Origin of the sequence: Ralstonia sp. TCR112 (genome assembly GCF_007997035.1) — a bacterium.
GTDB classification, from domain to species: Bacteria; Pseudomonadota; Gammaproteobacteria; order Burkholderiales; family Burkholderiaceae; genus Ralstonia; species Ralstonia edaphi.
Window position 1 is genome coordinate 1 of sequence record NZ_VOSS01000063.1, and the last position, 46,840, is coordinate 46,840.

A 46,840-nucleotide genomic window follows, 5' to 3' on the forward strand; every position below is an offset into this window, starting at 1 on the left:
GTTTTGCAGCGAGGGGCGAATACTAATGTGCGGAAGCGCAGCTGGCAAGCACTTTTGTGTGTCACTCGCAAAAATCTTCTTGATCACCTGCCCGCACCGCCATGAGGCCGCTTGCGTCATGGCAGGTTGAGGGGCCGATAAACGCCGCGTCGGCCAACCTGCGACACGGATCGGGCCGGGCGATTGCCCCGTTACTTATAGAGATGCGGTCGGCATCAATGTTTGCCCGGCGCTTGGCACAGCTTCTGGTTGTAGAGAATCGCCTTGCTGGTTGACGCGTAATTGTCGGCGTCGCACGGCGGCAGGATCAGTGTTGAGTCCTTCTGTACCTTGACCGCAGTCGTCTCGGACAGCACAGCAAGGCACTGGGCGTTGTCGCCACGATGGTATTCAGTCACGGCCAAGTCGCTGCGGGCCTTGTCGCGCTCGATCCAGTCCATGAAAGAATCGCACTCGGAAAGCAGCGAACGCAGCGTTGTACGGGCGGCGTCGTAATCCTTGGCGGCATATTGCTTGTGGGCCTGGCCGATGCGGGCTTGGCGCTGGCGGTCGGTGCAGGCGGCGGGTGCGCGGCGGTAGTCGCCATCAAACATGGCGCGCATGCCACAGAATTCTCGGCAGGCTTCGGCGGTGGCGGAGGAATCCAGCTTGAGCGCATCCTTATTACCCGACACGGCGATGTGGCACTTGCCCTCATCCTTGTCGACCCCAACGCGGCCACGGAGTGTGCCTTCGATTGCGCACGTGTGGCAGTTGCCGCCAATCGTCGTGATGTTGAAGCTGCTGCCCTTGACCGTCATCGTGCCGCTCGCGCTGCCGCCCAGGATGTAGACGTACTCGCCTGGCTCGACCGCCGGGCCAGCCGCCATGGCGCACGCGCTGGCCAACAAGCCTGCGATCATCAATGTGCGCCGCATCCACATTCCACGTGTCATCCTATTCATTCCTGATTCATGGAGGCGGGATGCCTCCTTCAAGCGCGCCATTCTGGCGGCTGGGTATGTTCCCTCGCAACCGCCCGCGAACGGCGCACCTAACCGGTCAGATGTGAAGCAGCGCCAGCACGGCCACGACACCGCCGACAGCGCCAACGCCGTACGAAAGCACCTGCATCCAGCGCCGGCGAGAAAGCAAGGTGATGGCCGCCAGGGCGATCGACACCTGGATGGCGGCCACGGCTTGCGCCCACCGGTGGTGATGGTGGACGGCAAGCTCGCTCGCCTCGTCGGCTTCTTTGGCAAGACGCTCCTGGTCTTCGGCCTGGCGGCGGATGTCTTCCTTCTCGGCGGCGTAGCGTTGGGCGTCACGCTTGGCGGCCGCCTGGTCGGTGCCGGGCAATTGGGCAGTCAACTCGGCAATCGCCTGTTTCTGGCCTTTGGCCTGGTAGTAGGCCCAGCGGTTGGCAGCCTCGGTTTTGTGGATGGCGGCTTCGTTCTTGGCGAGTAGCGCAGCGTTTTGCGTGGCGCCACCTTGGTAACCGAAGATGGCGCCGGCCGTCGACAGAATTGCCGTCATGACGGCGATACGCCCTGCAAAGCTGTCGGCGTGGCCGCTTTCCGCTGCGTGCTCGAGCGCGTGATCGTGCGCGCCGTGCACGTGAAATCCCTCTGACATGGTTGCTCCCCTATTGGTCTTGCTGACCTTGTATCGTCGTGCGCCTGTCAGGCACCGACCTCACAATGTGCATGGCCTTGCACGGAAAGGCAACGCCTTGCGATGCCCATCCAACGTCGCAGATGCAGACTGCCGACACCCGCACGCACAGGTAAAGCACCGCAATTGCAAATCATTTTTACGCAGAAGAATGGCGTCGTTGAATACGCGAAACGGGTCCGTATAATCGCGCAGCAATGCGAACGAGCGCCAATATTTGATTGGCAATCGCATTGTTAATAAAACAAAACAATACTGCGAGTCAGACCCATGGATGCGTCCCGAAAGCCTTTGGCGCCAATGCCCGAAGAGGAACACCAACCCGCCATCGTCCGCGTGGCCGACGCGACGCTCCGCGATGCCAATGCGCTGCTCCATGCCAATGGCGGCCTGAAGTTCGGCCGAGGCATGATCGGCACGATCCTGGCGCTGGTGCTGGGCTTTCTGTGTTTGCTGGGCGTGCTGGCATTTCACTTTCCGCAGTATCTGACGACACCCGAATTACGGCGCGCGTATTCGGTGGATGTGATTCGGCAGATTCTGTTTGTCTCGCTGTTGATTTCCGGCGGGTTATCGCTGGCAAATATCGTGCTGGATAACCGCCGTCGCCTGAACGGCCTGGCGTTCCTTTTTGTGGTGATTGCCGTGGCGCTGGGCGGCTCGCGCGTGCCGGTGGGCGATTTTCCAGATCACACGCCGTATATCGGCATGGACTGGTTCATTCTCGACCTGCTCGGATCAACGGCAATCTTCGTGCTGCTCGAGAAGCTGTTCCCGCTCTATAAGAAGCAGCCGGTGTTCCGCCCCGAATGGCAGACCGACATGGTCCACTTTGCGGTGAACCACTTCATCGTAGGGCTGGTGCTGCTGGTGGTGAACTTCCTGATCCACCGTGTGTTCGGTTGGATGGTGCATGCAGACTTCCAGCAAATGGTGCAGCACATCTGGTTTATTCCGCAGTTGCTGCTTTGCATGCTGGTGGCCGATCTGATGGAGTACGTCACGCACCGCGCGTATCACGAGGTGCCGTTCCTCTGGCGCTTCCATGCCGTGCATCACAGCGTGAAGACGATGGACTGGCTGGCCGGCTCGCGCAGCACATTCTTGAATTGATCGTCACCCGCGTGGCAGTGCTGGGGCCGCTGTTCGTGCTGGGCTTCGACAAGGCAGTAGTCGATGTCTACATCATCATCGTGGGCTTCCAGGCGGTGTTCAATCACGCCAACGTGCACTTGCCGTGGGGCCCGCTGAAGTACATCTTCGTGACGCCGGATTTCCACCACTGGCACCATTCATCGGAAGACGAAGCGATCGACAAGAACTACGCCGCGCATTTCGCCTTCATCGATTACCTGTTCGGTACCGCGGTGAAATCGAAGAAGGCCTTCCCGGAGAAGTACGGCGTGGTGGGCGACTACATGCCCGACGGCTTCGTGAACCAGCAGCGCTTTCCGTTCCGCCGTCAGCAGAACTGAGTCGAAGGTCTCCCATCATGCCGCTCGCCCCCGCCGCTCAGTACCTGATCGCCCGCCTCGGCCTCGAACCGCACCCGGAAGGCGGCTTCTATCGCGAAACCTATCGCAGTGAGGAACGCATCCAACGAGGCATCCCGCCCATCGAACGTGCGGCCGCCACCGCCATCTATTACCTGTTGGCGGATGATGCATATTCCGCCTGGCATCGGATCCAGTCGGACGAGTTGTGGCACTTCCATGCGGGGGACTCACTCAATGTGCATGTGTTGGAGACTGACGGTACGGTGAGCACGCATCGCCTGGGCCACGCGGCCGACGATGCGATGGCGGTGTACCAGGCGGTGGTGCCGGCGGGCCGCTGGTTTGCAGCCGAGCGCGTGCCGGGTGAACATGGGTATGCGCTTGTCGGCTGCACCGTTGCGCCGGGGTTCGAGTTCAGCGAATTCGAACTCGCCGACGGTAGTGCGCTGCTGACGGAGTATTCGGCACATGGTGATCTCATCCGGAGATTGCTGCCCCACCCTGCGGCGCGTTAGTCAGCACCACACCACGCTCTCATAGCCGACCGTGCGCCGGTAGACGCTGATACCCCGCCACGTGCTGTACTCCATGTACGCACAGGTCAGGACGACGATCCAGTTGGCTGCTGCCGTGGCTGTGGTGGACATATCCCCTCCCATCTTTGCCTGCCCGATAGTTGTCTTATCGGCACGTTTTCAGTCTATGAGAGGGGGCCCAAAAACCATTGCAAGAGCAACGACGCTTCTTGGCCCCTATTTCAGGCCCACGACTCCGTATGGGCATCACGCGTCGCAAACGGCCCGCGCAGCACAGCCCGAATGGATCCTGGAGCGCACAGTACGGCGCCGACCGTCACGCTGCCGGACACCGCCAGTACGCGGCAGCTTTCAAGTGTGCCCTGCCAACGGCGCATAAGGCGCGGTACCACTCAGCCATGGTGCGCGCTGGAACTGATGGCAGATCACACCATCGTCTGAAGAAAAAAAGGAGGGCGCGTCAACTGAGTGCCGCCCTCCCCGTTTTACGGCCTTCAAGTGCTTCCGGCTTACAGCTCGAGCTGCTCCAGCACTTTCCCCTTGGTCTCGATGCCGAGGAAGTAGATGGTAATTGCCGCCAGGATGGGCACCAAGGCCAGCAGCAGGAACGCATTGCTGACGTTGCCCGAGCCGATGGTCGAACCGATCAGCATTGGCGAAAAGATCGCCGCAATCTTCAGCCACGCGCCGCCCATGCCGCAGCCGATCGCGCGGATGTTGGTCGGGTACAGCTCCGGCGTATAGACATAAGCGGTGATGAAGCCGCACGCCATCAACCCCAGCGCCAACGAGCACAACCCTGCCACCACATAGAGCGACTGCTCGTGCAGCAGCCCCGCCAGCGCCAGCGAGACGCCGCACAGCACAAACGACACCACCATCACGGGCTTGCGGCCAACCTTGTCGACGATCATCGCGCACACCAACGAGCCGACCACACCCAGCACCGACGCGAGAGCCGCCAGATTCAGCGCCAGCTGGAGCGGTGCGTGATAGATCGTCTTGTAGACCGTCGGCAGCCATGTCGACAGACCGTACTGGATGAAACCGCACGTTGCCCACAGCATGGCCACGACCACCGTGCGCTTGATGTACACCGGGCCGAACAGATCGCGCATGCCGCGCTTCGGGTGGCGGTGTGACATCTGCTCGAAGGCCGAGGTATCGCCCAGCGGAGGCAGCGGCTCCTTCGCCTTCGCTTCAAAGCGAGCCTGCGCAGCGTCGGCCTCAGCCATGCGGCCATGGGTGGCCAGCCAGCGCGGGGACTCCGGCACGGCCTTGGGCAGCGCAAAGAACAGGACCAGCGGAATGCCACCGAGAAAGTACATCACCTCCCAGCCGAAATGCGGTACCAGCCATGCGCCCAAGGCATTGGACACCAGCAGGCCGATCGGGAACACCACCTCGTAGAGCAGCACGAAGCGCCCGCGACCATGTGCGCGCGTGACTTCGTTGATGTACGTAGCCGCCACGGGCAGTTCGCCGCCCAACCCAACGCCTTGCACGATACGCAGCGCTGCAAACACAGCAAAACTGGGCGCCACGCCACACAGCAGGCTCATCAAGCCGATGATGCCCGCGCTATAGCCGATCATGCGCACGCGACCGAATCGCTCGGCCAGCATGGGAAACACCAACGCGCCGATCAACTGACCGATGCCGGGGGCACCGATCACAAAAGCGATCTGCGCCGGTGTCAGATGCCACTGCGCAATCAGCAGCGGCAGCGTTGCCGCGATGACGATGACGTCAAAGCCGTCGAAGAATGTCGCCAACCCGATCAGCAGACGCGCGCGCACGTGCATGCCGTTGCTCTTGAGCCGCTCGATGCGGGCAACGATCTTGCCAAGGCTCATCGCACCCCGCGACCCATCGTGGTCAATTCCGCTATCAATCAAAACACCTGGCTTCATGTGAAGCTCCTTCCGGAGGAAGTTGATGCGCCACCGGGTCGCTGCCCAGCGGCGCGCGTTGGGTCAGGACGTCAGAACGAGTGGTGCACCCCGGTGCTGACAACGACCTGGTTGCGCTGCGCCGCTACACCCACGCCGTTGATGGCAGCAGACTGCGCATCGCCGGACGCACGCTGATACGTACCTTGCAGGTAGACCTGCGTGCGCTTGGAAAACGCATACACGTTGCCGAGGCTGAACTGGTTCCAGCGGGCGCCCTCGTACCTGCTGAAGGTATAGCCCACGTTGAGCGTGTTGGCGGCGCTGTAATGCCACGCGGTCCCCAGGTCGACGTTCTGTGCGCGGGCGTTGGCACCGCCCAGCGTGATGCGCGTTTGCGTATAGACCGCGTTGATCTGGACCGGCAGGCCGCTGAACTGATACAGCGCGCCGGTACCGAACGACTTGACCGAACTCATCGGCGTCATCACACCGGGCACAAGCGTCGTGCCGAGCGTGTTCGTGATCCCCAAGCGCCCCGCGATGTCCAGCGCGCGGTCGTTGGACGCGGTATAGGCCGCGGCGGCTCGGAAACCGCCATTGGTGTAGTACGCACCGAGGCTGTAACTGCGGCTCTTCGACGGCGAACCGGGTACCTCGCCAAAGCCGTACATGCCGCCCAGTTGCAGCCCGCCGAAGATGGGCGAGACGTAACGCACAGCGTTGTCGATCTGGAACTGGTTGGCCAGGTTGTCGAAGTTGCCGGGGTGGAACAGGTAGAAGTTGGTGAGCTGGAAACCGTTGCTCAGGCGGCCGAGGTAATCGAACATGAAGTCCGCCTGATGGCCAAGCTGGATGTTGCCCAGGCGATCGTTCGTCAGGCCGACCCACGCGGTGCGGTTGAACAGCTTGCCGGCAACCACGCTGCTGCCGGTGTCACCCAGAAACCCCGATTCCAACTGGAAGATGGCCTGCGTACCGCCGCCGAGATCTTCCGAGCCGCGCAGGCCGAAACGGTCCGGCTGCATCGTGCCGGGGTCCATGCGCAGCGCCGAGCCGCTGGACGCACCGCTTTTGAGGCTGTTGATGTAGGCCACGCCTTCATCAAGGCTGCCGTACAGCGTCACATTGCTCTGGGCCGCCGCCGTACCGGCCAGGCTCATCGCCGCAAGGGCGAACAAGGTTGTCTTCATTTGCAGTTTCCTCCACTGGACAAGGTGTCCGCCCCGCCAGTTGTTATCGCCGTCTTGGTGGACGAGCTGGTTGTGGTTCTTGCTTTGTTTCGTATGCGAAACGTTGTTTAAAAGAAAAACAGGGCGCAAAAAAAAGACGGCGCGGCTGGTCGGGCCGGCGCCTAAACCATCCTGCGCTTACAGATCGATCACCAGGCGCTTGCCCTTACAGCCGGATACGCAAACCATCATCGTTTGGTTCGATGCGCGTTCGCTCTTGGACAGCACGCTGTCACGGTGGTCGGGCTCGCCTTCGAGCACGCGCGTTTCGCACGAGCCGCACACGCCTTCCTTGCAGCTGTGTTCCACCTCGACGCCAATCTCCAACAGCGCGTCGAGCAGCGACTTGCCTGCCGGCACACACAGTTCAGCACCGTTGCGCGCGAGCTTGACCTGGTATTCGCCCTCCTGCACCGATTCCACACCGGGGTCGGCCGCAAAGCGTTCGATATGAACGTTGGTGTAGCCCAGCGCCTCACAGGCCGCCTCGAATGCCCGCAGCATCGGGCCGGGGCCGCAGCAATAGAAATGCGTATCGGCCGGATGCCCTGCAAGCAGCGCTTTCAGATCGGGGGGCCCACCGGCTTCTGCGTCCAGGTGAAAACGCACCGCATCGCCATGGGCGGCCAGCTCATCGGCAAAGGCCGCTTCGGCACGCGAGCGGGCGCAGTACAGCATCGAGAACGTCTTGCCTTGCTCGGCCAGGCGACGCGCCATGCAGACGATGGGCGTCACGCCGATGCCACCTGCAACCAGCACGGTGCGCGGCGCGGTTTCGTCCAGCTCGAAGTGATTGCGCGGGCCGCCGATCTTGAGCGTCGAACCGACGCGCAACTGCTCGTGCACATAGCGCGAGCCGCCGCGACTGTTGCGATCGAGCAGCACGCCGACCACGTAACGGTCACGCACCTCTGGCGCGCCGCACAGCGAATAGCTGCGCACCAGCCCGTTGCCGAGATGCAGTTCGATATGCGCGCCCGGTGCGTACTCGGGCAAAGGCTTGCCGTCGACATCGCGCAGCTCCACGCTCACGATGCCTTGGGCTTCGTAGCGCATGGCATGCACGCGCAGGTTGAGGGGGGAATTCATAGCACGTCTCTCTGCAACGTTTCAGCGCTTTTCCGTCAGGAACTTGCCTTCGGGGCCGGCGACGTTCTTCTGCCGGCGTGTGTTGCCGTCAATGCCGCCGTCGATGGCCCATTCGGCAAACACGGTCGGGCCGGGCTCGAAATCGCGCGGCTGCCAGTCAGCGTCGAGCTGGTCTTCATCGGCGTAGTACTCGATCAATCCGCCGGCCGGGTTCTTGAAGTACCAGAAGTACGCCGACGAGATCGGGTGACGGCCGGGGCCCAGCTGCGTATCCCAGCCACAGCGCGACACGTGCATGCCGCCACCGAACACCTCATGGATGTCGCGCACCGTGAAAGCGACGTGGTTGAGGCCGCTCTTGGCCTGCGGCGTCTGCAACAGGAACAGGTCGTGGTGGCCGCCTTCGGGCTCGCAGCGCAGGAACGCCCCGCGGCCCGGGTAGTGGTCGGACGGCACAAAGCCGAGCTTCTCGACATAGAAGCGCTCCGTGGCCGCCACGTCCTTGACGAAGAAGACCACGTGGCCGACTTCGATGGGCGTGGCGCGCTCGTAGATCGGGCTGGGTTGGTTGCGGCGTGGCTTGTCCGTCCACGTGTTCATGGCAGCGCATTGCACGTCGACGTCGCGCTTCGTGGTCATCTGCACGCGCACGGCTAGACCGTTCGGGTCGGTGCAACCGACGCGGCCGTCGGCGTGCACGTAGCCGGGCTGGTCAGCCAGCGTGTCGACCAGGCGATCGAGCACAACGTGCGAATCGGTGCCCCAGATCACTTCGCGCAGCGTCGGGCCGGCTTCCATGGCCGGCGGCAGCGCGGCATCGTCGCTGCGCTTCAGGCGCACGCGGCAGCCGTTGAGTGTCTCGAACAGCAGGCCGCCGGCGTCTTCCGATTGCAGGGCGAGGCCCCAATCCAGGAAGAACTGCTTGCAGGCGGCGAGGTCGTCGGCACCGTAGACGATTTCGTCGATGCCTCGAATCGTGTTCATCTTCATCTCCTGTGGTCTGGGTGTTCTGTTTCAGCTTCAGTTGGCGTTGGCCCAGGCCAGCGGTTGTTCATTCAAGCCCCAGTAGAGGCTCTTCTGCTCCATGTATTGCAGGATGCCGAGGCGGCCCTTCTCGCGGCCGAGGCCGCTGTCGCGCCAGCCACCAAACGGCGTCGAAATCGAGAACTGCTTGTATGTGTTGATCCACACGTTGCCGGCCTGCACCGCGCGGCCGATGCGCCATGCGCGCTTGTAGTCGCGCGTCCAGATCCCGGCGGCCAATGCGTAGACGCTGTCGTTGGCCTGTTCGATCAATTCGTCTTCATCGTCGAACGGCATGGCGACGAGCACCGGGCCGAAGATTTCTTCCTGGCAGATGCGGGCGCTGTTGGTGAGCCCTTCGATGATGGTCGGCGTGTAGAAATAGCCCGACTCGCAGCCGGCGATTGCGGGGCGCAAACCGCCCGTGCGCAGGTGGCCGCCCTCTTCCACGCCCATCGCGACGTACGACTCGATGGTCTCGCGGTGGCGGTCGGTGATCAGCGGACCCATCTGCGTCGATTCATCGGCCGGATTGCCGACACGCAGACGTGCTGCGGCAGCGGCGAGGCGATCCATGAACGGCTCGTACAGCGAACGCGCCACGAACAGGCGCGAACCGGCGATGCACGACTCGCCCGACGAGCTGAAGATGCCGTACAGCACGCCATTCACGGCGTGGTCGAGGTCGGCATCTTCAAACACCATCGTCGGCGACTTGCCGCCGAGTTCCAGCGACACCGGCATCATCTTGTCAGCGGCGATGTGGGCAATGTGTTTGCCCGTGTTCGTGCCACCCGTGAACGACACACGGCGCACCAGCGGATGCTTCGTAATCGCATCGCCAATCACGGAGCCCTTGCCCGGCAGCACGCTGATCATGCCCTTGGGCACGCCCGCCTCTTCGCAGATGGCAGCAAGTTCCAGCGCCATCAGCGGCGTGACTTCCGCCGGTTTGACGACGACGGCGTTGCCCGCGGCCAGCGCGGGCGCCATCTTTTGCGCTTCGCTGGCAATCGGCGAATTCCACGGCGTGATGGCGGCCACCACGCCCATGGGCTCATGCACGCTCATCGTCAGGCAATCGCCACGCATGGGCGTGAGCGACTCTTCCAGCGTCTCGCATGCGGCGCCGAAGAACTGGAACGTGGCCGCAGCGCTTGCCACCAGCGCGCGCGTCTCGTTGATCGGCTTGCCGTTATCCAGGCGCTGGCGTTGTGCCAACGCTTCACTGCGCGAGCGGATCAGCTCAGCTACGCGGTACAGAACGGCCGCGCGCTCGTGCGGCTTGCGCTGCGCCCAACCGCTGGAGAGGAAGGCGCGGTAGGCGCCTGCCACCGCCTCTTCCACATCGGCGACGCTGGCGGCATTGAGCTCTGCAACGACTTCACCGGTGGCCGGGTAGCGCGTGGCATAGCGCTCGCCCGTGCCGAGGCGCCAATCGCCGGCAATGCAGATGGGCAACACGGACGTTGCGGTTGCGTTCGGGTTGGAAACAGTCATGGCGCTATGGCCTCGCTTAAATCGAAACGGCGTGCGCGCGGTTGCCCAGCGCACGCACCACGCTGAACACCGTCAGCGCAGAAGTCTTGGGATTGGCCGCCAGCGGCTTGCCGCGCATCGTCAGCTCGAAGCCGCCAAAGGCACCGCGCGCTTCGACGTGATGGATGTTCTCGTCCACCGTTGGATCGGCCAGCAGCTTGACGTGCGTGTGCTCAAGACCGAGGCCTGCCAATGACAGCGTGGCCGCCACGTTGGCGTTTTTCGGGAACAGACGCGCAGCTTCACGGGCGTTGCCTTCGAAGATCACGGTCGGCTCGCGCAGCGCATCGAGGTCGAACTGCTGTTCGGCCGGCGTGTCCTTCCAGGCGCGCGGCGGTTTGCGGCCGGTGTAGATGACCGCATCCAACCCGCCGACGCGCGCAGCGGCCAGTGCGTCGATGGCGCCGATGGCGCCCGACAGCAGCTGCACCTGCGCGTTGCCACGGCGGGCCGCAGCCTCCAGCCGTTCGGCCACGCCGGGTTCCGACAACGCACCCACCGATACGACCAGGCAGTCGATGCCCTGCTCCAACGCCGGCAACACATGCTCTTCAAGCGCATCATGGCCAGCGCATTCGACGAGCAGATCAGGATGCGCGTCGGCCGACAGATGCGTCGTGACACGCGCATTCGGTGCGAACGGGGCGATGGCCTCGCGCGCCTTGTCCATCGCGTGCTCGGGCACGATCACGGCGTCAAAGCACACATCCGGATCGCTCTTGAGCAGTTCCAGTACGCCCTGCCCGATCGCTCCGCACCCGACCATCGATACATGCAGCATGTCCGGCTCCTTCAATTGGCTCGGTTGCAGATTCACGCCACCACCGTCGTGCGCTCGGCTGCGCGCTCGCCCTGGCCGTCCTTGGCCTGCTGGTTGACCGGCGGGCCTGCAAAGATCGTCTTGAAGCTGCCGATGGAAAGCATGTCGATCTCCATCAGGAACGGGCCTTCGCCGCTGGTGGCTTCCTTCAGCGCGCTGCTCACGTCTGCCAGATCCGAGACGCGGCGATGACGCAGTTGCAGCGACTGGGCGAGCGCCGCGTAGTCCGGCGTGTGCAGATCCACGTAATGGCGGCGGCCGCCGTACTGCGCGTCCTGAATGTTCTTGATGACGCCGTAGCCCTTGTCGTTCATCAGCACGATGACGAGGTTGGCGCGCTCCTGCACCGCAGTCGCCAATTCACCCAGGTTCAGGATGAAGCCGCCATCGCCGGCCAGGCAGAACGTGGTCTTGCCCGATCCGGTTGCAGCCGCACCAATGGCCGCGCCGATGCCCATTGCCAAACCTTGGCCGATGCCGCCGCCCAGCGCATGCACGCCGGCGCGCGAGTCAAAGATGCGGAGTTGCCTATTGCCCCACGTGCTGTTCGACACCGTCACGTCGCGCACCCAGTTGAATTCGCGGCCCACGGCAGCTTGCAGTGCCTCCACCAGCTTGGCGTAAGGGCCGAGGCCGTCGACCAGCCCGCCCACGGCCGCATCGTGTGCCGCCCGCAGGTCTGCCGCGAATGTCGCGTCGATCTGCATCTTCTTTTCCAGCCGATCGGCCAGGCCATCCAGCGCAAGCGCCGAATCGCCGCACACGAAGTAGTCGCTGGCGTAGCAACGGCCTTCCGCTGAAGCATCCGCATCGATGCGGTACAGCGGGCGCGGCAGTTTCAGTTCGTACTTGAGCGTTTCGTTGCCGCGCAGGCGTGAGCCCACCACGACCATGGCATCGCACGTCTGGTAGAACGCTTCGACCGGCTTGTGCAGGTTGAATGCGCCCAGCGAGCGCGGGTCATCTTCCGGCACGATGCCGCGGCCCTGCGTGCTGGTGACCACACCAAAGCCGAGGTCCATCAGCGCTTGACCTGCTTCGCAGCGTGGCGGGCACCACCGCCGAGCCACAGCATCGGACGGCGCGCGCGCGACAGGCGTTCAGCCAGTTCGTCCAGCGCGTGAGCCGACGGCACATGCTGCGGCACCAGCAGCGGGCGCAGGTCGTCCGGCATGGGAATCAGCGCAGCCTGGATGTCGATAGGAATCTCCACGCTCACCGGGCCGGCCGGAGCCGTCAGCGCCGTCTGCACGGCCAGCTTCATCGTGCTGATGGCCGTATCGGCACTGCGCACGCGGAAGGCTGCCTTGGAGACGGCCTTGAGCATCGTGAGCTGGTCCGGCGCTTCGTGGATGTACGCGAGGCTCTGGTCCAGGTACGGCGTTTCGATCTGGCCCGTGATGTGCAGCAACGGCGTGCCGGCGGTCAGGGCTTCGACCATGGCGCCCGCCGCGTTGCCGGCAGCGGTGCCGGTGCTGGTCAGGCAGACGCCGAGGCGCCCGTGGTCCGGGCATAGGCGTCGGCCATGTTGGCGCCGCCGGCTTCACCGCGCGCCATGACGAAGCGGATCTTGCCGCGCTCGCCCATCGCATCGAGGATGGGCATGTTGTGGATCGAGATGACACCGAAAGCGGCCTTGACCTCGCAGGCCTCCAGGAAGGCTGCAATCGCGTGGCCCACCGTGACCAGCTGTTGTTCCTGTTGTTGTCGTTTAAGCATGACGGGAGTGTCCTCCGGAGATATCGATGTGGCTGCCCGTGGTGTACGAAGACAACGGCGAGGCAAGGAACAGAATGGCGCGGGCCGCCTCTTCGGGCACGCCCAGGCGTCCAAGGGGAATGTGTTTTTGCGCGGCCAGGCGACGCGTCCACGCAGCCCAGTCGAGATGGCGATCTTCTTCGGGTCGAGCCTCGAAGCGGCGGCGCCATTGGCCGGACTCCACCAGGCCGATCAGGATGCCGTTGACGCGCACGCCCTTCGGTGCAAATTCGGTCGCCATCGAACGCACAAGGTTGAGCACACCCGCACGCGCGGCAGAGGTGGCCACCATGTGCGGCTCGGGCTGCTGCGCGAGCAGCGAATTCACGCAGACGATCGCGCCGTGCGCCGAGCGCTCGAGTTGCGGCAGGAAAGCGCGCGTGGGATGGATCACCGAGAAGAACTTGAGATGCAGCTCCTGCGTCCACGCGGCATCGTCGGTATCGGCAAACGTCGAGACACGGCCTTGGCCGGCGTTGTTGACGAGCATGTCGACGGGACCCAGCGCTTGCTCCACGGCGTCGGCAAACGCTGCCATCTGCGCGGCGTCGAGCACGTCGCACGTTGCAGCAAACAGCCGGGCGTTGGGGAAGCGGCTGCGCAAACTTTGTTCGGCTTGCGCGAGGCGTTCGGCATTGCGGCCGCACAGCGCCACGGCGGCACCGGCTTCCAGCAGCAGTTCAACGGTGGCCAGGCCGATGCCGGAGGAGCCGCCCGTCACGACAGCGGTCTTGCCAGTCAGGTCGATCATCGGCATGGTCATTCGCGGAAGAGGTTGACGACCTTGCCGCCGGCGGGGCGGTAGTCCAGCAAGTAAGACAGCTCGCCGGCAGCGGCGCGCACCTTGTCGATCATCAGATCAAGCTGGGCCGCTTCGATGCGCGGCGACGGAATCGTCGTGCCGAGCGCGGCCACCACCTTGCCGGCGCGGTCCAGCACCGGTGCAGCAATCGTCGAGATGTTGGCTTCGAAGAAGCCTTCCTGCAGCACGTAGCCGTGTTCGCGGTCGCGCTGGACCATCTCGAACAGCTCTTCCACCGTGCGCGGCGTGTTGGCGGAAAACACTTCCAGCTGTGGCTCCGGATACAGCTGGCGCAGCTCAGCCAGCGACAGATCGGCCAGCAGCACACGACCCAGCACCGTGGCGTGAGCCGGCAGGCGCGTGCCGACATTCACCGAACTGGTGAACGGCGTGGGCGCGACGGATTTCGCCACGTAGACGATCGAGCGGCCATCGCGCACGACGAGGTTGCACGGATAATGAATCTCGTCGCGCAGACGATCGAGCAGCGGGCGGCCCAGCTCGGTCAATTCCAGCGACGCGAGATATTCAAAGCCCAGGCGCAGCACCGCCATGCCGAGGCGGAAATCGCGGCCGCCGTCAACGCGTTCGATGAAGCCCATCACTTCAAGTGTGGTCAGCAGGCGGAACACCGTGGAGCGCGGCACCTTCAGGCGGCGCGCCAGTTCCGGCGCAGACAGCACACGGTCTTTGTGGCTGAACTCGCACAGCAGGCGCAGGCCGCGTTCGAGCCCCGGCACGATGTACTTTTCCTGCACGTCTTCTGGGATGAGGTCGTTGCTCATACGTCTTGGCGCTTAGGCGTTTTGGGATTGGGAGAGAACCGCATGTTCGATCCAGCCTGCGACAGCGTCAGGCGCATCGATGTAGGAGGCATGCCCGGCCGATGGCACAAGCGCAAACGGCAGATCGAACGTCTTCGCCAGCGCTTCGCAGCCCAGCGGCGGCGTAATACCGTCGACATCGCCGCACGCGATCTGCGCGGGTGTGGAGGCGGGGCGTTTGCTCAGATAGGCGCCGATGTCGTCGCCGCTCAGCATCGCCACAGCCTGACGATAACCACCTTCGTTGAGGCGCTTCATGTTCCAGCGCACCCAGGCGCGTTCTTCGTCGGTGGCATTCGGGCGCAGCAGATGCGCGTGGCGCGATTCCGCCATGCCGTCGATGCCAAGCTGATCGAGCGTTGCAAGACGCTGGGCCTGCACGCTGCGGGACGTCTCTTGCTGCCCCGGTTGGCCGTAGCCCTGCGCGGGGTTCAGAAGCAGCAGGCGCTTCGGCTGCATCGCCGCTGGCGCGGCGGCCACATACGCCGATGCCATCAGCGCGCCCAGCGAATGACCGACGATCGCATCGGGCGTCACATCCAGCGCGGCAAGCCACGCCTGCAGCCGCAGCGCGTAGTCGGCGGCGCGCGGTGCCACGTCTGCAAGCGGCGTGGAACTGCCGTAACCCGGCGCATCCCATGCCAGCACGCGCATGTTGTGCGAAAGAACCTGCGCGCAAGGCAGCCATGACGCAGCGCTGGAGCTGATGCCGTGCAACAGCACCACCACCGGCCCGCGCTCGCCCCATTGCCGATAGCCGATGCGGTCGCCGTGCGCGTTGATGGCGACGGTGCGTTCGGCAAACCCTGCGCCGAGCACGGCAAGCGCGTCGGCAACGCGGAACGGATGGGAAGACATGACAGCCTGCGCGCTCATGGCATTAACGCTTGATCTTGGCGAGCGGATGCTCGGGCGGATACGTCGGCGTGATCGGCTTCTTGGCGCCGAGCATCACGCACATCAGCGCATCTTCATCGCCGATATTGATTTCTTCGCGGTACACGCCGGGCGGCACCGAGACGAGATCGCGATCGGTCAGGATGGTCTCAAAGCGCTCGCCGTCCTTCTCCAGCACCAGCTTGAGCTTGCCGCGAATGATGAAGAACACCTCTTCCACATCGGTGTGCAGATGCGACGGGCCTTCGTGGCCGGCCGGAATGACCATCGTCGAAAACGTGAAGTGCTCCGCCGGCACCGTGTTGGTGTCAGCGGCCACGCCCGTACCGCCCGTGCCGAGGTAGCGCATTTGCGCACGGCGGTATTTCGGGTCGAAGTCGGCCTGGAACTTGAGGGCGTCCCAGTCGTAGCGGCGGGTGGAAAAACGCGCGACGCGGCTGTTCATCCAGTCTTCAAACGACGCGCCTTCCGGGCGGTCCCACGTGCGTTGCACTTGCTGTTGTTCGGAGAGATCGCTCATCGAATACCTCTTCTGAATGGTGTGTGGATGCATTACTGCATGACGAAACCGCCGTTGACGGCCAGCGTCTGGCCCGTCACGAATCGGGAAAGGTCGGACAACGCGAACAGCACGGCGCCGCACACGTCATCGGGCAGCTGGTCGCGCGAAATGGCGCGCTGGTCGCGGTACAGCGCATGACGGTGCGCCGGCACGTATTCGGTGGCCTCCACCAGCGTCAGGCCCGGCGCAATGGCGTTGACGGTGATGCCGTCTGCGCCACATTCGCGCGCCAGAGACTTGGTCATGCCGATGACGGCGCTCTTGCTGGCCACGTAAGCCAGCAGGTTCGGCGCGCCCCACAGCGGGGTGTCCGACGACAGGTTGACGATGGCGCCGCGGCCCGAAGCCTTGAGCGCCGGCAGGCAAGCCGTCGTCATCAACCAGGTGCCACGCACGTTGACGTTCATCACGCGGTCCCAGGTCTCGATGTCGATCGACGATGCGTCGCGCCCGCCCGAGTTCGTGATGGCCGCGTTGTTGACGAGCCCGTCGAGCCCACCCAGTGCCTGCACAGCCGCAGCAGCGCATGCCTGAATGGAAGCCGGATCGCCAAGATCGAGCGCAAAGCCATGCGCATTGAAACCGGCCGCACGCAGCGCCGCGGCCGCTTCCTGCACGCGCTCGCCAAGAATGTCGGCCAGCGCAACGGCGCCACCGGCTTCGGCGATCGACTTGGCAAAGGCCAGACCGAGACCGCGCGCGGCGCCCGTCACGAGCACCTTGCGGCCCGCCAGCAGCCCGGCAGTTGAATTGCGCTCAGGCATGTTGGGCTTCCGTGGGAACCGGCTTGAGCATGGCGACAGGCGCGTCGGCCAGTTCAGCGGCGGCGCGGCGTGCGAGCACACGGCGGATACGCGTGATGCCGATGTCGTGCTGATACAGCGTCTCGTGCTCGCGCGCTTCGGGTGCCATCGACTCCAGCACGACGCGGTCCTGTTCCAGCACATCCCAGTGCAGGCCTTCGAGGCGATTGCGATACAGGAAGCGCCACACGTCGCGCTGCCAACCCTGCACGTGGCGCGTGCGCCAGAAGTAGACGATGCAGTGCTCTTCATCGACCGGCGTCACGATGCCGATGATGGTGAACGGCCCGCCCGGGCCGACCTTCGGTTGATACGGAATCGACAGGCGCAGCCACATCGTGCCGGTCTCGCCAAACTCGGTCCAATCGAAGTTCACGCCGCGCTGGCCGGTCTTCTGGAACATGATCCCGTGGTCGGTTTCAACCACTTCCATCACGGCCTTCTTCTCGCCGCTGGCCATCGAGTGCGACACGGCGTGCAGGTAGGCGCCGTGCATCGGGTCCATGACGTTGTCGATGGCATAGCGGTAGTTGACGTTCCAATGCGCGAAGCAGAGGAAGTGGCTGTGCTCGTCGCTGGTCAGCTCTTCAGGCAAGCGCAGCGTGCCGACCGCGTCGTCGAACTCGGAGGGGGCCTTGTCGCCAAACCACAGGAAGATGGCGCCGGCGCGTTCCTGCACCGGGTAGCTGCGCACGCAGGTCTTGCCTTCCATGGGGCAAGCGTCAACGGCTGGCACGCTGGTCACCGTACCTTGGCCGTTCACTTCAACGCCGTGGTACCAGCAAGCCACGTGGTCGCCCAGGTTCCAACCCATCGACAGGCGCGCACCACGATGCGGGCAGCGGTCTTCCAGCGCATGCACCTGGCCGGCGGTGTCACGCCACAACACGATGTTCTGGCTCAGACGCGTGATGCCCACCGGCGCGTTTTTCACATTCCACGACGCCGCCACCGGATACCAGTAGTTGCGCAGACCGGTGTTGATGCGCGCTTCCTTCTGCGCTTCCTTGTTGCCTTCCATTGCTTGCCTCTTCTGATGGGTTGAGCCGTGCGCCTCTGCGGGCAATGCGGCGTCGAATCGTGTTGGAACCGGCCTCGACTCAGGCGCCCAGGCGGCGCATCTCGGCCAGGAAGGTGTCTTCCGTCCAGGTCTCGCCACCGGCCGCATTGCGCGGGCCGCGCTCGTTCAGCACGGCGACGATGTCGGCCGGCGTTTGCGCGCCGCCCAGGAATGCCGCTTCCAGCGAATCGGCCAGTTGGTTCTCATAGGCGGTCGGCTCGGCGGCGCGTGTTTGCCACACCAGATTGGCGACGTGGCCGGGGCGCTCGACACGGCCCTTGCCAGCGACGTTGTTCGGAGAAATGGGCTCCCACGGAGCGAGGTCGGGGTTGTATTGCGATTGCATTTCTGTCGACTCCATCACGTTTCGCTTGTTTTACCTATGAAACGTCTGTTAATATCTGGAACACAGGTGCAACTATAGACCGCGTCTTCGAAATCGCAGATGCGGGATTACCCTATGGTTTGCGAAAAAATGGGTCGGCAGGGGGCGGCCGATCCGCCGGATCGCGCAATGGGCCTAGGCCTTCGTGTCGCGCGCGGCACCACCACCGTCGAGCTCAAAGGTCGGAACGATGAGCACATCCGCTACGGCGCCGAAGGCGGTAGCGATTGGAACCGCTTCGACGTGCCGAAATTCGATTGTTGATGCCGGAACGGCTCAGAACAATTTGCGATAAACCACGAAGCCCGACTTGTCCGCCAACGTGTCATACAGCCGCATGGCGGTCGTGTTGGTTTCGTGCGTCTGCCAATAGACGCGCGGCAAACCATCGGCCTGCGCGCGACGGTAGACCGCTTCGATCAAGGCCCGGCCCACGCCCTGCCCGCGCGCGGCCTGCGCCGTAAACAGATCCTGCAAATAGCAGCTCATGCCGATTTGCGTGGTGCTGCGATGGTAGAGGAAATGCACGATGCCGAGCAGCTCACCGCCACGTTCGGCCACCAGCGCGTAGACGCGCTCCGCTTCGTCGAAGAAGCGCTGCCAAGTCGTCTGCGTGACGATGTCGGGCAACGCTGTCTCGCCCGCACGTCCGTAGAAGGCGTTGTAGCCATCCCAGAGCGGTTTCCACGCGGCAAAGTCGTCTTGGCGGATGGGGCGGATGTGGAGGTCGGCAGGTGCTGGCATGGTGAGCTGGACGGGTGGCAACGCTCCGGCATTCTGCCAGCCGGCTGTCGCACGTGCAGCCGGCTTTCCTGCTGACGGCTTAACGAACGCCGAGCGCCGAAAGGTCGACGCCGTCCTGCAACAACTCGTCCTGAACCTTGTGCCGGGCCGCGTCGTTCGGGGAGCCGTAGCCGAAGATGGTATGCAGCCCCGGCGGTATGTGCTGCTGCACAAATGCCTGTGTGTGCTGGTCCGCTGCATCCAGCGCGCTCGTCTTGTACAGGTAAGAGAAATCACGGTCGGCGTTGAGCAGTGCCGTCGACGTGTCGTTGGCGGCGTCCAGAACGCGCGCGGCGTCGCTCACGCGGTTCATGCCGCCGACCAGCTCTGTCTGCAGTCGCTGCGCATTCGCCTGCCGCTGCGGCGCATTGACCGGTAAGCCAGCCTCGCGCAGCGCCTGTGCCGCGGCGGCGGCATCGATGAACTGCCCGGTCACGACGCTGATTGTCTGTGCAGCACAGTCAGCGTCCGCTCCGGGGTTGCCGCCACGGCCGAACGCTTCCTTAACCGGGTCGGCAATTTTCTGGGCCGCAGCCGCCTCGCTCTGGTGGTACTCCAGGTACTGACCCCAGTCGGTCCGAGAAGAGTCGCCCGAGTACACCTCAATGTTGGCGTCCTGTACCGTGCGGCTGGTAGCACCGATCTTCTTGGCGACGTCATCCACGAGGGCTTTGATGCCGCTCTTGCCAACGTCACCCAACACACCGTCTTCCAGATACGAGTCAAGGTTGCGTAGCGCGACCGTGGCGCCCTGCTCGTCGACCATTGCGTGGCCCACTCGCGTGCGCGCCGCGTCAATATCCGCGTCGCTCGGATCAGCCGGCAGATTCAGGCGATGCTGATCCCACCATTGCGCGTTGTCGTCTTTGGTGGCCCGGCTGGCCACGAGCAGATCCTGCACAGTCACCGTTGGCGAGGCGGCCTCATTCACAAACTTCTTCAGTGTCGCCAGGCAATCCTGAATGCTGGGCCGCGTTTGCACTTCGCGATACCCAGGGCCATGGCCGTCGATCGTCATCGTCATGCTGTTTCCTTAGCGTTGAGAATCGGACCAGCCTAACGGCACTACGCGCTGATGTTGACTACGTCTACTCGTGTCTCTTCGCCCGGCGGCAGCCATGCAGCGTGCGCGCCATGCCCGGAACCTAGGGATTGTCCGTAGAAGGCCAGTCGCCGGAAGAAAGTTTGCTGAAAGCATCGACCCTCTACAGTGCGCTCCATGGCCCGGTCACGACCCGGTATCGGGCAGTGCGATCTCCACGCACATCGGCGTCACCACGATAAGGGTCGGGTGTTGTACCGGCCGCATCGCCGGACTCTACGGGATGTCAGTCCGGCGTCCGTTTCCATCGGTCTTTCCTGCTGTCAACCTTGCGCCCACCGTCCTCCCGGTGGGCTGTTTTCTTTTCAAGGCTGCACCGGATTGGGCACCACGAGGCGCTGTGTCAGCCGCTGCACCACCGGCGCGGCAACCAGCACGATGGTGAAGGCCGCCGGCCAGGCGAGCACGAAGGCATGCGCCCAGCGGGCAAGAAAGTCGGGGCTGATACCGGCGTTGATCCAGCCGATCCAGCCCGTCATCAACAGCGACATCAGACCCGACATCAGCCAGGCAAAAATGACGCGCAGACGTGTGGCAGTGGAAACGGGTGTCGACATGGCGGTTCTCCTTGCAAGCCATCAAATGTGATTGACGGTATGCTAGACAACCGCGTTTCAAGAAACTATAGACGTTTATTGAAACTTAAATTCCATAAATGGAATCATGCTCGACGATCTGGCCCTTTTTGTTTCCATCGTGGACCACGGCAGCCTGCAGGCCGCAGCGCGTCACGCCAACCTGCCGCCCGCCACGCTGACACGACGCCTGCAGAAGCTGGAGGCTTCGCTGGGCTGCCAGCTTCTGCTGCGCAGCGCCCGCAGCCTCAAGCCAACGCCGGAGGGGCAGCTCTACTACGAGCAGTGCCGCCCGCTGCTGACCGCGCTTGCGCAAACCACGGCCACGCTTGACGACGATCTCAACCAGGTCAAGGGCACGCTGCGGGTGCTCGCGCCGCTGAACCTGTCGCGCGGGCTGCTCGCACCCGCCTATGCAAGTTTCATGGCGACATGGCCGGAGATCCGCCTGGAGCTATCGCTCAGCAATAGCAATGAAGACGTGTGGCGGCATGGCGCCGATCTGGCCATCCGCGTCGGCCAGCAGGACGACCCGAAGCTGCGGCAGCGGCGGCTTGGTGTGATCGGGATGGTGCTGGTGGCGTCGCCTGCGTACGTGGCAGAGCATGGCGCGCCGACCCATCCGCATGACCTCCAGGCGCATCGCTTGTTGGTGTCGTCGCCGCTGTCGACATGGCGCTTCACCTCACCCGATGGCGAGGAAACCATCGAACTGCAGCCCCATGGACGCTGCGACCTGAACGACATCGAACTGGGCGTGACATTGGCCGAAACAGGCCTCGGCCTGCTGTACTGCCCGCACACGCTTTGCCACCAGGCGCTGGAGTCAGGCAGGCTGGTTCGGCTGCTGCCGGAATGGCGGACACCACAGCGACCCATCTACGCGGTGTGGCCGCAGCAACAGCTGCCACGCAAGGTGCGGACGCTGCTGGAGCATCTGGCGGCCTTCACGGCAGCGACACCACTGCTGCAGGCCGAACCCGCCCCGAGTGCCTCAGGCACTGCTTGAAACGGGTAAAAACACGCGTTGCCGCCTCAGCCGATCGCCCCGTAGGCTGGAGACTCCCGCGCCAATTTCACTGGAGACCCGATGCACAGCAGCCACGTGGTGCGCTCCGGCGGCCTTCGCCTGCATGCCCGAATGACCCTGCCTGCCGACGCGTCTGCACGGCAGCGTCCCGCCATCGTTCTCGTGCATGGTTATCCGGATGACAGTTCCGTCTGGCACGGCGTGCGCGATACCCTGGCGCGCGACCGCAGGGTGGTGACCTTCGACGTGCGTGGGGCGGGGCTCTCGGACGCTCCCGCAGACACCACCGGTTATCGCATCCCGCAGTTTGTCGACGACCTTGCCGCCGTGGCCGACGCGCTGCTGCCCGGCGAGCGCTTTCATCTGGTCGGACACGACTGGGGCTCCATCCACAGCTGGGAGTCGGTGACGACCGATCGGCTGCGCGGGCGCATCGCGTCGTACACGTCAATCTCGGGCCCGTGCCTGGACCACGTCGGCCACTGGTTGCGCGCGCAGCTCGATGCCGGCACATGGGCCGCCAAACGTGCGGTGTGGAAGCAGCGGCTGCAATCCTGGTATGTGGGGTATTTCCACTTGCCGCTGGTGCCGGAATGGTCGTGGCGGCTGTGGGTCGCGCGCGCCTGGCCGTGGTGGCTGCACAAGACGGAAGGCATCCGCATCGAGGCCCAGCGACCGACGCTTGTGCGGGATGCCTGCAACGGCGTGCGGATGTATCGCGCGAATTTTCGGGAGCGCCTCGCCCGCCCCCAGCCACGTGCGCCGCATGCCCCCGTGCAGTTGATCGTGCCCACGCGCGATCGCTACGTGAGCGCCGCCGTGACGCGCGCTGTGGAAGCCTGGGTATCGCACTACTGGCGCCACGAGGTCGACGCCGGCCACTGGCTGCCTCTGTGTCGCCCCGACTGGGTGGCGGACTGCATTCGCTGCTTTACCGACTACGTCGACTCAGGCCACGAGCCAGCTGAACTGCAGCAGGCCCGCGTGGCCGGGACGCTGGCACCGGGCTGACGCCACTAGAGCCACTAGAGGATTGCGCCCAACGCAAACGTTGACGCGCGTGTAACACACTGTAATCATCGTCCGCCACCACGCTGACGGCGCGCCATGACCTGGCGCCCGGACGGCTCGAGCCGCCGCTTCGCGCAAACCGCGTTGCCGGCCATCGATACAAGAAACAGGGACAAGACAATGAAAAGCAAGGTCGTGGTGTACGGCCCGCTCTACGGGAAGTGGTACGCAATCCTGGTCAACGACGGCGTGGCCGCCGAATCCAACCAGTTCGGCTCGTACGAAGCCGCCATGGGTTTCGCGTCACGCCGGTATCCGGAGCTTGAGCAGGAACGCCAGCCTTACGCGCGAGGCCGTGAAGAAAGTGAGGACGGAAGCGACAGCCGGGAACCCGCGCCGATCTGACCACGCCGCGGCATTGACGCCGCCCAGGTTTGTCACGACGTTAGCGGCCCGCCCCGCAGAAGCGGCCGGCGATCCATTCGAACACGCTGCCTTCGCGCAGCGAGCGGCTTTGCGCTTCGTCGCCGTAGTGGATCTGGTAAAGCGGCTTGCCGGTGGCATTGCGCGCGCGATAGAGCGTTTGCGCAATCACCGTATAGCTATGTCGCGCGCAATCGAGCACCACCTGTTTAACCGAGGAGCGAATCGGCTGCCCATCAGCCGTCTTGATCGTAAAGTCGGGCAGCACGTTGCGCAGCAACCGGAAATGCACGGTGTGCGAATTGGCATCCGTCTCGGCGCCGGGCTCCGGCTTGACCGATTGCCGGTCGATATACGAAACGATGCCGTTGATGCTCTCGAAGCGGCGCCACCGGGAATCGGCGCGGGCTGATTCCAGGGCGGGTGCCGCATCGCCCGAAACGGCTTGCGCGGCCCCCGTCGGCACAGCGGCCGACGCAGAAATGGTTTGTGCGGATACGGGCATCGCTGCCCACTGCGCGGCAACCAGAGCGGTCGCCGCGATGGCGCTTTGCCAGCGCCAGCCTCCTGTTTTCATGGGATGTCTCGCCTTGCTACAAAAACTTAGCGGGCGATTTTACCGTGCTGGCGCAACCGCCTACGTCACATCTCGGCGGGCTCGGCAACGTCCACGCCGGCAAAACGCAGATACAGCGTACGCAGGGCCTGCGTCAGCGGGCCGGGTTGACCGTTACCGATCTGCACGCCGTCGATGGACACGACGGGCATCACAAACGTCGACGCGCTCGTGTAGAACGCTTCGGCGGCTTGCTGGGCTTCGGCCACGGTGAAGGTGCGCTCCTCCATCGTCAGGCCATGTTCGCGCGCCAGCGCAAGGATCGACACACGCGTGATGCCCGGCAGCACGGCGTTCGACAGCGGCCGCGTAATCAAGCGCTTATCTGCGGTGATGATGAACGCAGTCGACGACGCGCCTTCGGTCACGCGGTCGCCGTCGGTCATCCAGGCTTCGTGCGCGCCGGCGCGCGCGGCGATCTGCTTGGCCATCACCTGCGGCAGCAAGCCGACGCTCTTGATGTCGCAACGCTTCCAGCGCAGGTCGGGCACCGTCACCACGGTTGCGCCTTTCTTGGCCAGCGGGCTGTCGACGATGGATTTGACTTGCGTGAACGCCACGGCCGTCGGCGTGATGTCGGCCGGGATGCCGAAATCGCGCTCGGCCACGCCGCGCGTGACCTGCATGTAGACCACACCCTCTTCCAGCCCATTGCGCACCACCAGCTCTTCGCACACGCGCGTCCATTCGGCGGCGGTGTATGGGTTGTCGATGCCGATCTCGGACAGCGAACGCGTCAGGCGGGCAAGGTGCGCGTCGTTGTCGACGAGCTTGCCGCGCGCCACGGCGGTCACTTCATAGATGCCATCGGCAAAGGTAAAGCCACGGTCCATGACAGAGACGGTGGCTTCGGCGGCCGGCACGTATTGGCCATTCAGGAAGATGATTCGCGACATGCTGGGAGAGAGGATTCAAGTGTGGGCGGGACTGCCCTGCCAACGAATCTACAGGATACGTGCGCCATGCCGCGAATAACGATGTGTGCCCACGTTATGCGAAAACGGCATGATGTGCGAAAACGCTCCGTTAAACTCTGCCGTTTTCGTCCGACCGCACACCCATGCCCGAACTCGTCATCCGCTCGATCCTTGCAGACGACCTGCCGGGCATCCTGGCCGTGCAGCAGGCGTGTTACGGCGACGGCTTTCTCGAACCGGGCGACGCGCTTGCCAGCCGCTGGGCGCGCAATCCGGCCCTGTGCCTGGTCGCCTTGCGCGGCGGCGAGGTGGTCGGCTACCTGCTCTCGCATGCGTGGCACGCATGGACGCCGCCCAAATTGCACGTGCCGCTCCCCGCCGCGAATGTGGCCGACGTGCTGTGGTTCGTGCATGACATGGCCATCGCGCCAGCGGGCCGTGGCCAGCGTTTGGGCGAGCGACTTTACGCCATGGCATCCGCCAGCGCCCGGGCGCAGGGCCTGCGCCAATCGCGGCTGGTGGCGGTGCAAGGCGCGGATGTGTTCTGGCGACGCCTTGGTTACCAATCCGCCGACATGGACAGCGCCGCATTGGCAGCGTTGCGCACCGTGTACGGAGCGAATGCTGAAATGATGGAGCGGCGATTGCCTTGAGCGGCCGCCGCGTCACTCCGTTACAATTTGCAACATCCGTATATCTTCTGTAAGACCGCCCGCACCCCGTTGAACTACAGTGCGACGTCTTGAGGAATTCCTACATGCATAAGAACTTCGCGTTGTACGTGCTGGCAGCCGCCGCCGCGCTGTCGTCGACGGCGGCCCTGGCCCGCGTCAATGTCGATATTGGAATCGGCGTGCCTGTTGCACCGGTTTATGTCGAGCCCGCGCCGGTCTATGCTCCGGCGCCGGTATACGCCCCGCCCCCGCCGCCGGCTTACTACGCACCGCCGCCCGTCTATGTCGCGCCGCAACCGGTCATCGTTGCACCGGGCTACTACGACGATGGGCGCGGCCGCGAATGGCAGGAACGCCAATGGCGCGAACAACGCTGGCGCGAGCGTGAATGGCGCCGGCATCATCGTCGCGATTACGACGATTGATCCTGCACCGGGACGCGCTCAAGCGGCCTTCTTGGCCAGACCCAGGTAGGTTTCGATCACGCGCGGATTCACGGCCAATTCCTGCGCCGGGCCTTCGAGCGTCATGTCGCCCGTTTCCAGCACATAACCGTAATCGGCCACCTGCAGGGCAGCACGCGCATTCTGTTCGATCAGCAGCGTTGCCACGCCGGTTTTGCGCAGGTCGCTGATGATGTGGAAGATCTCTTTGACGATGAGCGGCGCGAGGCCGAGGCTGGGCTCATCCAGCATCAGCAACTGCGGCTTGGCCATCAACGCGCGGCCCACGGCCAGCATCTGACGCTCGCCGCCGGACAGCGTGCCGGCTTCCTGCGTGCGGCGCTCTTTCAGACGCGGGAACAAGTCGTACACCACCTCCATCTGGTCGAGGTAGTTGCGCTCGCCCGCACGCTTGCGGCGGTACGCGCCAAGCACGAGGTTGTCTTCCACGCTCATGGTGGCAAACAGCTCACGCTTTTCCGGAACGAGGCACATGCCGCGTGCCACACGCTTTTCCACCGGCAGACCGCTCAGGTTGTGGCCGAGATACGACACCACGCCGCTGGCCGAACCGTTGGTCGGTAGTGCGCCCATGACGGCGCCGAGCATGGTCGATTTGCCCGCGCCGTTCGGGCCGATGACGGTCACGATCTGGCCCGCCTCGACCTTCAGGTTGGCCCCGTGCAGCGCTTCCACCTTGCCGTAGCGGACGTGCAGGTCCTTCACTTCCAGGATGACTGACATGCGCGTTCTCCTTATTCCACGCCGCCCAGGTAGGCTTCCAGCACCGCGGGGTTCTGCTGCACTTCCTGCGGCAGCCCTTCGGCGATCTTGGTACCGAATTCCATGACGACCAGCCGGTCGGTGAGGTTCATGACGAAGTCCATGTCGTGCTCGACCAGCAGCACGCTCATGCCTTCGGCCTTGAGCTTGGTGAGCAGCGCAGCCAGCGCCTGCTTTTCCTTGTAGCGCAGGCCGGCGGCCGGCTCATCGAGCAGCAGCAGCGCCGGGTCGCAACACAGCGCGCGAGCAATCTCCAGAATGCGTTGCTGACCCAGCGCGAGGCTGCCGGCCTCCTGGTACATGCAATCGGCCAGACCCACGCGCTCCAGTTGGCGGCGCGCTTCAAACAGCAGCTTCTGCTCTTCGGCCTGGTTCATGCGCACCACGCTGGCGAGCACACCGCCCTGCGCCGCAAAATCGCCGCGCAGGTGCGCGCCTAGCGCGACGTTTTCCAGCACCGTCATGCCCGACAGCAATTGCACATGCTGGAAGGTGCGGCCGATACCGCGTTTGACGATCTCGCGCGAAGGCTTGCCGCTGATGCGCTCGCCGCGGTAGAGCACCTCGCCACGCGTGACTGGCAGCACGCCGGTCACGAGGTTGAAGGTGGTCGACTTGCCCGCGCCATTGGGGCCGATCAGGCCGATGATCTCGCCGGCCTTCACCTGGAAGCTCACGTCATTCACGGCAACCAAGCCGCCAAACTCCTTGCGCGCGGCGCGTACGTCGAGGATCAGTTCACCGGCTTGCGGCTTCTCGCGCTGCTTCAGTGCCGGCGCGTCCTCGGGTGCGTGGGCCGTGGGGGCCGATGGGAAAAGCTTGCGGATGAACGGCCAGACGCCGTCACGCGCGTACTGCAACAACAGCACCAGCAGCACGCCGAACACGATGATCTCGAAGTTGCCGTTGGAGCCCAGCAACTTCGGCAGGACGCTCTGCAGGCTGTCTTTCAGGATGGTCAGCAAACCCGCGCCAAGCACCGCGCCCCACACGTGGCCCACGCCGCCGACCACCGCCATGAACAGGTATTCGATGCCGTAGTTCAGACCGAACGGCGTGGGGTTCACCGCGCGCTGCAGATGCGCATAGAGAAAGCCCGAAATGCACGCCAGCACCGCCGCAAACACGAAGATCACCACCTTCATCCACGCGGTGTTCACGCCCATCGCCTCGGCCATGGTGCCGCCGCCCTTGAGCGCGCGGATGGCGCGGCCCGGGCGCGAATTCAGCAGGTTCTGCACCGCCAGCACCGCCACGACAACGACAGCCCAGATCAGGTAGAACATCTCACGGCCGGTCTGTAACGATTTACCCAGCACGTTCAGCACCGGAATGCCGTTCAGCCCGTCGTACTTGCCGAGGAATTCCAGGTTGCCGAACAGGAAGAAGAGCGACAGGCCCCAGGCAATCGTCGCCAGCGGCAGGTAGTGCCCCGACATGCGCATCGTGATCAGGCCGATCACGTAGGCGCTGACCACGGTGATAACCAGCCCGGCCAGCAGGCCGATCCACGGCGAGACACCGTACTGCGTTGTCAGATAGGCGGTGCTGTATGCACCGAGGCCGACGAACGCCGCTTGCCCGAACGAGGTCAGCCCGCCCACCCCCGTGAGCAGCACCAGCCCCAGCGCCACGAGGCTATACAGCCCGATGTAGTTCAGCAGCGTGATCCAGAACTCGGGCGTGGGGACGATCGGGATCAACACCAGCACGACGACGAACAACGCGGTCAGCACGCGGTTGCGCGACAGCCAGCCGCGCTGCGCCGTGCCTTCGGAAGATTTGGTCAGCGTGTTCATCGACTTATTCCTCTTCCTCGACATGCTTGGTGGTGAGCGATCGCCACAGCAGCACCGGAATGATGAGCGTGAACACGATCACCTCCTTGAACGCCGACGCCCAGAACGATGAATACGACTCCAGCAGCCCCACCAGCAGCGCGCCCAGTGCCGCCACCGGATAGCTCACCAGTCCGCCCACGATGGCCCCGACAAAGCCCTTCAGGCCGATCAGGAAACCGGACTCGTAATAAACCGTGGTGAGCGGCGCAATCAGGATGCCGCACAGGGCGCCCAACGCCGCCGCCAGCGTGAACGCCAGGCGCCCCGCTTGCGTGGTGCCGATGCCGACCAGCCGCGCACCGAGCCGGTTCACCGCCGTCGCGCGCAGCGCCTTGCCCGACACCGTGCGGCCAAAGTAGAAGTACAGCCCCACGATCATCAGCACCGACACGGCCACCACCCACAGGCTTTGGCCCGACACGCTGAGCGCGCCCAGGTCAAAGCGCGCATCGGAAAACGCATCCGTGCGCGAGCCTTCCGCGCCGAACATCACAAGGCCGAGGCCCACCATCGCAAAGTGCACGCCGACCGAAACGATCAGCAGCACCAGCGTGCTGGCTTCGGCCAATGGCTCGTAGGCCAGGCGGTAGATCATCGGGCCCATGGGAATGACGATCAGCAGCGTCAACGCGACCTGCGCAATCATGGGCAACGTCATCGGGGCGAGCATGCGGGCAGCGACGTACACGGCAATCGGAAAGACAAGGTATTTGCCCGCATAGATGGCGCCGGTGCGCAGCGCATGCAGGCGCAGTTCCGGTTGCAGCAGCGTGCGGCCCATCTCGACGAGGAACGTCAGCACGCCCAGCGCGACCAGCATGCTGGCCGAGAGCGGCGCCTTGTTGGCCTGGATGGCCGCCAGCGTGAGCGCGCCATACGCCACGAATTCGCCCTGCGGGATGAAGATCACGCGCGTGACGGAAAACACCAGCACGAGCGCCAGCGCCAGCAGCGCGTAGATCGCGCCCGATGTCACGCCGTCTTGCGCCAGGATGGCGGCAATCGACAAGTCCATGAAGCTCCTCGTTCTTGTAGTCGTGGAGTTCGCACCGGATGTAGGCCGGGCAAGGGGGCGCCACGAGTTACGAGATAGTAAATTTCTTACGGCAGGATGAAATTGGCGACAACCCTAACGCGCCGCCCTGCTCCGCCGGCCGCTGGCCTTCGGAGGACTTTCCGCGGGCGCCTGCAGCATGGCAGACAAGCGCATCACGAACGTGCGCAGCGTGTGCTCCAGCTCGCCGCCGCGCTGCGCGTGAAACAGCGGTTGCAGATTCAGCGCGATCAACACCAGCACAAGTTGACCGCGCGCGCCAAACACCGGCAGCGACAGCGCGTTCACGCCCGGCAGCAGACTGCCCGACACCCACGATGCGCCTTCGGTGCGGACGTCTTCGCACAGGCGGTAGTAATCCGTCAGAGAGCGCGGCAGGCCGGGGAGATCGTCACGGGCACGCTCGTGCAGTTCGCGTTCAACGAGCGGCAGCGTCTGCTCCATCGGCTGATAGGCGCCGAACAGGCGGCCGGTGGCGGAATTGAGCATCGGCAGGACATCGCCGATGCGCAGGTTCACGCCAGGCGCGCCGCCGGCTTTTTCCCAATGCACGACGGTCGGGCCGCGATCGCTCCAGACGGCAATGCCGATGGTGTGACCGGTCTGGTCTCGCAAGCCGGCCAACAACGGCCGCGTGCGGACGATGGCATCGGAGCGGTTGAGGCTGGCAAAACCGAGGCGCAGCGCAAATGGGCCAAGTTCGTAGCGGCCAGTCAGCGGGTCCTGCGACACCGCACCGACCCGCTGCAGGCTGACCAGGTAGCGGTGCGCCTTGGACGGATGCATGCCCGCCGCACGTGCCAGATCGCCGAGCGCCATCGCCCGCATGGCACGCGTGAGCGCCACCAGCAATTGCGTGCCGACTTCGATGGATTGGATGCCCGAACGGTCACGGCTTGCGCGCGCGTCCCCTGCATCGCCATCGGGTGGCAGGTCGTCTTCGACTTCCGTGGTCTCCATGTCTCGGGGGCGTATTGGCTGGGGCTGGCCCGTGCTGGGCCGAGAAAGTGCTGCGAGCGTAGCACGCAGCCTCGCTCTGACGACTATTTTTTGATTTTTATGCATTGTAGAAACAATGCTTCTAATCATAATTCACGTATACCCTAGGCGCATCTCCAGACCCTGCGGTCTATGATTGCCAGCGTTCGGTATGGCCCGGTATTAGCGCACCCCAACCCTGGCGTTTGGGCCCATACACGTTGAAAGACAATTCCCCCAACCGTAATCCACTACACCAGGAGTGACAGAATGGCCAAAGCCTTCGCCTCGCAAGCCGACCTCGAGGCCAAACAAGTCACCTTCACCCAGCTCTCCCCCAACGCTTACGCCTACACCGCCGAGGGCGACCCCAACTCGGGCGTCATCATCGGCGACGACTCGGTGCTGATCGTCGACACCACCGCCACGCCTGCGATGGCGCAAGACCTGATCGCACGCATCCGCGCCATCACCGACAAGCCGATCAAGCACGTGGTGCTATCGCACTATCACGCGGTGCGCGTGCTGGGCGCGTCGGCGTACTTTGCCGAGGGCGCGCAGAACATCATTGCCAGCCGCGGCACGTACGAAATGATCGTCGAGCGCGGTGAAGCCGATATGAAGTCCGAGATCGAGCGCTTTCCGCGCCTGTTCGCGGGCGTTGAAACCGTGCCCGGCCTGACCTGGCCGACGCTGGTATTCGAGCGCGAACTCACGCTGTTCCTTGGCCAGCTGGAAGTGAAGATCCTGCACCTCGGCCCCGGCCACACGAAGGGCGACACGGTGGTGTGGATTCCGTCGCAGAAGGTGCTGTTCTCCGGAGACCTCGTCGAATACGACGCCGCCTGCTACTGCGGCGACGCGCAGCTCGAAGAATGGCCCGCCACACTCGATGCGCTGCGCGCGCTCGGCGCCGACAAGCTCGTGCCCGGCCGCGGCCCCGCGTTGCTCAATCCGACCGAGGTCGACAAGGGGCTCGCCTATACGCGGGATTTCGTGTCCACGCTGCTGCAACGTGGCAAGGAAGCCGTCGCGCAGAAGATGGACTTGAAGGCTGCCATGGCGCATACCCGCGCGGCCATGGACCCGAAATTCGGCAACGTCTTCATTTACGAGCACTGCCTGCCGTTTGACGTGACGCGCGCCTTTGACGAGGCCAGCGGCATCAAGCACCCGCGCATCTGGACAGCCGAGCGCGACAAGGAAATGTGGGCCGCCCTGCAAGGCTGAACATGAATCCCGACTTCCAGAATCGCATCTTCGCGTATGCGCCGTGCGCCGAGCAGCAGCCCGGCGCGGCACCTGCGGCCCGCCCCGTCGTCATCGTCGGCGCGGGGCCGGTGGGATTGGCAACGGCCATCGATCTGGCGCAGCAGGGTGTGGCCGTGGTCGTCGTTGACGACGATTGCACGCTGTCGACCGGCTCGCGCGCGATCTGTTTCTCCAAGCGGTCATTGGAGATTTTCGATCGGCTCGGCTGCGGCGACTGCATGGTCGACAAGGGCGTGAGCTGGAACGTCGGCAAGGTCTACCTGAAGGACGAACTGCTTTACAGCTTTGACCTGCTGCCCGAAACCGGCCACCGCCGGCCGGCCTTCATCAACCTCCAGCAATACTACGTCGAGGGTTTTCTCGTTGAACGCGCGCAAGCCCTGCCGAACATCGAACTGCGCTGGAAGAACAAGGTGACGGGCCTCACGCAGGATGCCGATGGCGTGACGCTCAGCATCGAGACGCCCGACGGCACGTACGAGCAGCGCGCGCAATACGTGGTCGCCGCCGACGGCTCGCGCAGCCCGGTGCGGCACATGATGGGCCTCGAAGCCCGCGGCCAGACGTTCAAAGACCGCTTCCTGATCGCCGACGTGCGCATGGATGCGCCCTTCCCGAGCGAGCGCTGGTTCTGGTTTGATCCGCCGTTCCACCCGAATCAATCGGTGCTGCTGCACCACCAGCCCGACAACGTCTGGCGCATCGATTTCCAGCTCGGCTGGGACGCCGATCCCGTGGCCGAGAAACAACCCGAGCGCGTCATCCCACGCGTGCGCGCGCTGCTGGGGGAGGGCGTCGATTTCGAACTGGAATGGGTCAGCGTCTATACGTTCTCGTGCGAACGCATGGACCGCTTCCGCCACGGCCGCGTGCTCTTTATCGGCGATGCGGCACACCGCGTCTCGCCGTTCGGCGCACGTGGCGCCAACAGCGGTTTGCAAGACGCCGAAAACCTCGCGTGGAAATTGCGCATGGTGCTGGCCGGCGATGCGCCCGACACGCTGCTCGACACCTACGCGAGCGAGCGCGAGTTTGCCGCCGACGACAACATCCGCCACTCCACCCGCTCGACCGATTTCATCACGCCCAAGAGCGCCGTCAGCCGGCTCTTTCGCGATGCCACGCTGCGCCTGGCCAAGCACTATCCGTTTGCGCGGACGCTGGTCAACAGCGGGCGGCTCTCGATGCCGACGGTGCTTGAAGGTTCTCCGTTGCAGACAGCGGATGAGGCGCCTTTCGCCTGCACGCTCGTGCCCGGCGCTGTCGCACTCGATGCGCCGGTACGCCAGGCCGATGGCCGCGCGGATTGGCTCCTCAGCCATCTGCACGGCGGCTTCACCGCGCTGCGCTTCTCCGGCGCGGGAGAACACGTCGATGCGCTACCGCTGTCGACGCTGGCCATCTTCCCGGCTGGCGGCATGGGCACAGTCTCGGCCAACGTGACGGCGCTGGAAGACATCGACGGGCTGGTCGCGCAACGCTATGACGCACGCCCCGGCACGATTTATCTTGTCCGCCCGGACCAGCACGTCTGCGCACGCTGGCGCGCGCTTGTGCCGGCCAAGCTGGCCGCCGCGTTGCTCCGCGCCACCGGCCAGACCGCGCCTGCGGCAACGTCGCGCGCGGCCGTCTCCGCTTGAGCCAATACCGCGATCACCATGCCGCTGAACACGCAACCCAACCTGCCTCGCCCGGACGATTTCTACGAGGCGCTGATCGATGCGCACCGCAACCTGAGCGACGAGCAGAGCGCGATGCTCAATGCGCAATTGATTCTGCTGCTCGCAAACCATATCGGCGACATGGCGGTCCTGCGCGAAGCGCTGACCGCGGCGCGACTGGCATTGCCTGCCGGGGCCGCCTGAGCGCGGTCGCGTTTCAACAATCCAACACTTACGTTTGATCGTACTTGCGAGTGCGCAAAGCGCGGTGCTAGTATCCGCCCCGCTTACCGATCAACCATTTTGCATAGGAGGAAAAAACATCATGCGTCACCTTGCTTTCCCCTTTGCAGGCCCTTGCCTGGGTTGATCGAATCTCTCGCGCTGTAGTTCGCAGCGTCTTCGCATTGCCCCGGCCTTCGGCCTGCCACATCAGATTTTTCTTCAGACCTGATATGGACCATTCATGGGCAATTGCATCTTGCATTTGTTCGACGGCGTCTCGCTGATCGCCTCGGACGACACCTGGATCGAAGGCGACGCGATCCGACAACTTCAAACCACCAAAGCGCTCGACGGCGTGCGCCATGTGGCCGGCATGCCCGACCTGCATCCCGGTCGCGGTTATCCCGTTGGCGCCGCATTTTTCTCCGTTGGCCGCCTGTATCCGGCGCTGATCGGCAACGACATCGGCTGCGGCATGACGCTGTGGTCGACCGACCTCGATGCCAGCAAAGTCAGCCTCGACAAGCTTGAAAAGCGTCTGGGCAACATCGATACGCCGCTCGACGAAAGCTGGCGCGAGCTTGCCGCCGCGTTGGCGCCGGCGGATACGGGCTTCGATGCCGCGCTGGGCACCATCGGCGGCGGCAACCACTTTGCAGAGCTGCAGCGCATCGATGAGATCTACGATGCAGAGGAACTGCCGCTGGACCCGCGCCAGCTTCTGCTGCTCGTGCATAGCGGCTCGCGCGGGCTCGGCCAAGCCATCCTCGATGAGCACGTGCGCGCGTATGGGCACGCCGGGCTCGCGCAGGACGATGCGGCGTGCGCCGCCTATCTGACGCGCCACGACACGGCGCTGCACTTTGCCAAGGCCAACCGCGAACTGATTGCGCGTCGCATGCTTGATCGCCTGCACGCGCAGGGCAAGGCGCTGCTCGACGTGCATCACAACTTTGTCGCACCGGCCACGGTGTTTGGCGAACGCGGCTGGCTGCATCGCAAGGGCGCGACGCCGTCGGATGCCGGCGTGGTCGTCATTCCCGGTTCGCGCGGCGATTACAGCTACCTCGTCGCGCCACGCCCGAGCGAGCACGGCTTGTTTTCGCTCGCCCACGGCGCGGGCCGCAAGTGGATGCGCAGCGAGTGCAAGGACCGGCTGGTCCGCCGCTTCACGCCTGCGCAGCTCAATCGCACAAAGCTCGGCGGCCACGTCATCTGCGAAGACAAGCAGTTGATTTACGAAGAAGCGCCCGAAGCCTACAAGCCGATCGAAAGCGTGATCGCGCCGCTGGTGGACGCTGGCCTGGTCAAGGTGCTCGCGCGCCTGCGCCCGGTGTTGACGTACAAGACGCGTGGGGAGTGCTGCTGATGGTGTTGCTGCAACTCTCTTCTGCGCAAGGTCCAGCCGAATGCGAGCTGGCCGTGGCGAAAGCACTGGACCGCCTGCAACGCGAATCCGCAAACGCGGGCGTCCAACTCGAACTGCTGGAACAGGGAGACGGTGAATACGCCGGCACGCTGCGTTCCGCCTTGATCAGCCTGGACGGCCATGCTGAGGAGACCGTGGCGCGAGCCTGGGAAGGCACGATCCAATGGACCTGCCCGAGCCCTTACCGACCGCGGCACGCGCGCAAGAATTGGTTCTTCGGGGTGGCGCGCTGTGCGGCGCCGTCGGAAACGCTACCGGGCGAGATCCGCTTCGAGACCACGCGTTCTTCGGGACCGGGCGGCCAGCATGTCAACAAGACGGAGTCGGCCGTGCGGGCCACGCATATCGCCACGGGCATCAGCGTGAAGGTGCAGACGGAGCGCAGCCAGCACGCCAACAAGCGGCTGGCGGTGCTGCTGCTCGCTCACAAGCTGGCGGAGCACGAAGCGGCTGCCGATGCGGCACAGCGTGCGCAGCGGCGCGCGCTCCATCACCAGTTGGAGCGCGGCAACCCGCGCCGCGTTTTCAAAGGCGAACGTTTTGCGCCGGCAGACTAGCGCGCAGCGTGCCGGATTCCGGCAAGCTGGCCGCGCCGGTACTCGCCTTGCCGCTCCAGCATCCAACCCGGGTATTCGGGCGGAAGCTTGCTGAGTTCATCGAGCTGCGACAGCTCTTCCGCCGTCAACTCAACCTTGGTGGCAGCGATGTTGTCGTCGAGCTGTTCGATCTTCTTCGCACCGACGATCACGGTGGTGACCGCGCGTTGATGCAGCAGCCAGGCGAGCGCAATCTGCGCGACCGACACGCTGCGCACCGTGGCCATGACGCGCATGGCATCGACGCAGGTGTAGGCGCGCGCCTGGTCCACCGGCGGGAAGTCGAACTTGTTGCGGCGGCTGTCTTGCTCGCCGTGCTGCTCGCGCGTGTATTTGCCGCTGAGCAGCCCGCCGGCCAGCGGGCTCCAGACCATCAGGCCGAGGCCTTCGCTGTGGAGCATCGGCACGAGTTCGCGCTCGAGGTCGCGGCCGGCGACGGTGTAATACGCCTGCAGGCTTTCGAAGCGCGCACAGCCCAGGCGTTCCGCAATCCCCAACGCCTTGACGATCTGCCACGCCGCCCAATTCGATACGCCCACATAGCGCACATGACCGTGCTGGACGAGCGTATCGAGCGCACGCACCGTTTCCTCGATGGGCGTGGCCGGGTCGAAACCATGGATCTGATAGAGGTCGATATGGTCGAGCTGCAGGCGCTTCAGGCTGGCCTTGATGCCGTCCATGATGTGGAAACGCGAAGCGCCGCGCGCATTCACGCTCTCACCGGTCTGGCCGAACACCTTGGTGGCGACGACCACGCTGTCGCGCGACACCTTCAGGTTCTTGAGCGCCTGCCCCGTGATCTGCTCGGCGACACCGTTGGCGTACACATCCGCCGTGTCGATGAAGTTGATGCCCGCGTCGAGCGCACGCCCGATCAGGCGCTCGGCATCGGCCTGCTGCAAATCACCAATGTGCTGCCAGATGCCGTCGTTGCCGCCGAAGGTCATCGTGCCCAGGCACAGCTCCGATACGAACAGGCCGGTCCGGCCCAACTGGTTGTAACGCATGTGATCGACTCCAATACGGTGGGAATGGAATGCAGAGCGCACAGGCTCAGATCTCAGATGCGAGAGACAACGCAGAGGATAGGACGGACTGGCTGATCCTGCAGAGCGCTCAGTCAGATGCGGATGCGGATGCGGGGTGATGCCCAAGACGCGACGAGATCGCCGCCCCTGCCTGCTGCAGCAGCGCGACGTAATGCGCCTTGGTATCGGCGCCGCAACGCATGGTCGGGAACGAGATCGACAGCCCCGCAATCACGCGGCCAAAGCGATCGAATACCGGCACGGCGATGCACAGCAATCCGTCTTCCTGCTCTTCGTTGTCTTCGCCAAAACCTTGCTGGCGCACACGCGGCAGGATGCTCAGCACGGCCTCGGCCGAAGCGAGCGTCTTCTGCGTGGACTTCTTGAACTCGACCTTCGACAGCACCTCGCGTGCCTCTTCCGGCGGCATGTAGGCCAGCAGCACCTTGCCGATGGCCGTGCTGTGCAGCGGATTACGCCGGCCGATGCGCGACTGCATGCGCAAGCCGTAATCGGCATCGATCTTGTGGATGTAGATGATGGCGTCTTCGTCAAACGCGCCGAGGTGGACGGCCTCGCGTGTGAGCTGACCGATGCGGCGCATTTCGGTGTCGGCCTCGCGGACGAGGTCGACGTTTTCCAGCGCCTTGGCGCCAAGCTCGAACAAGCGGATGGTCAGCCGATACCGATCGGTGTCGCCTTCCTGTGCGACATAGCCGAGGCCTTTGAGCGACTGCAGGAAACGGTGCACGGTCGTCTTTGACATGCCAAGGCGCTGCGACAGTTCGCTCGGGCCAACGGCGCCAAGCTCCCCCATCGCGGCCAGGATGGTGAACACCTTGTCGACCGCCGAGACCGATTCGGCTTTATCCGCACCGGTATCGAGGGGTTCGTTGGCGGACGGATCTTCCGGCTTGCGTTGCCGGGGCGTGGCTTTCATCTCTCGTGGTTCCGTGATTTCAAAATCTGGAGAGAGCATAACCGGTCTCATACCGCGTTCCATCAATCCACCCGCCGATTTGCCTATCGCGCCAGCCAGCCGCCATCCACCGCGAGCGTGTGGCCGTGCACGTAATCCGATGCGGCCGAAGCCAGAAACACCACGGCGCCGGCAAGGTCGTCGGGCACGCCCCAGCGCCCGGCCGGAATACGCGCAAGGATCTCTTCGCTGCGCTGCCGGTCTTCGCGCAGTTGCGCTGTGTTGTCGGTTTCCATGTAGCCCGGCGCGATGGCGTTGACGTTGATGCCACGCCCCGCCCACTCGTTGGCCAGCAGCCGGGTGAGCCCCAGCACGCCGCTCTTGGATGCCGTGTAAGACGGCACGCGAATGCCGCCCTGGAACGACAGCATCGACGCCACGTTGATGATCTTGCCGCGCCCGCCTTGCTGCACGAACTGCCGCGCCACCGCCTGCGAGAGAAAGAACACGCCCTTGAGGTTGACGTCGATGACCGCATCCCAATCGGCTTCGGAAAATTCCAGCGCGTCACAGCGGCGGATGATGCCGGCGTTGTTGACGAGGATGTCGACGCGGCCGAAGGTGTCCATCGCGGCTTCGACAATGCTGCCGATCGGCTCCAGCGAAGACAGATCGGCGCGCACGTCGACGAACCGGCGGCCGGCCGCTTCCACGCGCGCGGCCGTCTGCGCCGGGTCGGAGCGGTTGGCCCCGACGATGTCGCAACCAGCCGCCGCGAGCGCCGTCGCCATGCCCGCGCCCAACCCCGTGTTGCTGCCGGTGACGATGGCCACCTTGCCGGTCAGGTCGAACAGGCTTGCGCTCTGCAGATAGGGATTCTCGAGCCGCATGGTGTCAGCGCAAGTCGGCAATGGCGATGTGGTCCATGTCGTGGAACACCTGGTTCTCGCCGACCATGCCCCAGATGAAGGTGTACGCCTGGGTGCCCACGCCGGAGTGGATCGACCAGCTTGGCGAGATCACCGCCTGCTCGTTGTGGACGAGGATGTGGCGCGTCTCCTGCGGCTCGCCGAGCATGTGGAACACGGCGGCGTTGTCCGGCAGGTTGAAATAGAAATAGACCTCCATGCGACGCTCGTGCGTGTGGCACGGCATGGTGTTCCACAGGCTGCCGGGCTCCAGCTTGGTCATGCCCATCGACAGCTGGCAGGTGGGCAGCACGTCCGGCACGATGAACTTGTAGATCGTGCGACGGTTGCTCGTGGCCGGATCGCCCAGCGTTTCGGGCGACGCCTGCGCCAGCGTGATCGTGCGCGTGGGATACGCCGTATGGGCCGGCGCGCAGTTGATGTAGAACTTGGCCGGCCGCGCTGCATCGTCGCTGCCGAAGACGACATTCTGGCCTCCCTGGCCGATGTAGATGGCCTCTTCATTGCCAACGGCGTGCCGCGTGCCATCGACTTCCACCCAGCCCGCGCCGCCAATGTTGATCGCGCCCAGCTCGCGGCGCTCCAGCAGATGGCTCACGCCCATCGACTTGGCCAGCGATGTCGGCACCTCCACCGGCCGCGTGGCCGGCCATGCGCCGCCAACGATGATCCGGTCGATATGGCTGTACGTCAGCTGAAGCGCATCGCGCTCAAACACCTGCTCCACCAGAAATTGCCGGCGCAGCCCCGCCGTGTCGAGGGTCTTTGCGTGTTCGCTGTGGATTCCTTGCCGCACTTCCATGCCGTTTCTCCGTTGGGGATGCGCCGGCATGTACTGCGCCGCCGGCCGTTCTGGGTTGGATTGAAGCACAAAAAACAGAAATACGGAACGTCGATCCATATTTTTGAGATGAAGCCGAAATCAAGCTGGGTCACGCTGCGCCGCACACATTTGCGCCTGAGGGTAAACGATAAATCCACGACGTCAAAAAACATGGAACATCGTTCCACATCATCCGCTATAGTCACTCCACGATGCTGGACCCTGACCAACCGAGCCCATAGAGGCTCATGGAGGAGACGTGAAGATCAAGAAGGCGATTGACCGCATTCCGGGCGGGCTGATGCTCGTGCCGCTGCTGCTGGGCGCATGCGTGCATACGTTCGCGCCCGATGCCGGGAAGTACTTCGGCTCGTTCACCAACGGCCTGATCACCGGCACGGTGCCGATCCTGGCGGTGTGGTTCTTCTGCATGGGCGCGACCATCGACCTGCATGCCACCGGCGTGGTGCTGCGCAAGTCCGGCACGCTGCTCGTCACCAAGATTGCCGTGGCGTGGCTGGCGACGCTGGTGGCTGCGCAGTTCATCCCGGACGAAGGCATCAAGACCGGCATCCTTGCCGGGCTGTCGGTGCTGGCAATCACCACGTCGATGGACATGACCAACGGCGGGCTCTACGCCGCGGTCATGCAGCAGTACGGCACCAAGGAAGAAGCCGGCGCATTCGTGCTGATGTCGGTCGAATCGGGCCCGCTGGTCAGCATGCTGATCCTGGGGGCCACGGGCGTTGCGGTGTTCGAGCCTCGGTTGTTCGTGGGGGCGGTGCTGCCGTTCCTGATCGGCTTTACGCTGGGCAACCTCGACAGTGAATTGCGCGAGCTGTTCGGCCGCTGCGTGCATCCGCTCATTCCTTTCTTCGGCTTTGCGCTGGGCAACGGCATCGACCTGCACGTGATTGCCAACAGCGGGCTCCCGGGCCTGCTGCTCGGCCTGACGGTGATCGTCATCACAGGCGTGCCGCTGATTCTGGCGGATAAGTTCATCGCCGGCGGCAATGGCGCGGCAGGGCTGGCGGCCTCCTCCACGGCCGGAGCGGCGGTCGCCAACCCGGCCATCATCGGCGAGATGATTCCCCGCTTCAAACCCATGGTGCCGGCTGCCACGGCGCTGGTGGCCACGGCGTGCCTCGTCACGGCGATTCTCGTGCCAATCCTGACCGCGATGTGGGTGCGGCGTGTGGGCCGCGCGGCCCCGTTGCCCGAGCCGGAAACCGCGAGCCTGCCGCCCCAGGCCGCGCATCGCGAAGCCCATTTCTGACCCCGCCTGCGATGCAGCGCACACACCATCAGAGAGGAGATTGCCCATGCTGTTGCACACGTTTGTCCGCTGCATTGCGGGCGTTGCGATGACCGTCGCGCTCGCTGCCGGCAGCGCCCTCGCCCATGCGGCCACCGATGCCGACACGGTTGCGCAAGCCGTGGAGCGACTGCGCGTTGCCATGGTCGCCAGCGATGGCGCCACGCTCACCAAGATGATCGAGAACGATCTGACCTACGGCCACTCGTCGGGCAAGCTGGAAGACCGCGCAGCCTTCCTCAAGACGCTGGACGGCACGAATTCATTCAAGTCGATTGCGCTGACCAACCAGACCGTGCAGGTCAACGGCGACAACGCCTGGGTGCGCCACGTGTTCGACTCCGTCAACAACCTGCCCGACGGCAAGACGAGCACCGCGCATATCGGCGTGTTGCAGGTGTGGAAGAAGCATCCGGACGGCTGGCGCCTGTTTGCGCGTCAGGCCTACCTGCTGCCCAAAGAATGAGCGGCGCCGCTTTCCCCGGGCGCCTGGCGGGCAAGACGGCGCTCGTGACAGCCGCTGCGCAAGGCATCGGCCGCGCCTGCGCCGAGCGCTTCGCCCGCGAAGGCGCCCGCGTCATCGCCACCGACCTGCGCATCGATGCATTGAACGATGTGCCGTTCGAGGTCCGCCGCCTCGACGTGCGCGATACCCAACAGGTCAATGCGCTCGCTGCCGAGCTTGGCGGCATCGACATCCTCTTCAACTGCGCGGGCTTCGTGCACGCCGGCTCGGTGCTGGAGTGCGATGAGGATGCGTGGGATTTCTCGTTCGACCTCAACGTCAAGTCGATGTACCGCACCCTGCGCGCGTTCCTGCCGGGCATGCTGGAACGCGGCGGCGGCAGTGTCATCAACATGTCGTCCGCCGCGTCGAGCATCAAGGGCGTGCCGAACCGCTTTGTGTATGGCGCATCGAAGGCGGCGGTGATCGGGCTGACCAAATCCGTGGCGGCAGACTTTGTGGCGCGCGGTATCCGCTGCAATGCGATCTGCCCCGGCACGGTGGTATCGCCATCGCTCACCCAGCGTATCGATGAACAAGCCCGCGCTCAGGGCAAACCGCGCGCGGAAGTTGAAGCCGCGTTCGTCGCACGCCAGCCGATGGGGCGCCTCGGGCAGCCGGAAGAGATTGCCGCGCTGGCCGCGTATCTGGCTTCCGACGAAGCCGCCTTCACGACCGGGCAAGTCCACCTGATCGACGGCGGCTGGTCAAATTGATACCTTGATGCCTTTCCCCCAACCGATCTGAGCCTTTCATGAAACTGCTGCGCTTCGGCCCCCAGGGCCAAGAAAAACCCGGCCTGCTCGATGCAACCGGCACCCTCCGTGATCTGTCGGGCATCGTCGACGACATTGCAGGCGATGTGCTGTCGGATGCATCGCTCGCCCGGCTGCGCGAGGTGGACCCTGCCACGCTGCCGGCCGTCAGCGGCCAACCCCGCATTGGCCCGTGCGTCGGGCGTGTCGGCAAGTTCATCTGCATCGGGTTGAACTACGCCGACCACGCCGCGGAATCCGGCCTGCCGGTACCGTCCGAGCCGGTCGTCTTCAACAAATGGACCAGCGCCATCTGCGGCCCGAACGACGACATCGAGATCCCGCGCGGCTCCGTCAAGACCGACTGGGAAGTCGAACTGGGCGTGGTCATCGGAAAGCCCGCCAAGTACATCGACGAAGCCAACGCGCTGGACTACGTGGCCGGCTATTCCATCGTCAACGACGTTTCCGAGCGCGAATGGCAGATCGAGCGCGGCGGCCAGTGGGACAAGGGCAAGGGCTTCGACACGTTCGGCCCGCTGGGGCCGTGGCTGGTCACGCGCGACGAGGTGCCCGACCCGCAGGCGCTGGACCTCTGGCTGGAGGTGGACGGCCACCGCTATCAGAACGGCAATACGCGGACGATGGTGTTTGGCGTCGCGCAACTCGTGGCGTATCTGAGCCGCTGCATGAGCCTGCAGCCCGGCGATGTCATCTCGACAGGCACGCCGCCGGGCGTGGGCCTGGGCATCAAGCCGAACCCGGTCTACCTCAAGCCTGGGCAGACCATGCGCCTGGGCATCGCCGGCTTGGGCGAACAGTTGCAACGCACGGTCTCGGCCAGCTGACGCCTAGCCTTCCAGTTCGGCAAAGCGCTGCGCAACGAGGTTGCGCAGCCACTGGTTGCCGGCGTCCTGATGGAAACGCCGGTGCCAGAAGACATTCGTCTGCAACGCCGGCAGCTTGAGCGGCGGCGCCACAAACTCCAACCCGAACGGCGGCGCCGCGCGCTCGGCCAGCTTGCGCGGCACCGTCACCACCAGATCCGTCGTGCTGACGATGTACGGCACCGCCACGAAGTGCGGCACCGAAAAACGCGCCGACTGCGTGATCCCCGCCTTGTCGAGCTGCGGCCCGATCGCGTTGTACGGGCTGGCCGAACTCGCCACCACGAGGTGCGACGCGGCGCGAAAGCGCTCCAGCGTGAGCTTGCCTTCCGACAGCGCATGGCCGCGCCGGAACATCGTCACGTAATCCTGCCGGAACAGGCGACGCTGGAAGAGGCTCTCGCCGGAAAGATCATCGAACGCGCCAATGGCAAGGTCGATGGCGCCGGCCTCCATTTCGGCCTTCATGTCGAACCCGCCAGCCCGCATGGTATCGAGGCGCACACCGGGCGCCTGCTCGGCACATAACTGCGCCAGCACCGGCATGAAATACACCTCGCCGACATCGCTCATGGCAATCGTGAAGGTGCGCGTGGAAGTGGCCGCATCAAAATGCGTGCGCTGGCCGAAAGCGCGTTGCAGCGTGTCGAGCGCCGTGGCCACCGGTTCGGCCAACTGCTCGGCAAGTGCGGTCGGCATCATGCCGCGCGGGGTGCGCACGAAAAGTTCGTCATCGAAGGTCTGGCGCAGGCGCGACAGCGCGTTGCTCACCGCCGGCTGCGACAGACCAAGCCGCTCGGCCACGACGGAGATGCGCTTTTCGCGCAGGATTTCCTGAAACAGCACCAGCAGGTTCAGGTCGACATCCCGCAGATTGAGCATGGCAGCGCCACAACATTCACAATATCAATAGCGCTCATTCTCGCATTGATATTCCAAATTTTCATCTGATCCGGACAATACGCGCATACCAAGAATCCAGAACAGAGCGGCAACGCCGCCACCGGAGACCACCATGCGCCCTGCCCCCGCTGCTCATGAAGCGCCATCCACGCCCATCGACCTCGCCCGCCTGATCGACCAAGGCAAGGTCGGCGGCTTCCAGATCCTGCTGCTCGCCATCTGCGGTCTGTGCCTGATCATCGACGGCTTTGACGTGCAGGCCATGGGCTATGTGGCGCCCGCCATCATCAAGGACTGGAACATCACCACGGCCAGCCTCGGGCCGGTATTTGGCGCGGGGCTGTTCGGCATGCTGGTCGGCTCGCTGGTGTTTGGCGTGCTGGGCGACCGCTTCGGGCGGCGGCCGGTGCTGATCGTCGCGACGTTCTTTTTTGCGGTGTGCATGCTGGCCACCACGCAGGTAGAAACGGTGCAGGCGCTGCTGGTGCTGCGCTTTATCACGGGCCTGGGGCTGGGTTGCATCATGCCCAACGCGATGGCGCTGGCCGGCGAGTTCAGCCCCGCACGCACTCGAGTGACCTGGATGATGCTGGTGTCGTGCGGCTTTACCGTCGGCGCGGCACTGGGCGGCTTTGTGAGCGCGGCGCTGCTTTCACGCTTCGGCTGGCAGTCGGTGTTTCTGGTGGGCGGCCTTGTACCCCTCGCCATTGGCGCGATGATGGTGCTGTGGCTGCCGGAATCCTTGCAATACCTCGTGCTCAAGGGTGATTCGCAAACGCGCCATCAACGCCTGGCTCGCTGGCTGGGCAAGCTCGCCCCGCAACTTCAGGTGAACGCACAAACGCAATTCGTGGTGCCCGAGGCGCCCGCGCGGGGCATGCCGGTCTCCGCGCTCTTCACGGAAGGCCGCGCCAAGGTCACGCTCGTGCTGTGGGTCATCAACTTCATGAACCTGATCGACCTGTACTTCCTGTCGAACTGGCTGCCGACGCTGATTCGCGATGCCGGTTATCCGACGGATACCGCTGTGCTGGTGGCGACCGCGCTGCAGGTAGGCGGTGTGATCGGCACGCTCACGCTGGGCCGGTTGATCGATCGCCTGGGTTTTGTGCGGGTGCTGGCCGTGTGCTTCCTGATTGCCTGCGTCACCGTCGGTCTGATCGGCCATGTGGCGGCTGCGCTGCCCGTGCTCGTGGCGGTGGTGTTCGTGGCGGGCTTCTGCATCGTCGGCGGGCAGCCTGCGGTGAATGCGCTCGCCGCCACGTATTACCCCACCACGCTGCGCGCCACCGGCATCGGCTGGAGCCTCGGCGTGGGCCGCATCGGCTCCGTCATCGGCCCGGTGATCGGCGGACAACTGATTGCCATGCAGTGGAGCGGCCCGGCGTTGTTCTCGGCCGCTGCGGTGCCGGCGATGGTGTCGTTCGGCATGGTGCTGGCGCTTACGCTGGCCGCCAGTGGCCCGGACGCCGCACGCTTTGCCTCCGGTCGCGCAACCGGCAAGCCCGCCTGATGGCCCGGTAACGACTACGCTTTCCCTGAAGACGCTCCTGACTTTTTTTCCAAGGACTTCACCATGAACATGCTCGCCCCGACGGTCAAGAACGCATTCACCCCCGCGTCGCTGGACCGGCCCGCTTACCAGAGCGGCTTCGGCAACGAGTTCGCCACTGAGGCCCTGCCCGGCGCGCTGCCGCACGGCCAGAACTCCCCGCAGAAGGCGCCGTATGGCTTGTATGCGGAACAGATTTCCGGCACGGCGTTCACCGCCCCGCGCGCGCACAACCGCCGTTCGTGGCTGTATCGCATCCGTCCGGGCGCCGTGCATCTGCCGTTCGAAGCCATGGCGCAAGGCCGCTTCCACAGCAACTTCAACGAGGTGCCGCCCTCGCCCAACCAATTGCGCTGGGACCCGCTGCCCGCACCTGCCGCCGGCACCGATTTCATCGACGGCATCGTCACCTTCGCCGGCAACGGCGGGCCGGACGCGCAAACCGGCTGCGGCATCCACCTGTACGCCGCCAACGCGTCAATGACCGACCGCTTCTTCTACAACGCCGACGGCGAACTGCTGATCGTCCCGCAGCAAGGCCGCCTGCGCCTGCTGACGGAGATGGGCGTGGTCGATGTCGAACCGCTGGAGATTGTGGTCGTCCCACGCGGCGTGCGCTTCCGCGTCGGACTGCCGGATGGCGACGCACGCGGCTACATCTGCGAGAACTTCGGCGCGCCCTTCCGCTTGCCAGACCTCGGCGTGATCGGCTCAAACGGCCTGGCCAACCCGCGCGACTTCCTCACCCCGCACGCGTGGTACGAAGACCGCGAGGGTGACTTCGAACTCGTCGCAAAATTCCAGGGCAGCCTGTGGACCGCGAAGATCGGCCACTCGCCGCTGGACGTCGTGGCCTGGCACGGCAACCTCGCGCCGTACAAGTACGACCTGCGCCTGTTCAACACCATCGGCTCGATCAGCTACGACCACCCGGACCCGTCGATCTTCCTGGTGCTGCAAAGCCCGTCCGCCACGCCGGGCGTGGACACGATCGACTTCGTGATCTTCCCGCCGCGCTGGCTGGCCGCCGAAAACACGTTCCGCCCGCCCTGGTTCCACCGCAACGTCGCCAGCGAATTCATGGGCCTGATCCAGGGCGTGTACGACGCCAAGGCCGAAGGCTTCGTGCCCGGCGGCGCCAGCCTGCACAACTGCATGAGCGGCCACGGCCCCGACGCCGACACGTTCGAGAAAGCCAGCAACGGCGACACCACCAAGCCACACAAGGTCGACGCAACGATGGCCTTCATGTTCGAAACGCCAGCCGTGATCCGCCCCACGCGCTTCGCGGCGGAATCGGCGCAGTTGCAAGCCAAATATTTCGAATGCTGGCAAGGCCTGAAAAAGCACTTCGACCCGACCAAGCGTTAACCAAATCGACCTTGACGCCAAGGCAAGCGCCGCGAAGGTGTGGCCCTACCCTGCCCTAGATGGCGC

Annotated in this window: 48 protein-coding genes and 2 pseudogenes; 19 read left to right on the forward strand and 31 right to left on the reverse strand. The window is 64.5% G+C overall.

What is annotated here, in order from left to right; all coding sequences use genetic code 11:
- Positions 1–215 precede the first annotated feature (215 nt).
- Both FUT88_RS15575 and FUT88_RS15580 read right to left on the reverse strand, forming a co-directional pair.
- Complete coding sequence (locus FUT88_RS15575; RefSeq protein WP_410003886.1) at positions 216–917, reverse strand: hypothetical protein; 702 nt, start codon at positions 915–917, stop codon at positions 216–218.
- Between the two features lie 124 nt (positions 918–1,041).
- On the reverse strand, positions 1,042–1,614 hold the full coding sequence (locus FUT88_RS15580) for a DUF4337 domain-containing protein (RefSeq protein WP_027680163.1): 573 nt from the start codon (positions 1,612–1,614) through the stop codon (positions 1,042–1,044).
- Between the two features lie 309 nt (positions 1,615–1,923).
- Here FUT88_RS15580 and FUT88_RS15585 point away from each other — a divergent pair.
- Both FUT88_RS15585 and FUT88_RS15590 read left to right on the forward strand, forming a co-directional pair.
- A pseudogene (locus FUT88_RS15585) lies at positions 1,924–3,128 on the forward strand (sterol desaturase family protein).
- A gap of 17 nt (positions 3,129–3,145) precedes the next feature.
- On the forward strand, positions 3,146–3,664 hold the full coding sequence (locus FUT88_RS15590; RefSeq protein ID WP_147216461.1) for a cupin domain-containing protein: 519 nt from the start codon (positions 3,146–3,148) through the stop codon (positions 3,662–3,664).
- Here the strand turns inward: FUT88_RS15590 and FUT88_RS26765 are convergent, their stop codons facing one another.
- From FUT88_RS26765 to FUT88_RS15660, 15 genes and pseudogenes are all read right to left on the reverse strand, one after another.
- Positions 3,665–3,796, reverse strand: a complete 132-nt coding sequence (locus FUT88_RS26765) for a hypothetical protein (RefSeq protein WP_260804153.1) — start codon at positions 3,794–3,796, stop codon at positions 3,665–3,667.
- Positions 3,797–4,194: 398 nt separating this feature from the next.
- Positions 4,195–5,598: an MFS transporter gene (locus FUT88_RS15595; protein ID WP_147216463.1), complete on the reverse strand. Its 1,404-nt coding sequence runs from the start codon at positions 5,596–5,598 to the stop codon at positions 4,195–4,197.
- A gap of 71 nt (positions 5,599–5,669) precedes the next feature.
- Positions 5,670–6,770, reverse strand: a complete 1,101-nt coding sequence (locus FUT88_RS15600) for a porin (protein ID WP_147216465.1) — start codon at positions 6,768–6,770, stop codon at positions 5,670–5,672.
- A 177-nt stretch (positions 6,771–6,947) separates the two neighbouring features.
- The gene (locus tag FUT88_RS15605) at positions 6,948–7,898 is read right to left on the reverse strand and encodes a PDR/VanB family oxidoreductase (protein WP_092971315.1); all 951 of its coding nucleotides are present in this window, start codon (positions 7,896–7,898) and stop codon (positions 6,948–6,950) included.
- Between the two features lie 21 nt (positions 7,899–7,919).
- Complete coding sequence (locus FUT88_RS15610; RefSeq protein WP_147216467.1) at positions 7,920–8,882, reverse strand: VOC family protein; 963 nt, start codon at positions 8,880–8,882, stop codon at positions 7,920–7,922.
- A gap of 36 nt (positions 8,883–8,918) precedes the next feature.
- Complete coding sequence (locus FUT88_RS15615; RefSeq protein ID WP_147216469.1) at positions 8,919–10,421, reverse strand: aldehyde dehydrogenase; 1,503 nt, start codon at positions 10,419–10,421, stop codon at positions 8,919–8,921.
- 16 nt (positions 10,422–10,437) lie between these two features.
- On the reverse strand, positions 10,438–11,241 hold the full coding sequence (locus FUT88_RS15620; RefSeq protein ID WP_147216471.1) for an aspartate dehydrogenase: 804 nt from the start codon (positions 11,239–11,241) through the stop codon (positions 10,438–10,440).
- Positions 11,242–11,273: 32 nt separating this feature from the next.
- Positions 11,274–12,999, reverse strand: a pseudogene (locus FUT88_RS15625) (thiamine pyrophosphate-binding protein).
- A complete protein-coding gene (locus FUT88_RS15630; RefSeq protein ID WP_147216473.1) occupies positions 12,992–13,795 on the reverse strand; it encodes an SDR family oxidoreductase in 804 nt (267 codons plus the stop codon). The pseudogene FUT88_RS15625 and the gene FUT88_RS15630 overlap by 8 nt, the downstream one beginning before the upstream one ends.
- A gap of 2 nt (positions 13,796–13,797) precedes the next feature.
- The gene (locus tag FUT88_RS15635) at positions 13,798–14,625 is read right to left on the reverse strand and encodes an IclR family transcriptional regulator (protein ID WP_004634814.1); all 828 of its coding nucleotides are present in this window, start codon (positions 14,623–14,625) and stop codon (positions 13,798–13,800) included.
- Between the two features lie 12 nt (positions 14,626–14,637).
- Positions 14,638–15,540, reverse strand: coding sequence for an alpha/beta fold hydrolase (locus tag FUT88_RS15640; RefSeq protein WP_147216475.1), 903 nt, complete (start codon positions 15,538–15,540; stop codon positions 14,638–14,640).
- 4 nt (positions 15,541–15,544) lie between these two features.
- On the reverse strand, positions 15,545–16,081 hold the full coding sequence (locus tag FUT88_RS15645) for a cupin domain-containing protein (protein ID WP_102065176.1): 537 nt from the start codon (positions 16,079–16,081) through the stop codon (positions 15,545–15,547).
- Positions 16,082–16,113: 32 nt separating this feature from the next.
- A complete protein-coding gene (locus FUT88_RS15650) occupies positions 16,114–16,887 on the reverse strand; it encodes an SDR family oxidoreductase (RefSeq protein ID WP_147216477.1) in 774 nt (257 codons plus the stop codon).
- Positions 16,880–17,947, reverse strand: a complete 1,068-nt coding sequence (locus tag FUT88_RS15655) for an aromatic ring-hydroxylating oxygenase subunit alpha (protein WP_004634822.1) — start codon at positions 17,945–17,947, stop codon at positions 16,880–16,882. The genes FUT88_RS15650 and FUT88_RS15655 overlap by 8 nt, the downstream gene beginning before the upstream one ends.
- A 79-nt stretch (positions 17,948–18,026) precedes the next feature.
- Entirely contained in the window at positions 18,027–18,332 is a 306-nt protein-coding gene (locus tag FUT88_RS15660) for a recombinase-like helix-turn-helix domain-containing protein (RefSeq protein WP_102065178.1), read from the reverse strand.
- Between the two features lie 99 nt (positions 18,333–18,431).
- Here FUT88_RS15660 and FUT88_RS26435 point away from each other — a divergent pair, with 99 nt between their 5' ends.
- On the forward strand, positions 18,432–18,635 hold the full coding sequence (locus FUT88_RS26435) for a hypothetical protein (protein WP_147216479.1): 204 nt from the start codon (positions 18,432–18,434) through the stop codon (positions 18,633–18,635).
- A 12-nt stretch (positions 18,636–18,647) separates the two neighbouring features.
- On the opposite strand, the gene FUT88_RS15670 is transcribed toward FUT88_RS26435, so the two are convergent.
- The 3 genes from FUT88_RS15670 to FUT88_RS15680 form a co-directional block, all read right to left on the reverse strand.
- Entirely contained in the window at positions 18,648–19,115 is a 468-nt protein-coding gene (locus tag FUT88_RS15670) for a GNAT family N-acetyltransferase (RefSeq protein ID WP_147216481.1), read from the reverse strand.
- A gap of 79 nt (positions 19,116–19,194) precedes the next feature.
- Positions 19,195–20,178 carry a hypothetical protein gene (locus FUT88_RS15675; protein ID WP_147216483.1) on the reverse strand — a complete coding sequence of 328 codons (984 nt, stop codon included), beginning with the start codon at positions 20,176–20,178 and terminating at the stop codon, positions 19,195–19,197.
- 383 nt (positions 20,179–20,561) lie between these two features.
- The gene (locus FUT88_RS15680; RefSeq protein ID WP_027680144.1) at positions 20,562–20,813 is read right to left on the reverse strand and encodes a DUF2798 domain-containing protein; all 252 of its coding nucleotides are present in this window, start codon (positions 20,811–20,813) and stop codon (positions 20,562–20,564) included.
- Between the two features lie 106 nt (positions 20,814–20,919).
- Here FUT88_RS15680 and FUT88_RS15685 point away from each other — a divergent pair, with 106 nt between their 5' ends.
- From FUT88_RS15685 to FUT88_RS15695, 3 genes are all read left to right on the forward strand, one after another.
- Positions 20,920–21,840 carry a LysR family transcriptional regulator gene (locus FUT88_RS15685; RefSeq protein WP_147216485.1) on the forward strand — a complete coding sequence of 307 codons (921 nt, stop codon included), beginning with the start codon at positions 20,920–20,922 and terminating at the stop codon, positions 21,838–21,840.
- 81 nt (positions 21,841–21,921) lie between these two features.
- Positions 21,922–22,872, forward strand: a complete 951-nt coding sequence (locus FUT88_RS15690; RefSeq protein WP_147216487.1) for an alpha/beta fold hydrolase — start codon at positions 21,922–21,924, stop codon at positions 22,870–22,872.
- A 180-nt stretch (positions 22,873–23,052) separates the two neighbouring features.
- On the forward strand, positions 23,053–23,277 hold the full coding sequence (locus FUT88_RS15695; protein ID WP_147216489.1) for a hypothetical protein: 225 nt from the start codon (positions 23,053–23,055) through the stop codon (positions 23,275–23,277).
- 40 nt (positions 23,278–23,317) lie between these two features.
- On the opposite strand, the gene FUT88_RS15700 is transcribed toward FUT88_RS15695, so the two are convergent.
- Both FUT88_RS15700 and FUT88_RS15705 read right to left on the reverse strand, forming a co-directional pair.
- A complete protein-coding gene (locus tag FUT88_RS15700; protein ID WP_147216490.1) occupies positions 23,318–23,872 on the reverse strand; it encodes a surface-adhesin E family protein in 555 nt (184 codons plus the stop codon).
- A gap of 65 nt (positions 23,873–23,937) precedes the next feature.
- Entirely contained in the window at positions 23,938–24,807 is an 870-nt protein-coding gene (locus FUT88_RS15705; RefSeq protein ID WP_147216492.1) for a D-amino-acid transaminase, read from the reverse strand.
- Between the two features lie 164 nt (positions 24,808–24,971).
- On the opposite strand from FUT88_RS15705, the gene FUT88_RS15710 reads away from it, so the two are divergent.
- Both FUT88_RS15710 and FUT88_RS15715 read left to right on the forward strand, forming a co-directional pair.
- Entirely contained in the window at positions 24,972–25,481 is a 510-nt protein-coding gene (locus tag FUT88_RS15710; RefSeq protein ID WP_147216494.1) for a GNAT family N-acetyltransferase, read from the forward strand.
- A gap of 104 nt (positions 25,482–25,585) precedes the next feature.
- Positions 25,586–25,927: a hypothetical protein gene (locus FUT88_RS15715; RefSeq protein WP_147216496.1), complete on the forward strand. Its 342-nt coding sequence runs from the start codon at positions 25,586–25,588 to the stop codon at positions 25,925–25,927.
- 18 nt (positions 25,928–25,945) lie between these two features.
- Here FUT88_RS15715 and FUT88_RS15720 read toward each other — a convergent pair whose 3' ends face one another.
- From FUT88_RS15720 to FUT88_RS15735, 4 genes are all read right to left on the reverse strand, one after another.
- A complete protein-coding gene (locus FUT88_RS15720; RefSeq protein ID WP_147216498.1) occupies positions 25,946–26,689 on the reverse strand; it encodes an ABC transporter ATP-binding protein in 744 nt (247 codons plus the stop codon).
- An 11-nt stretch (positions 26,690–26,700) separates the two neighbouring features.
- Entirely contained in the window at positions 26,701–28,527 is a 1,827-nt protein-coding gene (locus FUT88_RS15725) for an ABC transporter permease subunit (RefSeq protein WP_147216500.1), read from the reverse strand.
- Positions 28,528–28,531: 4 nt separating this feature from the next.
- Positions 28,532–29,584: a branched-chain amino acid ABC transporter permease gene (locus tag FUT88_RS15730; RefSeq protein ID WP_147216502.1), complete on the reverse strand. Its 1,053-nt coding sequence runs from the start codon at positions 29,582–29,584 to the stop codon at positions 28,532–28,534.
- 114 nt (positions 29,585–29,698) lie between these two features.
- Positions 29,699–30,583: an IclR family transcriptional regulator gene (locus FUT88_RS15735; protein WP_147216504.1), complete on the reverse strand. Its 885-nt coding sequence runs from the start codon at positions 30,581–30,583 to the stop codon at positions 29,699–29,701.
- Between the two features lie 288 nt (positions 30,584–30,871).
- Here FUT88_RS15735 and FUT88_RS15740 point away from each other — a divergent pair, with 288 nt between their 5' ends.
- The 5 genes from FUT88_RS15740 (at position 30,872) to prfH (ending at position 35,745) form a co-directional block, all read left to right on the forward strand.
- A complete protein-coding gene (locus FUT88_RS15740; RefSeq protein WP_147216506.1) occupies positions 30,872–31,831 on the forward strand; it encodes an MBL fold metallo-hydrolase in 960 nt (319 codons plus the stop codon).
- Between the two features lie 2 nt (positions 31,832–31,833).
- Entirely contained in the window at positions 31,834–33,513 is a 1,680-nt protein-coding gene (locus FUT88_RS15745; RefSeq protein ID WP_147216508.1) for an FAD-dependent oxidoreductase, read from the forward strand.
- Positions 33,514–33,531: 18 nt separating this feature from the next.
- Positions 33,532–33,738 carry a DUF2783 domain-containing protein gene (locus FUT88_RS15750; RefSeq protein WP_147216510.1) on the forward strand — a complete coding sequence of 69 codons (207 nt, stop codon included), beginning with the start codon at positions 33,532–33,534 and terminating at the stop codon, positions 33,736–33,738.
- Positions 33,739–34,000: 262 nt separating this feature from the next.
- Positions 34,001–35,128, forward strand: coding sequence for an RNA ligase RtcB family protein (locus FUT88_RS15755; RefSeq protein WP_147216512.1), 1,128 nt, complete (start codon positions 34,001–34,003; stop codon positions 35,126–35,128).
- Positions 35,128–35,745, forward strand: a complete 618-nt coding sequence (prfH, locus tag FUT88_RS15760) for a peptide chain release factor H (RefSeq protein WP_147216514.1) — start codon at positions 35,128–35,130, stop codon at positions 35,743–35,745. The genes FUT88_RS15755 and prfH overlap by 1 nt, the downstream gene beginning before the upstream one ends.
- On the opposite strand, the gene FUT88_RS15765 is transcribed toward prfH, so the two are convergent.
- From FUT88_RS15765 to kduI, 4 genes are all read right to left on the reverse strand, one after another.
- Positions 35,742–36,794: an aldo/keto reductase gene (locus FUT88_RS15765; RefSeq protein WP_147216516.1), complete on the reverse strand. Its 1,053-nt coding sequence runs from the start codon at positions 36,792–36,794 to the stop codon at positions 35,742–35,744. The two genes, prfH and FUT88_RS15765, sit on opposite strands and share 4 nt — an antisense overlap.
- 109 nt (positions 36,795–36,903) lie before the next feature.
- Positions 36,904–37,755 carry a DNA-binding transcriptional regulator KdgR gene (gene kdgR, locus FUT88_RS15770; RefSeq protein WP_147216518.1) on the reverse strand — a complete coding sequence of 284 codons (852 nt, stop codon included), beginning with the start codon at positions 37,753–37,755 and terminating at the stop codon, positions 36,904–36,906.
- Positions 37,756–37,838: 83 nt separating this feature from the next.
- The gene (gene kduD, locus FUT88_RS15775) at positions 37,839–38,624 is read right to left on the reverse strand and encodes a 2-dehydro-3-deoxy-D-gluconate 5-dehydrogenase KduD (RefSeq protein ID WP_147216520.1); all 786 of its coding nucleotides are present in this window, start codon (positions 38,622–38,624) and stop codon (positions 37,839–37,841) included.
- Between the two features lie 4 nt (positions 38,625–38,628).
- The gene (kduI, locus tag FUT88_RS15780; protein WP_147216522.1) at positions 38,629–39,465 is read right to left on the reverse strand and encodes a 5-dehydro-4-deoxy-D-glucuronate isomerase; all 837 of its coding nucleotides are present in this window, start codon (positions 39,463–39,465) and stop codon (positions 38,629–38,631) included.
- Between the two features lie 280 nt (positions 39,466–39,745).
- On the opposite strand from kduI, the gene kdgT reads away from it, so the two are divergent.
- Genes kdgT through FUT88_RS15800 form a run of 4 tightly spaced genes read left to right on the forward strand, consistent with a single transcriptional unit; the run spans position 39,746 to position 42,909 of the window.
- On the forward strand, positions 39,746–40,762 hold the full coding sequence (gene kdgT, locus FUT88_RS15785) for a 2-keto-3-deoxygluconate transporter (RefSeq protein ID WP_147216523.1): 1,017 nt from the start codon (positions 39,746–39,748) through the stop codon (positions 40,760–40,762).
- A gap of 46 nt (positions 40,763–40,808) precedes the next feature.
- Complete coding sequence (locus FUT88_RS15790; protein ID WP_222614273.1) at positions 40,809–41,267, forward strand: nuclear transport factor 2 family protein; 459 nt, start codon at positions 40,809–40,811, stop codon at positions 41,265–41,267.
- Positions 41,264–42,022 carry an SDR family oxidoreductase gene (locus FUT88_RS15795; RefSeq protein ID WP_147216525.1) on the forward strand — a complete coding sequence of 253 codons (759 nt, stop codon included), beginning with the start codon at positions 41,264–41,266 and terminating at the stop codon, positions 42,020–42,022. The genes FUT88_RS15790 and FUT88_RS15795 overlap by 4 nt, the downstream gene beginning before the upstream one ends.
- Before the next feature lie 38 nt (positions 42,023–42,060).
- Positions 42,061–42,909: an ureidoglycolate lyase gene (locus FUT88_RS15800; RefSeq protein ID WP_147216527.1), complete on the forward strand. Its 849-nt coding sequence runs from the start codon at positions 42,061–42,063 to the stop codon at positions 42,907–42,909.
- 3 nt (positions 42,910–42,912) lie between these two features.
- Here FUT88_RS15800 and FUT88_RS15805 read toward each other — a convergent pair whose 3' ends face one another.
- Positions 42,913–43,830, reverse strand: a complete 918-nt coding sequence (locus FUT88_RS15805) for a LysR family transcriptional regulator (RefSeq protein WP_147216529.1) — start codon at positions 43,828–43,830, stop codon at positions 42,913–42,915.
- Positions 43,831–43,963: 133 nt separating this feature from the next.
- Here FUT88_RS15805 and FUT88_RS15810 point away from each other — a divergent pair, with 133 nt between their 5' ends.
- Together FUT88_RS15810 and hmgA are read left to right on the forward strand one after the other, a co-directional pair.
- Entirely contained in the window at positions 43,964–45,364 is a 1,401-nt protein-coding gene (locus FUT88_RS15810) for an MFS transporter (protein WP_147216530.1), read from the forward strand.
- Positions 45,365–45,427: 63 nt separating this feature from the next.
- Positions 45,428–46,774 carry a homogentisate 1,2-dioxygenase gene (gene hmgA, locus FUT88_RS15815; RefSeq protein WP_147216532.1) on the forward strand — a complete coding sequence of 449 codons (1,347 nt, stop codon included), beginning with the start codon at positions 45,428–45,430 and terminating at the stop codon, positions 46,772–46,774.
- The last annotated feature ends 66 nt before the right edge of the window (positions 46,775–46,840 follow it).

Excerpts from the sequence above, each read along its gene's own strand:
- FUT88_RS15575 (WP_410003886.1), bottom strand. The coding sequence starts at position 917 with ATGCGGCGCACATTGATGATCGCAGGCTTGTTGGCCAGCGCGTGCGCC.
- FUT88_RS15580 (WP_027680163.1), bottom strand. The coding sequence starts at position 1,614 with ATGTCAGAGGGATTTCACGTGCACGGCGCGCACGATCACGCGCTCGAG.
- FUT88_RS15590 (WP_147216461.1), top strand. The coding sequence starts at position 3,146 with ATGCCGCTCGCCCCCGCCGCTCAGTACCTGATCGCCCGCCTCGGCCTC.
- FUT88_RS26765 (WP_260804153.1), bottom strand. The coding sequence starts at position 3,796 with ATGTCCACCACAGCCACGGCAGCAGCCAACTGGATCGTCGTCCTGACC.
- FUT88_RS15595 (WP_147216463.1), bottom strand. The coding sequence starts at position 5,598 with ATGAAGCCAGGTGTTTTGATTGATAGCGGAATTGACCACGATGGGTCG.
- FUT88_RS15600 (WP_147216465.1), bottom strand. The coding sequence starts at position 6,770 with ATGAAGACAACCTTGTTCGCCCTTGCGGCGATGAGCCTGGCCGGTACG.
- FUT88_RS15605 (WP_092971315.1), bottom strand. The coding sequence starts at position 7,898 with ATGAATTCCCCCCTCAACCTGCGCGTGCATGCCATGCGCTACGAAGCC.
- FUT88_RS15610 (WP_147216467.1), bottom strand. The coding sequence starts at position 8,882 with ATGAACACGATTCGAGGCATCGACGAAATCGTCTACGGTGCCGACGAC.
- FUT88_RS15615 (WP_147216469.1), bottom strand. The coding sequence starts at position 10,421 with ATGACTGTTTCCAACCCGAACGCAACCGCAACGTCCGTGTTGCCCATC.
- FUT88_RS15620 (WP_147216471.1), bottom strand. The coding sequence starts at position 11,241 with ATGCTGCATGTATCGATGGTCGGGTGCGGAGCGATCGGGCAGGGCGTA.
- FUT88_RS15630 (WP_147216473.1), bottom strand. The coding sequence starts at position 13,795 with ATGCCGATGATCGACCTGACTGGCAAGACCGCTGTCGTGACGGGCGGC.
- FUT88_RS15635 (WP_004634814.1), bottom strand. The coding sequence starts at position 14,625 with ATGAGCAACGACCTCATCCCAGAAGACGTGCAGGAAAAGTACATCGTG.
- FUT88_RS15640 (WP_147216475.1), bottom strand. The coding sequence starts at position 15,540 with ATGAGCGCGCAGGCTGTCATGTCTTCCCATCCGTTCCGCGTTGCCGAC.
- FUT88_RS15645 (WP_102065176.1), bottom strand. The coding sequence starts at position 16,081 with ATGAGCGATCTCTCCGAACAACAGCAAGTGCAACGCACGTGGGACCGC.
- FUT88_RS15650 (WP_147216477.1), bottom strand. The coding sequence starts at position 16,887 with ATGCCTGAGCGCAATTCAACTGCCGGGCTGCTGGCGGGCCGCAAGGTG.
- FUT88_RS15655 (WP_004634822.1), bottom strand. The coding sequence starts at position 17,947 with ATGGAAGGCAACAAGGAAGCGCAGAAGGAAGCGCGCATCAACACCGGT.
- FUT88_RS15660 (WP_102065178.1), bottom strand. The coding sequence starts at position 18,332 with ATGCAATCGCAATACAACCCCGACCTCGCTCCGTGGGAGCCCATTTCT.
- FUT88_RS26435 (WP_147216479.1), top strand. The coding sequence starts at position 18,432 with ATGCGGGATTACCCTATGGTTTGCGAAAAAATGGGTCGGCAGGGGGCG.
- FUT88_RS15670 (WP_147216481.1), bottom strand. The coding sequence starts at position 19,115 with ATGCCAGCACCTGCCGACCTCCACATCCGCCCCATCCGCCAAGACGAC.
- FUT88_RS15675 (WP_147216483.1), bottom strand. The coding sequence starts at position 20,178 with ATGACGATGACGATCGACGGCCATGGCCCTGGGTATCGCGAAGTGCAA.
- FUT88_RS15680 (WP_027680144.1), bottom strand. The coding sequence starts at position 20,813 with ATGTCGACACCCGTTTCCACTGCCACACGTCTGCGCGTCATTTTTGCC.
- FUT88_RS15685 (WP_147216485.1), top strand. The coding sequence starts at position 20,920 with ATGCTCGACGATCTGGCCCTTTTTGTTTCCATCGTGGACCACGGCAGC.
- FUT88_RS15690 (WP_147216487.1), top strand. The coding sequence starts at position 21,922 with ATGCACAGCAGCCACGTGGTGCGCTCCGGCGGCCTTCGCCTGCATGCC.
- FUT88_RS15695 (WP_147216489.1), top strand. The coding sequence starts at position 23,053 with ATGAAAAGCAAGGTCGTGGTGTACGGCCCGCTCTACGGGAAGTGGTAC.
- FUT88_RS15700 (WP_147216490.1), bottom strand. The coding sequence starts at position 23,872 with ATGAAAACAGGAGGCTGGCGCTGGCAAAGCGCCATCGCGGCGACCGCT.
- FUT88_RS15705 (WP_147216492.1), bottom strand. The coding sequence starts at position 24,807 with ATGTCGCGAATCATCTTCCTGAATGGCCAATACGTGCCGGCCGCCGAA.
- FUT88_RS15710 (WP_147216494.1), top strand. The coding sequence starts at position 24,972 with ATGCCCGAACTCGTCATCCGCTCGATCCTTGCAGACGACCTGCCGGGC.
- FUT88_RS15715 (WP_147216496.1), top strand. The coding sequence starts at position 25,586 with ATGCATAAGAACTTCGCGTTGTACGTGCTGGCAGCCGCCGCCGCGCTG.
- FUT88_RS15720 (WP_147216498.1), bottom strand. The coding sequence starts at position 26,689 with ATGTCAGTCATCCTGGAAGTGAAGGACCTGCACGTCCGCTACGGCAAG.
- FUT88_RS15725 (WP_147216500.1), bottom strand. The coding sequence starts at position 28,527 with ATGAACACGCTGACCAAATCTTCCGAAGGCACGGCGCAGCGCGGCTGG.
- FUT88_RS15730 (WP_147216502.1), bottom strand. The coding sequence starts at position 29,584 with ATGGACTTGTCGATTGCCGCCATCCTGGCGCAAGACGGCGTGACATCG.
- FUT88_RS15735 (WP_147216504.1), bottom strand. The coding sequence starts at position 30,583 with ATGGAGACCACGGAAGTCGAAGACGACCTGCCACCCGATGGCGATGCA.
- FUT88_RS15740 (WP_147216506.1), top strand. The coding sequence starts at position 30,872 with ATGGCCAAAGCCTTCGCCTCGCAAGCCGACCTCGAGGCCAAACAAGTC.
- FUT88_RS15745 (WP_147216508.1), top strand. The coding sequence starts at position 31,834 with ATGAATCCCGACTTCCAGAATCGCATCTTCGCGTATGCGCCGTGCGCC.
- FUT88_RS15750 (WP_147216510.1), top strand. The coding sequence starts at position 33,532 with ATGCCGCTGAACACGCAACCCAACCTGCCTCGCCCGGACGATTTCTAC.
- FUT88_RS15755 (WP_147216512.1), top strand. The coding sequence starts at position 34,001 with ATGGGCAATTGCATCTTGCATTTGTTCGACGGCGTCTCGCTGATCGCC.
- prfH (WP_147216514.1), top strand. The coding sequence starts at position 35,128 with ATGGTGTTGCTGCAACTCTCTTCTGCGCAAGGTCCAGCCGAATGCGAG.
- FUT88_RS15765 (WP_147216516.1), bottom strand. The coding sequence starts at position 36,794 with ATGCGTTACAACCAGTTGGGCCGGACCGGCCTGTTCGTATCGGAGCTG.
- kdgR (WP_147216518.1), bottom strand. The coding sequence starts at position 37,755 with ATGAAAGCCACGCCCCGGCAACGCAAGCCGGAAGATCCGTCCGCCAAC.
- kduD (WP_147216520.1), bottom strand. The coding sequence starts at position 38,624 with ATGCGGCTCGAGAATCCCTATCTGCAGAGCGCAAGCCTGTTCGACCTG.
- kduI (WP_147216522.1), bottom strand. The coding sequence starts at position 39,465 with ATGGAAGTGCGGCAAGGAATCCACAGCGAACACGCAAAGACCCTCGAC.
- FUT88_RS15790 (WP_222614273.1), top strand. The coding sequence starts at position 40,809 with ATGCTGTTGCACACGTTTGTCCGCTGCATTGCGGGCGTTGCGATGACC.
- FUT88_RS15795 (WP_147216525.1), top strand. The coding sequence starts at position 41,264 with ATGAGCGGCGCCGCTTTCCCCGGGCGCCTGGCGGGCAAGACGGCGCTC.
- FUT88_RS15800 (WP_147216527.1), top strand. The coding sequence starts at position 42,061 with ATGAAACTGCTGCGCTTCGGCCCCCAGGGCCAAGAAAAACCCGGCCTG.
- FUT88_RS15805 (WP_147216529.1), bottom strand. The coding sequence starts at position 43,830 with ATGCTCAATCTGCGGGATGTCGACCTGAACCTGCTGGTGCTGTTTCAG.
- FUT88_RS15810 (WP_147216530.1), top strand. The coding sequence starts at position 43,964 with ATGCGCCCTGCCCCCGCTGCTCATGAAGCGCCATCCACGCCCATCGAC.
- hmgA (WP_147216532.1), top strand. The coding sequence starts at position 45,428 with ATGAACATGCTCGCCCCGACGGTCAAGAACGCATTCACCCCCGCGTCG.